Below are 57,671 nucleotides of genomic sequence, written 5' to 3'. Positions count from 1 at the left end.
AGTCGCGCTTCGGCAACTGGAACGCCACTCTCCTCGCTGTCGGCGCGTTCGTCATCGCGATCGGGATCGTCATGCTGATCCTGCCCCCGCTCGGGCACCTCGCGGACAACAAGGCCAATTTCGGAAATCAGGCCACCGAGACCCCGCTGCCTCTGACCGACCCCAAGGGCAACATCGTCTTCCCCGGCTTCCCGGCCGATGTGCTGTTCGCCTTCCGCTTCTACTCCGTGGGCGCGCAAGCCATCCTCTGGGCAGCCATCGGCCTGGTCTTCGCCCCCTTGGCCGAGCGCCTGCTCCGGCCCGTGCGTCCGGACGCCACCGCGCCCTCGCAGGAGCCGGACCCCGTCCCGGCATGACCAGCACTACGGCGAGCGCGGTGATCGAGGAGATCGCCGCGCTCGGCCCGTTCTTCGCCGTCCAGGCCCACCCGCCCGGCACGGAGCCGTACGGGCCCTGGCGGCCGATGTCCCGCCTGCTGCTCGAATCCCGGGTGACAGGCACACGGGACTGGCTGGCCGCGGCCGGCGGGCAGCCGCCCGACGCCGTCGAGACCCGGGTCGCGGCATCCGTCGCCCACCTCGGGCTGGCCGCCCGGCTGGTCTCCCCGGCGCTGGCCGCCGCCGTGCTGCACGGCATGGTCATCGCCCCCGGCCTCGCGGATCTGCGATTCCAGACCGCGATCGGCGGACCGGCCCCCTTGTCGCTGCCCGACGACGTCTTCGTCGGCGGCCCCGCAGCTGCGCCGACCCGACTCGCCAACGAGCTGAGCGGCCGTCTGCTGGACGGCCCGCTGCGCGAACTCGCCGACGCCATGAAGGCGTTCTCGGTCTCCCGGCACATCCTGCGGGGCAATACCGCCTCGGCCGTCAACGGAGCGGCGACCATGATGACGGCAGCCCGCCCGGATCTCGCTGTACGGACCCGCACCATCACCGCGCTCCTCCTGGCGCGGCCCCCACTGCGCGACGCCAGTGTCACGACGCCCGACGGAGCGTTCCGGCGTCGCAGTTGCTGCCTGATCTACCGCGCCGCGCCCGGGGGCAAGGGGGCCCTGTGCGGGGACTGCGCACTGTCCCGCTGACCACGGCCACTCACTCGGCCGCTCGCACCCCAAGAGGCATCACCGTGAGTCGACCCCCCAAGCCACGCAGAATCGTCCTGGACGGCGTACACGCCGTCGCGCTCACACCGGAGGGGTACGACCGTCTCGCCCTGGCCCGCCGCCAACTCGGCGGTCAGAGCTCACGCATGAGTCGCCTGAGCCGTGACTTATCCCTGGCCATCCGCCTCCTGGAAGAGACCAAAGGCGTTCTCTGCGACGCCGCCGACGGCGACTGCCCTGCCGGGCCATCGGAGCAGGAGCCCGGTCACCTCTGCTGCCGGATTCAGGCACTGCTCGACTCGCCCCGATTCGTCGCGAGCACTGACTCGTCCATCCCGGACGCCCGAAGCTTCGACGACGCACCCGCGGCGCCACCGGTGACCGGTGACCGGTAACTGGTGGCGCGCTCTGCACGGTTCACGCGCGGGCGGCAGCGGGCGGGGCGAGGGGCAAAGATGGCGATCCGTCAACGTGCCATATTTCAAAGGTGGTTGGACCGGCAGCGGTTGAGGCACACCGGCCGGTGGCGGCACAAGCTCCCGGAGCGCGCCATGCCGGGGCTGGTCTCAGCCGTAACCACGGCAAACTGTTGTTCCCCTTCTTGGTACGCAGGTACAGATATGCGCGACCAGTCGGTACAAGGAGGGGAAAGTCATGAAGAAGACCATGAAGAAGACCATGGGGAAGACTGCCGGTGTCGTCCTGGGGCTGACGTTGGCGGGCGTCCTGGGGGGCACGGGTGTGGCCGAGGCCCAGGCTCAGCCGTCGGTCCCGGCTCCGGCCGCTGCCCCGGCCGTCAGCAAAGCGGGCGCGCACGGTTCGACCGTCGAGGCGCCTGCCTCGGTGGTCGCGGAGCTCAAGGCGGCGACGAGCAGAGCCCGCGCTTCGCTGTCGCCGAACGCCCGGGTGATCTGTTACGCCGCCCACGTCCAGGACATCGGCTGGCAGTCGGCGGTCTGTGACGGCAGCGTGGCGGGGACGACCGGCCAGAGCCGCCGGATGGAGGCGCTGGCGATCTCGACCAGTGGCGTCGGCGGTGTCTGCGCCAACGCCCACCTGGCCGACATCGGCTGGCAGGGCTGGGCGTGCGGCCGGGACGGCGATGTCGTGACGGTCGGCACCACCGGCCAGTCGCGGCGGATGGAGGCGCTGGGCGTCCAGGTCGGCTCGGGCAGCGTGGGGGCACAGGCGCATGTGGAGGGCTACGGCTGGCTGAGCTCGGCCAGCGGAAACCCGGTCTACGTGGGAACCACAGGTCAGTCACGGCGTATGGAAGCCGTACGCATCTGGGTCTGACGCACGGCGGCCTGATGGCTGATGGCTGACTGGGGTGGTGCCGGTCCGCGGCCGGCACCACCCTTGTCGGAACCGTCGAACCTGCCAGTGTAGGCCCATGCCTGACCGACCCCTGTTTCGAGAGCCTCGAAGGGCTACGGGACACCGGCACGTCAGCCATCGCCCCCTGCTAACAGGTGCCTATCGGCATGCTGGTGGTGGCTCGTTCCGCATCGTTCGTGTCGAGGTGTCGGGTGAACTGGTAGCACTGTGCGGCTGTTGCGGATACGTCCCGTTGGGCGCGGACGAGGATGGAGATGGTGGCCGTCTGTCCGTGGCGCGCGGTGTCTTTCACGATGTATGTGTCGTATTGGTGGGTAGGGTCTAGCGCTTGAGTCACTTCTGTGCGGGTGAGTTGGGCGGCGGGCATGTTCTTGACGCGGTTCTTTGCCAGGGTCGCTCGATGGTCGATCGTCTGGCCTGGGCTGCAGACGTGCTCGTCCTGTTCCGTCATGGTCGTCGTCCAGCTCGCGCCGGTGCCGCGGGTGGAGGTGAATCTGAAGCAGCGGTTTACTGTGACGGGGTCGCCGCCGGGCAGGAGCACTTCCTCGTTGTAGGCGGCGGACCGAGACGCGGTGGCGGTGAATGTGCGGCGGGACGCGTCGTAGGTGATCAACGGCGCGTGCGTGTGCTGCCAGATGACACCTGTCAGGGTGTCGGTGTCCGCGGTGCCGCTGGTGTTGAGAGCGTGGGTGGTGTCGGTCGTCGCGTGTCGGGCTTGGTCGAGGATCGAAGCGAGGGCGGCTTGCTTACGCTGATCATTGACGTGGCTGGTATGCCAGACCGAGTACCAGAAGTAGGCGAGCAGACCGGCTGGGATGAGCAGCAGGATGAGGCAGCTGGTGGCCGCCCGCCGGGTGAACCGCCGTGCGGCGAAGGGGCTGTTGGTCGTGTGTGTCATCAGCCGCCCGGGTAGCCGATGTCGGCCGGCGTCTGGTCCATCCCTTGATCTTCGCAGGGAATCCCGGACTTTAGGCCGGGCGGGAATGCGATCCTTCGCCCGGGGGGCGAAGCGCCGGAGTTCTCTGCGCCTCCGGGGTGACGGTCAGGTCGGCCGTTTCTGGTTCTCGATGTACTTCCGGACGATGCTCAGTGGTGCCCCGCCGCAGGAGCCCACGAAGTATGAGGGAGCCCAGAAGACGGATCCCATGCCGATCCGGTTGATCCGGCCGGTGTACTCGGCCCGCAGGTAGCGGGAGCTGACGCCCTTCAGGCTGTTGACCAGTTTGGACAGTGCGACCTTCGGCGGGTAGTGCACGAGGAGGTGCACGTGGTCGCCCTCGCCGTTGAACTCTCTCAGCTCGGTCTCGAACTTCTCGCACACGTCCCGCATGACCGCCTCGCAGCGGTTCAGCATGTCGTCGTTGAAGACCTCGCGTCGGTACTTGGTGACGAACACCAAGTGGGCGTGAAGGTTGTAGATGACGTGGTTTCCCCGGCGGATATCAGGGTCTGATTGCCAGCGTGGTGACATCCACCAAGTGTATTGTCATCAGGCGAACTCAGTTGAAGGGGGGTGGGCCTGGTGATCCGTGCGTACACGTTTCTCATGCGGCCCACCGTGGGCCAGCGGGTCGCGCTCGCCGAGATGCTGCGGGATCACTGCTCGCTCTATAACGGGGCCTTGCAAGAGCGCCGCGACGCCTACCGGCACGCCTCCAAGACGTCGGTCACGTACGGGCAGCAGTCCGCCCAGCTCAAGGAGATCAGGGCCTTCGACCCGGAACGTCAGGGCCGGTGGTCCTTCTCCAGCCAGCAGGCCACCCTGCGCCGTCTCGACAAGGCGTTCGCCGCGTTCTTCCGCCGGGTCAAGTCCGGCGACACGCCGGGCTACCCGCGCTTTCGCGGGGTGAACTGGTTCGACACGGTGGCCTTTCCCAAGGACGGGGACGGCTGCGGGTGGGACTCCACCCCACACGACCCGGTCACCCGTGTCCGCTTCCAGGGCATCGGGTACGTCAGAGTCAACCAGCACCGGCCGGTGGTCGGCAACGTCAAGACCATCTCCGTCAAGCGCGAGGGCAAGCACTGGTATGTCGTCCTCACCGCCGAACAGGCACAGCCCGAACCATTGCCCACGACCGGCAGCGTGGTCGGCATCGACCTGGGCATAGTCAACTTCCTCGCCGACTCCGATGGCGCGTTCGTTCCCGGCCCGCGTCTCGGCCGGAAGGCTGCCGCGAAGCTCGAAGCCGCACAGCAGGCCCTGGCCCAGTTCCCTCGTGTGCGTCGGGACAAGCGGACCGGCAACCACCGGCGGGCTGTTGAACGCGTCGCCGACCTGCACCGCAGGGTGCGCCGTCAGCGCCTGGACCACGCGCACAAGACTGCTCTTGATCTCGTGCGGGAACACGATTTCATCGCGCACGAAGATCTCAAGATCCGCAACATGGTCAAGGCTCCCGGGCCGAAGCCCGACGCCGAGACGCCGGGCGGTTTCATGCCTAACGGGGCCTCCGCGAAGGCCGGGCTCAACCGGTCGGTCAACGATGCCGGATGGGGGGTGTTCCTGACGATCCTGCACGCCAAGGCTGAAAGCGCCGGACGGGAAGTGATCGCCGTGGACCCCCGCAACACTTCCCGGACATGCCCCGAATGCGGGCACGTCGCCAAGGAGAACCGGCCCACCCAGGAGAAGTTCCACTGCGTCTCGTGCGGCCACACCGCGCACGCGGACACAGTGGGCGCACTCAACGTTCTACGGGCCGGGCTGGTCCGTTGCGAAGCCCAACCGGCATAGCGAGAAGCCCCCTCGTTTACGAGGGGGAGGAGTCACGACCTGAGGGTACGTCGAGGTGCCCGAGCTCTTCGGGTGGAACGACCCAAGACTGACGCAAACGCCGGCGACGGGGATACAGGGAATCGGGTTGGCCGGGTCTCCCTGTCCGCGCTCGCGGCTGCTGGTGCCGATGTGGTGCTGGAGAACCTCGAAGACGGCCGGCGTCTGCGCGGCGGGTCGGCGGCGGACGTCCAGGATTCGGCAGTCCAGGCGCTGTTCCAGACCGGTGTGCTCGTCGATCGGCAGCGGCGTGGCGGCCAGGTTCAGCACCTCCACCTGCCCGGGACGATCTCCAGACCGCCGAGCTTCACCTGGGCGGCGTCGACGAGGCGGCGGGTGATGCGTACGGCGGATTCCGGGGTGAGGGCTTCGAGCTGGGCTTCCAGCGGGCCCGCCGTCGCGCTGGTGGGTCACCTGCACTCTCGCCTCGCGTGATCCCTGGGCTACTCGTCTCCATCTCACGTGCGTGACAAATGCCGGAACGGAACCGGAATGAAAGGGGAAGGGAAAACGAGATTCCGGAAGCCGGGAGGATTCGTCCGTACGGCGCCACTCTCGCGGAGTGATCCAGCGCCGCCTCCGACGGCTCGGAAGCGATTGCAATATGACGGCGCGTCAGATATGACGGAACGTCAAGGAAGGTGAGGAGCCGATGGGGAAACCGGGACCGCCGGGGACGGCGCGGCGGCATGCGGCGGGGCGCAAGGCGCCCTGGCAGCCGCTCCTCGCGATCGGTAAGGTCGGCCCCGCCGCGACCCCGCGCCACCGCACGTCCCGGCAGCGGTACGAGTTCCTGCATCAGCGCACCTCCCCGCATCAGCGTACGTCCGGCATCAGCGCACGTCCCCCTATCGGCAGCGCACGTCCCCGCATCAGTGCACGTCCCCGTATCGGCAGCACAAGTCCCCGTATCAGCGCACGTCCCGGCAGTGGTACGAGCTCCAACCGCGGTCCGGCGCCGTCGGACGATCCGCCCCCCGGCCGTCCGGCGGGCCCGCCGCCCCCGATCCCCCGGGGCTCACCGCTGCCGCCACCCCCCTCGCAGCTTCATCGGTCTGATTCGGAGTGTTCATGACGCCCGTAGCGCCGAACCCTGAACTTGTCATCGGATTGAGCCCGTTGGGCCTGCCCGACCCGCGTCCGGTCGCCGCGATCCGCCGGGCCGGCGGACTCGGAGTACTGGATCTCGGGGCGGGCGACCGCCGTGCAAGAGAGGCGCTCGTGCGCGTACGGCGCTGGACGGCGGGCACGTTCGCCGTCCGCGTCGGGCCGTCCTGCGCACTGACACCCGAGGAGGTCGCCGAGGAGTGCGGCGGCACCCTCCCGTCCGTGGTGCTGCTCGCCGCCGACGCCGACTGGAAAATCCGCCAACTAGCCGATGAATGCCGGGTATTGGTGGAGGCGGGAGACCGGGAGGAGGCGCGCCGGGCCGCGGCGGACGGCGCGTACGGGCTCGTGGCGCGCGGCAGCGAGTGCGGTGGTCGCAGCGGCGATCTGAGCACGTTCGTTCTCCTCCAGGCGCTGCTCGCCGACCCGGCGTACGACCTGCCCGTGTGGGCCTGCGGGGGCATCGGCCCGCGTACGGCGGCGGCGGCCGTGGTCGGCGGCGCGGCCGGGGTCGTCCTCGACACCCAGCTCGCCCTGCTCGTGGAGTCCGGGATCGCGGACGAGGCGGCGGCCGCGCTGCGCACGATGGACGGGTCCGAGACGAGCGTCGTCGACGGCGTCCGGGCGCTGCGCAACGCCCGCACGGGTCTCGAACTCCCCGTCGGCCAGGACGGGTTCCTCGCCGCCCGGTTCGCCGAGCGGTGGGGCACCGTGGCCGCTGCCGTGCGCGGGGTGCGCGAGGCCATTCTGGCCGCCGTGGGCGACCGGGCCGGCCTGCGGACCCTGGCGGCGGGCTCCGCGATGGCGGACGCCCTCGGTACCCGCCTGCCCCTCGTGCAGGGCCCGATGACCCGGGTCAGCGACCGGGCGGGCTTCGCGGCGGCCGTGGCGCGCGAAGGGGCGCTGCCGATGCTGGCGCTCGCCCTGTCCGACGGCGAGCAGAGCCGCGCCCTCCTCGAACGGACCCGCGGCGAACTGGGCGAACGGCCCTGGGGCGTGGGCATCCTCGGCTTCACGGACAGCCGGATCAGGGCCGAACAACTGGCGGCCGTACGAGCGGTCCGCCCCACGCACGCGATCATCGCCGGGGGGCGCCCCTCCCAGGCGGCCGACCTGGAAGCGGCCGGCATCAAGACGTTCCTGCACGTGCCGTCGGCCACGCTGCTCACACAGTTCATTGACATGGGCATGCGCAAATTTGTCTTCGAAGGCGCCGAATGCGGCGGACATGTCGGACCGCGCAACAGCTTTCCGCTCTGGGAGGCGCAGTTGGCGGTGGTCGAGGAGTACGTGGCTCGCGCGCCCGGCACCGCGGGCGACTTCCAGGTGCTGCTCGCGGGCGGCATCCACGACGAACGCTCCTCGGCCATGGTCGCCGTGCTCACCGCCCCGCTCGCCGCACGCGGGGTCGCGGTCGGCGTCCTGATGGGCACCGCCTACCTCTTCACGGCCGAGGCGGTCGAGTGCGGCGCGATCCAGCCGGTCTTCCAGCGCCAGGTGATCGCCGCCGGGGCCACCGCGCTCCTGGAGAGCGCCCCGGGCCACGCCACTCGCTGCGTCGCCAGCCCGTACACCGCCGACTACGCCGCCGCCCGCGCGCGGCTGCACGCCGACGGCACCCCCGACCGCCGGGCCTGGGAGGAGCTGGAGCGGCTGAACATCGGGCGGCTGCGGATCGCCAGCAAGGGGGTGGAGCGGGAGGGCGGCGAGCTGCGGCCCGTCTCCGAGCAACGCCAGCTCGACGCCGGGATGTTCATGGCCGGGGAGGTGGCCGTGCTGCGCTCGGCGGCCACGACCGTCGGCGCGCTGCACGACGCCGTGAGCCGGGGCGCCGCCGCCTTCACCGAGCGGCGAGCGGCCGAGCTGGCCGAGGCACTGGGCGCCGCCGAGGACGTCGTCGAGGAGCCTGCCGCGCAGCCGCTCGACATCGCTGTCGTGGGCATGGCCTGCATGTTTCCCCAGGCCCCCGATCTGGCGACGTACTGGGCGAACGTCGTCGGCGGCGTCGACGCGGTCACCGAAGTCCCCGCCGACCGCTGGGACCCGGAGGTCTACCACGACGCCACGGGCGAGCGCGCCGGTACGACCGCGTCGCGGTGGGGAGGCTTTCTGCCGCCGATCCCCTTCGACCCGTTCGCGTACGGCATCCCGCCCGCCTCGCTCGGCAGCATCGAACCCGTACAACTGCTCGCCCTCGAAGCGGCCCGGCGGGCGCTGGAGGACGCCGGGTACGGTGACCGGCCCTTCGACCGCTCCCGTACGTCCGTGGTCTTCGGGGCGGAGTCCGGCAGCGACCTGTCCGGCGCGACCACGCTGCGCACGGTCCTGCCCGCCTATCTGGGGGAGATACCGCCCGCCGTCGAGGAGCAGCTGCCCGAGCTCACCGAGGACTCCTTCCCCGGCATGCTCGCCAATGTCATCGCGGGCCGGATCGCCAACCGCCTCGACCTCGGCGGCGCCAACTACACCGTCGACGCGGCCTGCGCCTCCTCGCTCGCCGCGCTGGACGTGGCCTGCAAGGAACTCGCCTCCGGCACCAGCGAAATGGTGCTCTGCGGCGGCGCCGATCTGCACAACGGGATCAACGACTACCTGCTCTTCTCCTCCGTCCGCGCCCTCTCCCCGAGCGGGCGCTGCCGTACGTTCGACGCCTGTGCCGACGGCACCGTGCTCGGCGAGGGGGTGGCCTGCGTGGCGCTGAAGCGCCTGGCCGACGCCGAGCGGGACGGCGACCGCGTGTACGCCGTGGTCAAGGGCATCGGCAGCGCGAGCGACGGCCGCTCCCTCGGGCTCACCGCGCCCCGGCCCGAGGGCCAGCGGGCCGCGCTGGAGCGGGCCTACCGGGCGGCCGGGGTCTCGCCCGCCCGGGTCGGCCTGGTCGAGGCGCACGGCACCGGGACCGTGGTCGGCGACCGCACCGAACTGGCCACGCTGACGGCCGTGTTCACCGAGTCGGGCGCGGCGCCGGGCGGCTGCGCCCTCGGCTCCGTCAAGTCCCAGCTGGGCCACACCAAGTGCGCGGCGGGCCTGGCGGGCCTGATCAAGGCGGCGATGGCCCTGCACACCGGGATCACTCCGCCCACGCTCCACCTCCAGGAGCCGAACGCCGCCTGGGACCCCGCTACCAGTCCCTTCGCCTTCCACGCCGAGGCCCGGCCGTGGGCGGCCCCGGTGGCCGAACGGATCGCCGGGGTCAGCGCGTTCGGCTTCGGCGGCACCAACTTCCACGCGGTGCTCACCGCCCACGACGCGGGCGCGCCCCCGGCCCAGGGGTACGAGGCGTGGCCGGCCGAGCTGTTCCTGTTCCGGGGCGCGGATACCGCGGCGGCCGGACGGGAGGCGCAGTGGCTGCTGGGCGAGCTGGACGGCCCGGGCGCGGGCCTGCGGCTCCGGGACGCGGCGCTGGTGGCGGCCCGGCGCGCCGCGACCCGGCCGGGCCCGGTGCGGATCGCGGTCGTCGCGGAGAGCGTGGGTGAACTGCGGGGGCTGCTGCGGAATGCGGCGGACGGGGAGCGGGGAAGGGGGGTGTATGCGGCGGACGGGCCCGGGACGGACGGGTGCGAGTCGAGCAGGCTCTCCGGCGGGCTCGCGGCGGATGGGCCGGGGACGGACGGGTCCGAGTTGGGGAGGCTCTCCGGCGGGCCCGGGACGGACGGGCTCGATACGGACGGGCCCGATGCCGGCGGCCTCGGAATCGACCCCACGGTCGCCTTTCTCTTCCCCGGTCAGGGCAGCCAGCGCCCCGGCATGCTCGCCGAGCTCCTCGTCGCGTTCCCGGAGGCCGCGCAACTGGTGCGGCAGGGCGGGGCGTACGCATCCGCGCTCTATCCGCCCAAGGCCTTCGACCCGGGTGCAGCCGACCGTCGGCAGGAGGCGCTGAAAGACACCCGCATGGCGCAACCAGCCCTCGGAATCGTCGGCCTGACGACCTATCACATATTGGAGTGGGCAGGCGTACGCCCCGACATGGCGGGCGGGCACTCCTACGGGGAGCTGGTGGCCCTGGCGGCCGCCGGAGCCCTGACCCCGGACGCGCTGCTCGACCTGAGCGCCCACCGGGCCGAGTCGATCCTGGCTTCGCTCGGCGACGACCCCGGCGCGATGGCGGCGGTCACGGCCACCCCCGCCGACGTGGAGCGCGTCCTCGCCGGGGCCGGTCTTGGCGGCTGGGTCGTGGCCGCCAACCGCAACGGCCCCCGGCAGACCATCGTCTCCGGTCCCACCGCCCTGGTGGACGAGGCGATGGAGCACCTCCGGGGCGCGGGACACGGCGTGCGGCGCATCCCGGTCGCCTGCGCCTTCCACAGCCCGCTGGTCGCCGGCGCGGGCGAACGGTTCGCCCCGGTCCTGGCCCGGCACCCGGTCAGGGCACCGGAGTTCCCGGTCTGGGCGAACCGGACGGCCGCCGTCTATCCGGCCCGGCCCGATGGCGTACGAGCCGAACTGGTCGCGCAGATCGGGTCCCCGGTGCGCTTCGCCGAACAGGTCGAGGCGATGTACGCGGCCGGGGCGCGGATCTTCGTCGAGGCGGGCCCGGGCACGGTGCTGACCGGCTTCGTCGGCCAGATCCTGGGCGAGCGTCCACATCTGGCGGTCGCCTGCGAGCCGCGCCCCGGCGCCGGGCTGCGCGGCCTGCTGGAGTCTCTGGCGCGGCTCGCGGTCGCGGGTGTGCCGGTACGCGCCGGACGGCTCCTCCAGGGCCGGGGCGCGGTGACGGCACGGCCGGAGCCAAGCGGCTGGACCGTGGACGGCCAACTCGTCCGCACCCGCTCCGGCGACCTGCTGCCCGGAGCCCTCAAACCGGCCCGACGGGTCAGTCTGGAGACGAGCACGGTGACGCGCGACAGCGACTCCCGGCACGACGAGCGCGAACTCATCGCGGACTTCCTGCGCACGACACGCGAGCTGGTCGCGGCCCAACGGGACGTTCTGCTCACGCACTTGGGGGCCACGAGCGGTGCCGCCTCCCCGCCGCCGGTGCCTCCTCTCCCTCCTCGTACGGAAGCCGCTCCGCGGGCGGCCGTGGCCGAGGCGGCTCCGGCCGCCGGGGCCCCACGTCCGGTCGTGGTCGACATCGAGCAGGCCGTGCTCACCGTCATCAGCGAACGGACCGGCTATCCGGCCGACATGATCGAACCCGATCTGGACCTCGAAGCGGACCTGAGCATCGACTCCATCAAGCGCACCGAGATCGTCGGCGAACTGGCCCGTCACCTCGCGGGGACCCGCACCTTCGACGACGCGGAGATGGAGGAGCTGTCCCGGGCCCGGACGGTCGCCGCGATCACGGCGTGGATCACGGGGCACGAGAGTCCGGCCGAGCCGGAAGCGGCCGCTGCCGTGCCCGCGTCGGCCACCCCGGTTCCGCCCGAGCCCGAGCCTGTTCAGGGCGTGGCCCCGCGCCGCTGCCTCCTTGAGGAGACGCCCCTCGGCCTGCCCGCAATCCCGCCGGACCCCGACCTCCACGGCAGGCGCTTCGCCCTGCTCGGAGGCGGCGCGACCGCCGGGGAGTTGGCGGCCCGGCTGGTCGACAGGGGCGCGGAGGTCGTCGCGTACGACACCGACCGGCGGCTCGACCCGGCCGACGGCCCCCTCGACGGGGTATTCCACCTGGCGGCCGTGCTCCCTGGGGCCCCGTCCGACGGCGGCGGGGCGCTGCTCCCCGGGGCCTTCGAGGTCTTCCGGGCCGCCCTGCGCCTCGCACCCCGTTGGCTGATCTGCGGCAGGACCGCGCCCGGTGCCGGAGAGGACGCGGGGGCGGGGCTGCACGGGCTGTTCCGGACCATCGGGCGGGAGTACGGCGACATCGCCGCCCGCGTCGTCGACCTCGACCCGGCGGCCACTGCCGCTCGGCGGGCCGACTTCTTGCTGGCCGAGCTGTACGCCGAGGACCGCGCCCCCGTCGTCGTGCGCACCGATGCCGGGCGGTACGGGTACGCGCTCGTGGAGCGCGGCCTCGGCGGCCTGGCGCGGACCGGTGCGGGGCCCGCCGGGGACGGGGCCGCCGAAGCGGCGGCGCTCGGGCTCGACCGGGACTCCGTCGTCGTGCTCGCCGGAGGCGCACGCGGGATCACCGCGGACGTCGCCGTGGCGCTCGCGGCGGCCTCCCACTGCCGGATCGAGCTCCTCGGCAGGACCCCGCTGCCCGCCGGGCCCGAGGACCCGGAGCTCGCGGGCGCCGCCGACGCGACCGCGCTGCGGGCGCTGCTCGCCGCCCGCGGCGAGCCGGCCCCCGCCGCGATCGAGCGCGAGGTCAGGAACGTCCTCGCGGGCCGTGAAGTCGCCCACACCCTCGACCGGTTGGGGCGGCTCGGCAGCCCGGCCGCGTACCGCGTCGCCGACATGTGCGACGGCGCGGCCGTGGCCCAGGCCGTCAAGGAGATCCAGGCGGAGCACGGCCGCATCGATGTGGTGGTGTACGCGGCGGGCGTGATCGAGGACCGGCTCATCGAGGAGAAGGACCCCGAGTCGTTCCGGCGGGTGTACGCGACGAAGGTGGACGGCGCCCGCGCACTGCTCGACGCCGCGTCCCAGCTGCCCCACGGCCCCCGGACGGCCGTGCTGTTCGGCAGCGTCTCCGCCGTACTCGGCAACCGGGGTCAGAGCGACTACGCCGCCGCCAACGACGCGCTCGCGGGCCTCGGCGAGCGGTGGGCGCGGCGCACCGGGCGGCGGGCGCTGACCGTGCACTGGGGGCCGTGGGCGCCGTCCGGAGTCCACGGCGGCATGGTCACCCCGCACCTCGCCCGCGAGTACGCCCGGCGCGGTGTGGCCCTCATCGACCGCGAGGAGGGCGCGCTGGCCCTGCTGCGGGAGCTGGCCTGGGGCGACGAGTCGGTCACGTCCGTCGTCTACACGGCATCGGTCTTGTGACATGGCCGACGAGACGCCAGACACAGTTGATTTGACGGAGCGTCACATCCCCGTCGCCATCGTCGGCATGGCCGTCCTGCTGCCCGGCGCCAAGGATCTCGACGCCTACTGGCGCAACCTTGTCGACGGTGTGGACGCCGTACGGGAGGTGCCCGAGGGGCGCTGGGACCCGGTCTACTACCGGCCCGGCGACCCGGGCGGCGCCGCCGACCGGATCTACTGCCGGCGCGGCGGCTTCGTCGACGGCCTCGCCGAGGTCGACGCCGCCCGCTTCGGCATCATGCCCAGCTCGGTCGCGGGCACCGAGCCCGACCAGCTCATCGCGCTCTCGGTCGCGGCCCGGGCGATCGCGGACGCGGGCGGCGAGGAGCGGCTGCCCGAGCGCGGCCGGGTCGGGGTGGTCCTGGGCCGGGGCGGATACCTCAACCCGGGCCTCGTCCGTCTCGACCAACGGGTGCGCACCGCCCACCAGTTGACGCGCACCCTGGGCGAGCTCATGCCCCACCTCGCCCCGGACCAGCTCGACCGGGTTCGGGCCGCCTTCACCGAGACGTTGGGACCCGAGCACCCGGAGTCGGCCATCGGGCTCGTCCCCAATCTGGCGGCGTCCCGCATCGCCAACCGGCTCGACCTGCGGGGGCCGGCGTACACGGTGGACGCGGCCTGCGCGTCCTCGCTGATCGCGGTCGACCAGGCGGTGGGCGAACTGGCCGCGGGCCGCTGCGACATGATGCTCGCGGGCGGGGTGCACCACTGCCACGACATCACCCTGTGGAGTGTCTTCGCCCAGCTTCGCGCCCTCTCGCCGAGTCAGCGCAGCCGCCCCTTCCACGCGGCGGCCGACGGCATCCTCATCGGAGAGGGTACGGGTGTCGTCGTCCTCAAGCGTCTCGCGGACGCCGAACGCGACGGCGACCGTGTGTACGCCGTGATCCGTGGCACCGGCGTCGCGGGCGACGGCCGAGCCGCCGGGCTGATGAACCCCGACCCGGGCGGCCAGACCCGCGCGGTCCGCCAAGCCTGGCGAGCGGCGGGCCTCGACCCGCGCGCCCCCGGTTCCCTCGGCCTCCTGGAGGCGCACGGCACCGGCACTCCGGCGGGCGACGCGGCTGAACTGGCCACGCTGGCCGAGGTGTTCGGGCCGGGCGCGGACGGCGCGGTCCCGGCAGTCATCGGCTCGGTGAAGTCGATGATCGGCCACTGCATGCCCGCCGCAGGCGTCGCCGGACTGGTGAAGGCGGCCCTCGCCGTCCACCATGCGACCCTGCTGCCGACCCTGCACTGCGACGAGCCGCACCCAGCCCTCGCCCGCACCCGGTTCCGCCCGGCGGCCCTCGCCCGCCCGTGGGAGGAGCCGCTGCGCCGGGCCGCCGTCAACGCGTTCGGGTTCGGCGGGATCAACGCCCATGTGGTCCTGGAGCAGGCCCCGGGCGCCGTGGCGGCTCCGCGCCGGGCGGCCGTGCGCGAACCGGAGCGGGTGCTGCGCCTGAGCGCCGACACGGCCGAGGGCCTGGCGCGGCTCCTGGACGCGGACGACACGACGGTACGGGAGCGGGGCGACGCCTCGTACGCGCAGGGTGCTTCCGCCTCGTACGGGCCACGTGCCTCCGTCCCGTACGCGCAGGGCACTCCCAAGAACCCCGCCGCCCGGCTCGGCATCGTCGATCCGACCGCCAAGCGGCTGGCGCTCGCACGCCGGGCGGTGGCCCGGGGCCGCCCGTGGCGCGGTCGCAGCGACGTGTGGTTCGCCCCGCGCCCGCTGCTCGGGAAGGCGGGCGGGGGCAAGGTGGCGTTCGTCTTCCCCGGTCTGGAGGCCGAGTTCGCCCCCCGGGTGGATGAGGTGGCCGAGCACTACGGGCTGCGGCTGCCGGGCCGTGCGTACACCGAGGCGACCGACGTCGCCCGGCACGGGCTCGGTGTGCTCCGCGTCGGCCGGATCCTCGACGAGGCCCTGCGCGTGCTCGGCGTCCGGCCCGAGGGGGTCGCCGGACACAGCGTCGGAGAATGGGCGGCGATGATCGCGGGCGGCATGTTCGCCGCCGGCCAGGCGGACGACTTCTTCGCCTCCTTCGACCCCGACTCGCTCCGGGTGCCGGGTCTGACGTTCGCGGCGATCGGCGCCCCGGCGGCCCGGGTGGGCGAGGCGCTCACCGACTGGCCGGATCTCGTCCTCTCGCACGACAACTCGCCCGGTCAGTCGATGGTGTGCGGCCCGGAACAGCCGGTCGAGGAGTTCGTGGCGAAGTTCCGGGCCGAGCGCGTGATCTGCCAGGTGCTCCCGTTCCGCTCCGGCTTCCACACGCCGATGCTCGCCCCGTATCTGGGCCCCATGAAGCGGGGCGTGGACGCGGCGGAGATCCTTCCGCAGCGGGTCCCGGTCTGGTCCGGCACCACGGCGGCCCCGTTCCCGGCCGACCCCGACGAGGTCCGCGCCCTGTTCGTCCGCCATCTCCTGGAGCCGGTACGGTTCCGGCCGCTCGTCGACGCCATGTACGCGGCGGGCTTCCGCGCCTTCGTCCAGGTGGGCACGGGCCGTCTGACCTCGCTGATCGACGACACCCTCAAGGACCGCGACCACCTCACGCTCTCCGCCAACTCGCCCCAGCGCGGCGGACTCGCCCAACTGCTGCGGGTGGAGACGGGGCTGTGGGCGGAGGGGTACGCGTGGGCGCCTGCCCGGCCGGACGGGCCGCGCTCCTCCTCCGCCGCCCCGATCCCCCTCGACCTCACGGCCGCGCTGGTCCCTCTCGACCCCCACCGCCTGGACGAGTTACGTGCCGAGCTGCGCCCCCGTACGGAATCGGAGGCTGAACTCCCCGCCGCCACACGCCTGTTGAGCGACTCCCTCACCCGGCGCCACCCCGTCGCCGCAGAGCTCGACGCGCTGATGCGGGAGACGGTGGACAGTGTCACGGCCGTACTGGAGGGGGCGGGGGCTCCGGAGGCGGGGGGGGGGCCCCCGGCCCCCGCCCCCCCCCCCCCCCCCCCCCCCCCCCACCCTCCGAGCACCGCACCCGACTCCGCGTCTCCACCACCGCCATGCCCTACCTCCTCGACCACTGCTTCTTCCCGCAGCGGCCCGGCTGGCCCGATCCCGCCGACCGGCATCCGGTCGTCCCCGCCACCACCGTCCTGCACCACCTGATGGCCGCCGCCGAGCGTGCCGCGCCCGGGCAGCGGGCGGTCGCCGTGCACGACGTACGGCTGGAGAAGTGGGTCAACGCCATCCCGGCCGTGGATGTGACCATCACCGCCCGGCCGCAGGGCCCCGGCCGGTGGGCGGTCGCGTTCGGGCCGTACGCCGGCGCGACCGTCCACCTCGCCCCCGGCTACCCGGCCCCGCCGCCCGCACCACCCCTGGACGCGGCCGACGAGCGTCCGCCCTCCATCAAGGCGGCCCAGCTGTACGAGGACCGGTGGATGTTCCACGGGCCCGCCTTCCGGGGCGTCACCGCGCTGCGCGGGGTCGGGCCCGGCCACGTCCGGGGCACGATCACCACGCCGTCCGCGCCGGGCGCGCTCCTCGACAACGTGGGCCAACTCCTCGGCTACTGGCTGATGTCGACCCACCCCACCCGGACCGTGATCTTCCCGGTCGCCCTGGAGCGGGCCCGCTTCCACGGGCCGCCCCCGCCCACCGGCACCCGCGTCGACTGCCATGCCGTCATCACCTCGCTCACCGAGGACACCCTCCTCGCGGACGTCCGGCTCACCCTGCCGGACGGGACGGTGTGGGCGGAGCTCTCCGGCTGGCGCGACCGCCGGTTCTCCGGGCTCGACGCGCGCAGGTCCGGCGGCTACCCGGAACACCGCGCCCTCGCCGAGGCACAGCCCGGCGGCTGGTGCCTGCTGCGGGACGTATGGCCGGACCTGGCCTCCCGCGACCTGCTGATGCGCACGCAACTGGGCCGGGCCGAGCGGGAGGCGTACGGGGCGAGGCCGCCGCGCGGCCGGCGGCAGTGGCTGCTCGGCCGGATCGCCGCCAAGGACGCGGTCCGGCGGTGGCTGTGGGAGCGCGGCGAGGGCGCGGTGTTCCCGGCCGAGATCGAGATCGTGAACGAGGAGTCGGGGCGGCCGCGTGCGGTGGGGGTGCACGGGCGGACGCTCCCGGCGCTGGACCTGTCCCTCGCCCACCGGGGCGACCTCGCGGTCGCACTCGTACGCCCGCCGGGGCACAGCCCGCACTCGAACGGCGTCGGCATCGACATCGAAGAGATCGCGGACCGCACCCCCGAGACCCACCGCGTCGCCCTCGGCCCCCGCGAACTCGCCCTTCTCGGCAGCCTCGTCGCCGCCGGGTCCGGCGAGTCCGAGGCCCTGTGGTTCACCCGGTTCTGGGCGGCCAAGGAGGCCGCCGCCAAGGCGGAGGGCACCGGGTTCGGCGGGCGGCCGCACGCCTTCGAAGTGACCGGGGCGGCCCCCGACTCCCTCACCGTCACCGTCGACGGCCGCCGCCACCACGTCCATTGCACCCTCGTCGACCCCACCCATGTCGTGGCCTGGACCACGTCTGCGACGACCCCCGAGGAGAGCACTCAGTGACCACCAGCGAACGGCCCCCCGGCCCCGCCCCCCTTGCACCGCCGGACGAGGAGAGGGTCCTGGCCGAGATCGCCGGGCTGATCGTGGAGGTGCTCGGGGACTATGCCCCCGACCCCGCCGACATCCGCCCCGAGACCCTGTTCGGCGACGACCTGGAGCTGGAAAGCATCGACCTCGTCATGTTGTCCGGACACCTCCAGGAGCGGTACGGCGAACAGGTCAACTTCGCCGAGTTCGTGGCCTCTCTGGAGATCGACGAGGTCATCGCGCTGTCCGTCGGACGGCTCGTCGACCATGTGCTGCACAGCCTCGGCGCGGCCCCGGAAGCGGGAGCAGCTGCATGGTCATGATCCGCGCGAACGGTCTCGGCCTGCACGTCCAGCGGTTGCGCCCGCCCCACCAACGGCCGTACGCGAGCGTGGTGTTCGTCCACGGCGCCTTCATCGACAGCCTCGCCAGCTACTACTTCACCCTCGGCCCCCGGTTCGCGGCGGCCGGGTTCGACGCCGTCATGTACGACCTGCGGGGACACGGCCGCAGCGAGCGCCCGCCCAGCGGTTACGCCCTGGAGCACTTCACTGCCGATCTCGACGCCCTGCTCGACGAACTGGGCATCGCCCACCCCGTCCACCTCGTCGGCAACTCCTTCGGCGGCACGGTCGCCCTCGACTTCGTCGTCCACCGGCCCGAGCGCGTCGCCACCGTCACCGTGGTCGAGTCGGGGCCCGCCAGCCGGGCCTGGTCCCACACCATGACGTCCGCCCTGCGACACGCCGGGGACATGGGGGACGACGAGGCGCTGGTGTGGTTCACCGAGCAGTACGGGACGCTCTCCTCGACCCGGACCGGCGACGCCCGCCACGACGCGCACATCCGCCGGCTCGGCCGGGCCGCCGCCCGGCTCGTACGCTCCACCACCATCGCCGAGGACATGCCCACCGGACGGGTGCTCACCGACGAACAGCTCGGCGGGGTCCGCTGCCCGGTGCTCCTGGTCAACGGGCAGGAGGGCCTGGTGGCCGCCGAGTCCGCCCGGCTGCGGTCGCTGCTGCCGCACTGCCGGGTCGCGGTGGTGCCCGGGCAGAAGCACTCGGTCCTGGTCGAGGCCTCCGACGCCGTCGGGCGGCTCGCCCTGGACTGGGTCCGCGAGCACGCCGGGGCCGCGCCCGAGCCCAGTGGACCGGGGCCGGTCCGGTGAGCCGCTTCCTGTTCGTCGTGCCGCCGCTGACCGGACACATCAACCCGGCGGCCGCCGTCGCCGCCGAGTTGACCGCGCGCGGCCACGAGGTGGCGTGGGCGGGGCGGCCCGGGATCGTCGAGCGGCTGGTGGGGGAGCGGCCCCGGGTGTACGTGTGCGCCGGGCCCGACCACCTCGCGGGGCGGCCGCCCCAACTGCGCGGGGTCGCGGCCCTGAAGTTCCTGTGGGCCGACTTCCTCGGCCCGCTCGCCGAGGCGATGGCGCCCGGGGTGGCGGCGGCGATCACCGCCTTCCGGCCGGACGTGGTGGTGGCCGACCAGCAGACCGTGGCGGGCGCCCTGGTGGCGGAGCGGCTCGGCGTGCCGTTCGCGACCTCGTCGACCACGTCGGCCGAGCTGACCGAGAGCATGGCCGCAATGCCGGGCGTGCGCAGCTGGCTCACCGGGCTGCTCCGGGAGCTGCGAGAGCGCATCGGCGATCCGGCCGCCACGTACGACCCGCGCTTCTCACCGGCGCTCACCCTCGCCTTCACCACCCCCGAGCTGACCGGCCCGTACACCGCACCGGAGACCGACCTCTGCTTCGTCGGACCGGCGCTGGCCGCCCGGCGCTCCGCCTGTGGGGACTTCCCCTGGCAGTGGCTGGACCTGCCGCCGGGGACGGCATCCGTCCTGGTCACGCTGGGTACGGCGAACACCGACGCGGGCGGCCGCTTCCTCGCCGAGAGCGTTGCGGCGATCCGCGCCCGCGCCGGACAGCTGCGGGCGGTGGTCTGCGACCCCGGCGGGCTGCTCGGGGCGGTGCCACCCGGGCCCGATGTGCTGGTCAGGGCGGACCTGCCGCAAGTCGCCGTCCTGGAGCGGATGTCGGCGGTCGTCTGCCACGCGGGGCACAACACCGTCACCGAGGCGCTGTGGCACGGGGTGCCCCTGGTGGTCGCCCCGATCCGGGACGACCAGCCGGTCGTGGCGGCCCAAGTGGTCGGCGCCGGGGCCGGGTTGAGGGTGAAGTTCGCGCGGGCGGGGCGCGAGCAGATCGGCGCGGCGCTGGACGCGGTGGTGACCGAGCCGGGCTACCGGGACGCGGCCCGCCACGTCCGGGACGCCTTCCGCGCCGCCGGCGGCGAGTCGGCCGCCGCCACGCACCTGGAACAACTCGCCGCCGCCGCGCCCGTCGCGGGACACCCCCGATAAAGCCCCCGCACCCCCCACAGAGCCCCCACAGAGAGGGACGCACATGCCCGACAGTGAACGGATCGCCCAGCTCCGCCCCTCGTACCAGGACGAGCTGGCCCGTGGCACGGGCCGCTTCTTCCGGCCGGCGCGCACCGACTGCCCGTGGTGCCTGGGCACGGAGCTGCGCCGCAAGTTCCGCACCACGGACCTCATCCAGGGCAAGCCGGGCGAGTTCGTCCTCGACCAGTGCCGGGGCTGCGGCCACATCTTCCAGAACCCGAGGCTGAGCCAGGAGGGTCTGGACTTCTACTACCGGGACTTCTACGACGGGCTCGGCGCCGAGACGACTGCCAAGATGTTCGAGGGCAACGGCAGCAAGAAACGGTTCCGCCGCAGCGCCCGGGCCCTGCGGCGGGTCGCCCTGCCCGGCCGGTGGCTGGACGTCGGCACCTCGCTGGGCCACTTCTGCGCCACCGCCAAGGAGGTGCTGCCCGACACCGAGTTCGACGGGCTCGACATGGGCGAGGGCGTCGAGCACGCCGCCAAGGAGGGCCGCATCCAGGAGGCCTACCGGGGGCTGTTCGTGGACCTCGCCGACGAGATGGCCGGCTGTTACGACGCGGTCAGCATGTTCCACTACTTGGAGCACACCCTCGACCCGCACCGCGAACTCGCCGCCGCGCACACGGCGTTGGCGCCCGGCGGCCATCTCCTGATAGAGGTCCCTGACCCCGAGTCGCTGTCGGGACGGCTGCTCGGCCGGCTCTGGCTGCCCTGGTTCCAGCCCCAGCACCTGAACATGGTCCCGATGGGCAATCTGTGCCGGCGGCTGCGCGAGCTCGGCTTCACCATCGAGGTGGCCGAGCGCCGCGACGCCCACATCCCGGCCGACCTGGTGTGCGCCACCTGGTTCCTGTTCGACCGGCTGCTGCCGCGCGACGACGCACCCTGGCGGCCCCGCCGCCCGGACCGCGCCGCCCGGGCCGTTCGTTTCGCGCTGGTGTGGGCGGCCGTGCCGGTGCTGATCGCGGTGTACGGGCTCGACCAGCTGCTCAACCCGCTGGTACGGCGGACCCGGTTCTCCAACGCGTACCGGGTGATCGCCCGCCGCGACGGGTGAGCGTCGCGTTCATCACCGGCCGCCGCACCAAGTACGTCGTGATCGCCCTGTGGCTGGTGATCCTCGCCGTCACCGGCTTGTTCGCGGGCAAGCTGTCCGGAGCGGAGAAGAACGACGTCAAGTCGTCGCTGCCCAGCAGCGCCGAATCCACCCAGGTCTTCGACACCCAGGCGAAGTTCGGCTCCCCGTACACCGTGCCGGCCGTCGTCATCTACCAGCGCCCCTCCGGGCTGACCCGCAGGACCGGCAGGCGGTCGCGGCCGATGCCAAGGCGTTCGGCGCCCGGCACGACCTCGACTGTCCTGTCGCGGGGCCGATCACCTCCAAGGACGGCACCACCGTTCAGACGATCGTGCCGCTCGACCTCGGACCCGACTACTTCAACAAGTCCAAGGACGCCGTTACTTCGGTCCGCGCCGTCGCCGACCACGGCGACAGCGGACTGGCCGTGCACATCACCGGGCCCGCGGGCTACGAGTCCGACCTGAGCAAGGCCGTCGGCGGCATCGACACCACGCTGCTGCTGTCCACTCTGATCGTCGTCGTGGCGATCCTGCTGGCCACCTACCGCAGCCCGGTCCTGTGGCTGATGCCGATCGCCTGCGCCGGGGTGTCCCTGGAAGTCGTCCAGGCGCTCATCTACGCCCTGGCCAAGCACGGCGGCCTCACGGTCAGCGCGGACGGCGCGGGCATCCTCACCATCCTCGTCTTCGGCGCCACCACCGACTACTCGCTGCTGCTCATCGCCCGCTACCGCGAGGAGTTGCGGCGCCACGAGGACCGCCACGAGGCCATGGCGGTGGCCCTGCGCCGCTCCGGACCGACGATCGTCGCCGGCGCCTCCACTGTCGCGGCGAGCATGCTCTGCCTGATGCTCGCCGACATGAACGCCACCCGCGGCCTCGGCCCGGTCTTCGCGGTCGGCGCCCTGGCGATGCTCAGCCTCTTCCCGGCACTCATGATCGTCGTCGGCCGGTGGGTGTTCTGGCCCGCCAAGCCGAAGGCGGGCAGCGCCGAACCCAACGCCACCGGCCGCTGGGCGGCGGTGGGCCACCGGATCGCCCGGCTGCCCCGCACCACCTGGATCGTCACGGCCGTCGTGCTCGCCGCGGTCGGCATCGGCATGGGTCAGCTGAACTCGAACGGGCTGTCCGACAAGCAGTCCTTCACCACCTCGCAGGACTCCGTGCGCGGCGAGCAGATCCTCGCCCGGCAGTTCGACGCGGGCGCCGGCAGCCCGCTGGTCGTCACCGGCAACGCCGCCCAGGCCGACGCCCTTCACCAACGGCTGCTCGCCCTGCTCGGTATCGAGCCCAGCACCGTCACCCGGCCCATGGTCAAGGACGGTGACGCGTATCTGCAGGCCACCCTCTCCGACCCGGCCGACAGCAAGGCGGCGTTTCGCACGGTGGAGCACGCCCGCGACGCCCTGGTCGTCGTCCGCTCGGTGATGGTCATCGCCCTCAACCTGGACGTCGGCCGCCACATCTGGTGGCCCAGCCCCCCCGGCCCACAAGCGCGACGAGCACGGCCCGGAGGACGAGGCGCCCGTCCCGGCCCGGAACAGCGGCCCGGAACCTGCCGCCGGCAGATTCGACATGGCCCGACACCCATGCCATCGGGTACGGGCCGGGCAGACATGAGACCCAGGCCGGGCCGCGCTTCAGGATCGCGCGGTCCGGCTCTTGTGTGTCGGTGTACGCGGGCTTGGCGCGATCGGCGTCGTCGTCGCCGAGCCCGCGGACGCCGTCGGTCGGCGACATCCACGAGCGTCTCCACGGAGCGTTTCCACGGAGTGTCTCCCCAGATCGTCTCTACGGGCATCTATGGGACGTGGATGGCCCGTTGACCAGGCGGTGTCACAGTGGCTGCCGTTCCTGGCGCACCCCGGTGACCCGTCCCCGTAAGGACTCCATGCTCTCCATGTTCAAGGAAGCCATGAAGCCGACGCCTCAGCAGTACACCTCGGGCAGGCCCAGCGCGTCGAGCGCCGCCTCCGGTTCGGGCGCGGTCTGGACGATGGCCCGGTCCGCGGCGGAGAAGAAGCCCTCCTCGCTCATCCGGTCCAGCATGGCCAGCAACGGGTCGAAGAACCCGTCCACGTTCACAAGGACCACCGGCTTCCGATGGACGCCGAGCTGATTGCGGGCGGCGGTCTCCATCAGCTGGTCGAGGGTGTCGTAGCCGCCCGGCAGCACCAGGAAGGCGTCCGACAACCGGTAGATCAGCGACGTGCGTTCGCGCAGTGAGCGCACCACGAATATCTCGCCGCAGGCATCGGGCAGATGATCCTGCGCATACAGCTCATGGGGAATCACCCCGGTCACCCGGGCGCCCTCCTTGAGCGCCGCCCTGGCGATCACGCCGTTGGCACCCCTTTTCCCGACCCCGTAGATCAGTCCGGCGCCGCGCCGGGCGAGCGCGGCACCCAGCTCCAGCGCCGTCCGTTCGTACTTCCACCCCGTGCCGGGGCGCGAACCGCAGAAGACGCCGATGCGTTTGCTCGCGGAAATGGTGGCAGACAAATCCGGCTCCAGGGAATCCGTACTTCGAGGAAGGGTCACTGTGCGCGAAACGAGAGAACGACCGGGTCCCGTGCAGCGGTCATCCGGGGTGGCATCCGTACGGATCCTTCTGTGCGACGGCAGTGAACTGTCCAGGGCCGGACTCGAATCGGTGCTCGGCGCTCTCGCCGGCGTCGACGTCGCAGGGGTGGCGAGCGACGGGCCGCAGGGCCTCGCCCTCGCGGAAGCGGTACGCCCCGATGTGATCCTGGCCGACATGGATCTGCCCGGAATGAGCGGCACGGAACTGGCCCGCCGGGTCTGCGGGCCCCCTGCGACCACGACAACAGGGGCGCCCGGCACCGGCGAATTCCGTTTTCCGCGAGTGATTCTGATGACCCATGACATCGATGCCTCGGTGGTACGCGCGGCCCGCACCGGGGTGGCGGGAATACTGGTGAAGGACCGGGAGGCGCCGGAATTCCTCCGGGCCATCCGCATCGTCATGGCGGGCGACGGATATCTGGACGCGCGGGTCGCGGGATATCTCCTCGGCCATCTGTCGGGCCGCTTCTCCGCCGGCGCCGGTGGCGCGGCCGATGCACTGACCGTACGGGAGCGGGAGGTGCTCGGCCTGGTCGCGGACGGACTGTCGAACCTGGAGATAGCCGCCCAGCTGTTCATCGGCGAGCCCACCGTGAAGTACCACGTCTCCCAGCTGCTGCGGAAACTCGATCTGCGGGACCGGCTCCAGGCCGCGGCCTTCGCCTACCGCCACGGGCTCGCGGGCCGCCGCGCTCAGTGAGCGGTGGCGGACGGGCCGGGCAGTGAGGCCGAGACCCGCCACACCAGGCCCACCGAGGCGGCCATGATGAGCGCGAGCAGTATGAACAGGGCCCTGGGCGAGGCGAGTTGGGCGATCGCGCCGCCCGCGAGCGCCCCCAGCGGACGGGCCGCCAGCGACAGCATCCGGCTGCCCGCGGTCACCCGCCCCAGCATGCTCTCGTGCACCAACGACTGCCGGAAGGACACCGTGAAGATGCCGCCCACCGCGGTCACGAACCCGGAGACCGCGAGCGCCGCACCGACCGCGAACGGGTTGGCGAGCACCGCGGGAGCGCCGAAGCAGAGGGTCAGCCCGCCGGTCATGAGCAGCAGGACCGTCCGGCCGCGCAGCCGCCCGATGACCCGGTCGGCACAGACCGACCCCAGCACCGCGCCGGCCGCGGCGGCGGTGATGAGGAGGCTGTAGCCGAACTCCGACAGGCCGAGCGCGGAGGACGAGCCGACCGCGAACACCACGAACACCGAGAAGAAGGCCATGTTCGCGAACTGCGAGCAGCTCTGGAACAGGGCGATCTGGAACAGCGCCTTGTCGCGCCACAGCTCCTTGACTCCGGCCTTCACGTCGGCCATGACGGAGCTCCGGGTCGTCGTGTGGTGCTGTGCGGTGAACCGTCCGCTGAGCGGCAGCAGCACCACCACGGCCGCGAGATACAGCCCGGCCGGGGTGTAGAGCGCGACCGCCGTCGCCACCCCCAGCAGCGCGGCGCCCAGCGGAGCGCCGACGAAGTCGTTGAGCACGGTCTGGGTGCCGTAGATGAGACTGTTGGCGCGGCTCAGCCGCTCCTTCTCCACCACCATCGGGACCAGCGCCTGCTCGGCGGTGTCGGTGACGGTCTCCGCGATTCCGATGAGGAACGCCGCCGCGTACAGCATGGGCAGATGGAGGCCGCCCAGGCTCGCGGTCACCGCGAGGGCCAGCATGCAGGTGCCGCGGATCAGATTCGCGTGCATGGTGAGCCTCTTGCGGTTGAACCGGTCCACCAGGACGCCGGCCAGCAGACCGATCGCGAATCCGGCCAGCGTCTGCGCGACGCGGATTCCCGATATGAGCGTCGGTGAGCGGGTCAGATCGAGGGCGACCAGCGGCAGCACCATCAGATACAGGCCGTCGGCCAGGGCCGAGAACGTGGTGGCGGTCCACAGTCTCGCGAATCCGGTCCGGCGCAGGGTGGCCGGACCATCGGACTCAATGGGTGACTCGGTGACCATATGTTTCCTCGGGCATCCTGGCTGGTTGGCTGAAGCTTCGGACGGGCGACTGCCACGTGCCGGCATTCCGCAGCGGAAATCGGGTCGCCCACGGCTGCCACCTGCCAGAAAGTACCGCCGCCCGGCAGCCAACTCCCCATCCCGGGGACGGGGTTCATTCCCCGCCTCGGGGCGGGGGACGGGCTCCGCCGGGCCCGCCTACTGTCACCCCAGTTGGTCTTCGTGGACCGGTGCGCTTTGTGGTGCGGTACGACATCGAGGCGGGAGCCCATGCGAGTCATCGGAATCAGCGGCATGTACAACAGCATCGATTTCAAGCGGCGTCGGCTGCCCGGGCTCGACCCCCGGCACTACCGAATCGTCCAGGGCCTGGATTCGGCGGCCGCACTCGTCACCGATGACGGCGTGGTGGCGGCCGCCGCCGAGGAGCGGTTCACTGGAGAGAAGACCACCGGCGCCTTTCCCGTCCGCGCCATCGAATTCTGTCTGCGGCAGGCCGGCCTCGACATGGCCGACGTGGACCACGTCGCCCACGGCTTCGACTACCGCCACTCCGAGGTCGACGAGGTCGGCGACTACACCCGCGACCGTTTCCACGAGGTGCACTCGCCCGAGGTGGCACGCGCCCAACTCGCCTCCCGTTGGCCGGACGTGGACTGGTCGACCCGCTTCGTTCCGGTGTCCCACCACATGGCCCACGCGGCCAGCACCTACCACCTGAGCGGCTTCGACGAGGCGCTGATCCTGGTGGCCGACGGCATGGGCGAGACCGAGAGCCTCACCGTGGCCGTCGGCCGCGGCCGCGACATGGAGCCCGTGCACAAGGTGTCGGCGCTGCACTCGCTGGGCGCCCTCTACGGCGCCGCCACCCTCCACCTCGGCTTCGAGTACGCGATGGACGAGTACAAGGTGATGGGCCTGGCGCCCTACGGCGACCGCGAACGCCACGCCGAACAGCTCGGCGAGCTGGTGCGGCTCGGCGCCAAGGGGACGTACACGATCCCCCTGCTCGGCGAGAACCGCGGGTGGCGCGAACAGGAGACCCAGGCCGGCGCCCTGCGCGAGCTGACCCGCGTCTTCGGTCCGCCCCGCGCGCCCGGCGAGCCGCTCGAACAGCGCCACATGGACATGGCGGCCGCCGTCCAGACGGCCCTGGAGCTGACCCTGACCCACGTCCTGCGGCACTTCGCCGAGGAGACCGGGCTGCGCCGGCTGTGCCTGGCCGGGGGCGTGGCCCTCAACTGCACGGCGAACGGCCTGATTTCGCGCAGTAGCCTCTTCGACGACGTCTTCGTGCAGCCCGCCGCCGGCGACGACGGATCCGCACTCGGCGCCGCCCTCCACGTCCACCAGCAGCGGGCCCGGGCGGATGTGCGCGGCCGGATGACGATGCCGTACTGGGGGCCCGAGTACGGCGCCGACGAGATCGCGACGCTGCTGGTCGGGACGGACGGGTGCAGCGCGCGCCGCTACGAGGAGGCGCCGCAGCTCGTCGGCGACGTCGCCCGGCTGCTCGCCGACGGCGACGTGGTCGCCTGGTTCCAGGGCCGCATGGAGTTCGGCCCGCGCGCCCTCGGCAACCGCAGCATCCTCGCCGACCCACGCGACCCCGGCATGCGCGACCGCCTCAACACGCTGGTCAAACAGCGCGAGGACTTCCGCCCGTTCGCCCCCGTGGCGCGCGAGGAGGACGTCCACCGCTTCTTCGACGTCGCCGACGGCAGCCCCGCCCGCTACGCCCACATGCTGTTCGTGGTGCGGACCAAGGAGGAGTACCGCACCGCCCTGCCCGCGGTGACCCACGTCGACGGCACCGCCCGCATCCAGATCGTGCGCCGTGCCGACAACGAGCGGCTGTGGGAACTCATCGGCGCCTTCGGAGAGTTGACCGGCATTCCCGTGCTGCTCAACACCTCCTTCAACCTGCGCGGCCAGCCGGTCATCTGCGACCCGGCGGAAGCGCTGCGCACCTATCTGCGCTCCCGGCTCGACCACCTCGTGCTCGGCGACAACCTCGTGGCGCGGGTGACGACCCCGGCCCGTCAGGCCGAAGGGCGCTGACCGTTGAACGCGCACTCCGCCGGGCCCCGGCCCAGAACCCCGGCCGTCGGCCTGCCCCCGGACCGGCCGGCGCCCCTCGTGCCGCAGTACTTCCGGGACCGCTGCGCCACCCCGTGGCCCAGCCCGTCGCTCGACCGGCTCACCATCGTGGTCCTGGCGGTGCTGCGCCGCACCACAGGACGTACCGAGGCGGCCGTCGGTGTCCTGCGCGAGGGCGCGGCGGGGCTGGAGCTGATCGAGGTGTCCGGCGAGCTCGCGGCCGGCGGCCCGCCCGCCGCGACGCCCCCGCCGCTGGTCGTCACCGACCTTCCGGCGGCCGACGCGCCGCTGCGGACCGGCCATGGCGTGGTGCTGCGGCTCGCACCGGACACGCTGACCGCCGACTACGACGGCGACCGCCACTCGGCCGACGGCATCAAGGGCTTCCTGGCGGACCTGGCCGCCGTGCGGGACATCCTCGAACGCGACCCGGGCACCCCCGACGCCGAACTGCCCGTGGCCCCTCGCACCGAGGCCGTCCGGACGGCGCCCGCGCGCCCCGCCCCCGAACGGCAGCCGCCCATCGGCCCGGTGGAGGGCGCGGTGGCCCGGCTCTGGGCGGAGCTCCTCGATCTCGCCGACCACCGCTCCATCGGCCGCGACGAGAGCTTCTTCGCGCTCGGCGGCGGCTCGCTGGCCGCGGTCCGCGCCGCCAACCGGCTGCGCGAACGGTTCGGCATCGGCCACGCAAGGGAGCTGCTGTCCAGCGCCGTCACGGTGCGCACGGTGGCCGAGGTGGTCGAGCAGGCCCTCGCCGACCGCGACGACCCGCCGGCAGCGGCGCCGCCCGCGCCCCGGCCCGAGGGGGCCGCGCCCGCGGTGTCGTACGCACAGGAACGCATCTGGCTGTTCGAGCAGTGGTCGCCCGGCACCGCCGCCTACCACATGCCCTGGGCCCTGCGGATCCACGGACCGCTGGATGAGACCCTGCTGCGGCAGGCCCTCGAAGCGGTGCTGGGCCGGCACGAGGTGCTGCGCACCGTGTTCCGCGACGACGGCGGCGCGCCCCGGGCGGCCGTCCACGCGGAGCCCCGGCTGCCGTGGGTGCGGCACGACCTGTCGGCCACCGAGGAGGGCGGGCGCGCGGGCGCGGCCGATCGGCTGATGGCCCGGAGCACCCGGGAGCCCTTCGACCTCGAAGCCGGCCCGCTGGTCCGCGCCGACCTGCTGCACCTCTCCGCCCACCGGCACGTCCTGCTGCTCAATGTGCACCACCTGGTGCACGACGGCTGGTCGTTCGGGGTGCTGCTCGCCGAACTCGCCGAAGGCTACGACGCGGCCGCGGTGGGCCGTGCGCCGCGACTGCCGGCGCTGCCGGTGCAGTACGGCGACGTCGCCACCCGGGAGCGCGCCGCGCTGAGCGACGACGTCCTCGACGAGGCCCTGCGCTTCTGGCGCGGGGAGCTGGCCGGCGCCCCGGCCCTGCTCGACCTCCCGGCGGACCGGCCCCGGCCCGCCGCGCCGAGCCACGCCGGGGGCACCGTGCCGTTCGCCCTGCCCGACGAACTGACCGGCAGAGTAAGGGAGTTCGCCAGGGCGCGCGGCACCACTGCGTACCCGGTGCTGCTCACGGCGTTCCAGGCGCTGCTGCATCACCGCTCGGGCCTGCCCGACCTGGTCGTCGGCACCAATGTGGCACTGCGGGACCGGCTGGCCGCCGAGCAGCTGATCGGGCCGCTGTTCACCATGCTGCCGCTGCGCAGCGACGCGGCGGGCGACCCGGACTTCGAGGAGCTGCTCGACCGCACCCGGGCCCGGATCCTCGCCGCGTTCGGCCGCAAGGAGGTCCCCTTCGACGTCCTGGTCGGGCGGCTCCAACCGGAGCGCCGGCCCGGCCGCTCGCCCGTCTACCAGGTCGCCTTCGAGCTCGCCGAGGAGGCGCGGGTGGCCGCCCCCGGCGGCTTGGCCTGGTCGCACGAGCTGGTCGGCACCGGCGCCGCCAAGCTCGATCTGATCCTGACCGTCACCGAGCGCGGGGCGGCGGCCGACGGCCTGTTCAGCTACGCCACCGATCTGTTCGACCGGGCCAGGATCGAGCGGCTCGCGGCGGACTACCTCGCGCTCCTGTCGGCCCTCCTCGACCAGCCGGACGCGCCGGTCGGCAAGGTGACCGACCGGACCCTGGGCGCGGCGCCCGGGGGCCGGACCCAGGACGAACCACCGCTGGAACAACCGGAGTCGGCCGCCGCCGACGGCCCGGTGGCGAGCGTGCTCGCCGGGCTGTGGGCCGAAGTCCTCGACCTGCCTCGGGAGTCCGTCGGGCCGCACAGCGACTTCTTCGCGCTGGGCGGCCGCTCCCTGGACGCGCTGCGGCTCAACTCCCGGCTCCGCGAGACCCTGCGGGTCAAGGTCGCGGCCGCCGACCTGTTCCGCGCACCGACCGTCCGGGCGCTGACCGCGGTCGTCACGGCCCACGCCGCCGACCCGGAGCTGTTGCGGCGGGTGGCCGGGGCGGTGCTGCGGATGTGGGCGATGACCCCGCAGGAGCGCCGCGAACTACTGGCCCGGGCGGGCTGCGCCGCTGACGGCGGCCGGGAACGGGCGCATGACCACAACAGCCATGACACGAGCGGGGAGTGACCGCGATGAGCGAGACCGAGCTGGCCTACAAGGTGGTTCTGAACAGCGAGGAGCAGTACTCGGTATGGCCGGCGGAGCGGGCGAACCCCGCCGGATGGTTCGACGAGGGCACCCGCGGCACCCTGCCCGAATGCCTTGAGCACATTGACGAGACCTGGACGGACATGCGCCCGCGCAGCGTCCGCGAGCGCCTGGCGGCGGCCACCCCCGCCGACTGACCGGCACTCGCACCGCCACCCTGTACCACCACCCGAGTCAGGCACTTTCCCCTCCCGGCACGCTGAAGGGCACGGTTCAACCATGGTCAGTGGGACGCGGCAGTCCGAAGACCCGAGAGACCCGAGTGACATGGCCATCCTCGACCTCCTCCTGGCGGCGGAGGGCGTCGACGTCCCGGCGCAGGAGCCCTCGGCGCCGGCCGCGTCCGACGACGCCCGGCCGGCCGCCGCGACCGGCCCGCTGTCCTTCGCCCAGCGCCAGATGTGGTTCTTCGAGCAGTGGCAGCCCGGCACCGCGACCTACAACGTGGGCACGGCCTACCAGGTGGCGGGGCCGCTCGACGCGGGCGTCCTGGAGCGGGCCGTCGCCGAGGTGGTGGCCCGGCACTCCGTGCTGCGCACCGGGTACGTCACGGTCGACGGCGAGACGGTCCAGGTGGTGCGCGGCGTGGCCGAAACCCCCTTCCAGCGGCGCGACCTGACCGCGCTGGACGCCGAGCGGCGCGCCGCCGCCGCCGCGACCCTCGCCGAGGAGGAGGTGCGCCGTCCGCTGGCGCTGGCCCAGGGGCAGCCGCTGCGGCTGCTGCTCGTCCGGCTCGGCGCGGACGAACACCTCCTGGTGCTGACCGTCCACCACATCGCCTGCGACGGGCTCTCGCTCGACCTGCTCCTGGGCGACCTAACCGCCGCCTACGAGGCGATCGAGGCGGGTGAGCCCTGGCGGCCGGAGCCGGCCCCGCAGTACCGGGACTTCGCCGCGTTCGAGCGCGAGCAGTGGGCCGCGGGCCGCATGGACGGTCAAGTGGCGTACTGGAAGCGGCAGTTGACCGGAGCGCCGCAGGTCCTCGAACTGCCCGCGGACCGCCCCCGGCCGCCGCAGCAGACCTTCGTCGGACGCACCCTGACCGTGCCGCTGCCCCCGCACACCGCGGACGCGGTGCGGACCGGTGCCGCCGCACACGGCACGACCGAGTTCACCGTCCTGCTGAGCGCCTTCTTCGCCCTGCTCGCCCGCGCCACCGGCCAGCAGGACCTGATCGTGGGCACCTCGGTGGCCACCCGTGACCACGACGGGCTCGGCGGCACGGTCGGGCTGCTCGTCAACACCCTTCCGTTGCGCGCCGACCTGACCGGCAACCCCTCCTTCGCCGAGCTGGTCCGCAGGGTCGCGGCCACCGCCGCCGACGGATACGCCCACCCCGACGTCCCGCTGGAGCGGCTCGTCGACGTCCTCGGCCTCGACCGGGTGCTCAGCCACAGCCCCGTCTTCCAGACCGTGTTCGGCCTCCAGCGCGAACCCGCGGGCGGCCACCGCCTCGGACGGGCCGAACTGACCGCGAGCGCCCCCGAGCGCGGCACCGCCAAGTTCGACCTGACCTGGAACGTCATCGTCGGCCGGGACACCACCCGCATGGAGATCGAGTACAACACCGACCTCTTCGACGAGACCACCGTCGCCGCCACCGCCGACCGCTATCTGCGCCTCCTGGACGCGGTCCTTACCGAACCCGCCGTCCGGCTCGGCGAAGTGGACCTCCTCGACGCCGCCGAGCGCGCCGCCCTCACCGGGCCCCCGGCCGCCGCGCGGCCCGCCCGCCCCGTGCACGAGCTCGTCGCCGAATGGGCCCGCCGCGCCCCCGACGCCGTCGCGCTCACCGACGGCGGCCAGTCGCTCCCGTACCGCGAACTCGACGTCCGCGCCAACCAGTTGGCCCACCACCTGCGCTGCGCCGGAGTCGTCCCCGGCGACCTCGTCGGCGTGTGCGAGGAGCGCGGCGCCGACCTGGTCGTCGGCCTCCTCGCGGTCCTGAAGGCGGGCGCCGGATACCTCCCGCTCGACCCGCACTACCCGACCGAACGGCTGCGGCACCTCCTCGAAGACTCCGGTACCCGCGTCGTGCTCACCCGCTCCGGACCCGAGGCGCGGCTCCCGCAGGGCCCCTGGAAGGTGATCGACCCGGCCGCCGAGGCAGCGGCCGTCGCCGCCGCGCCGACCACCGCCCCCGAAGTCGCGGTGTCCGGCGACGACGTGGCCTACGTCATCTACACCTCGGGCTCGACCGGCCGGCCCAAGGGCGTCCAGGTCACCCACCGCAACGTGGCTCGGCTACTCACCGCCAGCGCCCCCTGGTTCGGCTTCGGCCCGGCCGACGTGTGGACGCTGTTCCACTCGTACGCCTTCGACTTCTCGGTGTGGGAGACCTGGGGCGCGCTCGCCCACGGCGGCCGGCTCGTCGTCGTCCCGTACGCCACCAGCCGCTCCCCGCAGGAATTCCACGCGCTGCTGCGCGCGGAGCGGGTCACCGTACTCAACCAGACGCCGTCCGCCTTCCGCGCCCTGGAAGCCGTCGACGCCGAGGCGCCCGGCGCGCTGAGCCTGCGCCTTGTCGTGTTCGGCGGGGAGGCCCTGGACCTGGCGAGCGTGGGCCGCTGGTTCGCCCGGCACGGCAGCGACGAGCCCCGCCTCGTCAACATGTACGGCATCACCGAGACCACCGTCCACGTCACCTACCGGCCGCTCGGCCCCGCCGACGTGGCGGCCGGCGGGAGCCCCATCGGCATCCCCGTCCCCGACCTGCGGGTGTACGTCCTGGACCGCTGGGGCAGCCCCGTGCCCACCGGGGTGCCCGGCGAGCTGTACGTCGGCGGGGGCGGCGTCGCCCTCGGCTACCTGGGGCGGCCCGCGCTGACCGCGGCCCGCTTCCTGCCCGACCCGTTCGGCGCAGAGCCCGGCGCCCGCCTCTACCGCACCGGGGACGTGGGGCGCCGCGACGCCCGGGGCGAGCTCGAATACCTGGGCCGCAACGACGACCAGGTCAAGGTGCGCGGGTTCCGCATCGAGACCGGCGAGGTCGAGGCCGTGCTCGTCGGCCATCCCCTGGTCCGCGCGGCCGCGGTGACCGTCCGAACCGACGGCGGCCAGGCGCCCCGCCTCGTCGGCTACGTCGAGGCGGCCGGGTCCCTCTCCACCGGGGTGCTGCGCGAATACCTCGCCGGGTGGCTGCCCGAGCACATGGTGCCCGCCGCGTTCGTGGTCCTCGACGAACTGCCGACGACCGCGCACGGCAAGGTCGACCGGGCGGCGCTGCCCGCCCCGGACTCCGCGCGCCCTGAACTCAACCAGGAGTACGCGGCCCCCCGGGACGCCGCCGAGCAGGCGCTCGCCGACGTGTGGGCCGAGGTCCTGGGCCTGGACCGGGTCGGTATCCACGACAGCTTCTTCGACCTCGGCGGCGACTCGATCCGCAGCCTCCAGGTCATCGGCCTCGCCAAGCAGCGCGGCTGGGAGATCTCCCTCCAGGAACTGTTCCGCACCCCCGTCATCGCCGAACTCGGCGCGCGGGCACGGCCGGTGGAGCCGACCGGTGCCGACCGGGGCATCGCCCCGTTCTCGATGCTGAGCGCCGACGACCGGGCCGCACTGCCCGAGAGCCTGGAGGACGCCTTCCCGATGTCGGTGCTCCAGACCGGAATGATCTACCACATGGAGCTCGACCGGGAGAACCTGCCATACCACAACCTCAACAGCTTCCATCTGCGCGCCCCCTTCGACGCGGAGCTGTTCCGCCGCGCCATGCAGGACGCCGTCGACCGGCACCCCATCCTGCGCACCTCCTTCGACCTCGGCACCTACCAGGAACCGCTCCAGCTGGTCCACCCGTCGGCCGAACTCCCCATGGTCGTCGAGGACGTGCGGGGCCGGTCCGAGCAGGAGCAGGAACAGGTGCTGCTCGATCTGTTCCACGCCGAGCGGCAGCGCCCCTTCGACCTCGCCGAGCCGCCGTTCCTGCGGTTGTTCCTGCACCGCCGCACCGACGACACCTTCCAGTGGTCGCTCACCGAACACCATGCGATCTTCGACGGCTGGAGCCTGTTCACCTTCCACGCCGAGGTCTTCCAGCGCTACCTCCAGCTCCTCGCCGACCCCGGCAGCCGGCCCGTCCCCTCGCCGCGCTCCTCCTTCCGCGACTTCATCGCCCTGGAGCGGGAGACCGCTGCCGCCCCCGAGGAGCGGCAGTACTGGCTCGACAAGTACGCCGACTACACCCCGGTCACCCTGCCCCGCTGGCCCGACGACGACAACGGCCCGGCGGCCGCCCTCAGCGAGGACACCTCGATCACCGGGCGCACCGAGGACGGCGTACAGCACTGGCGGTTCACCTCCAACCGCGAAGCCACCCACCGCTCGCTGGAGGCCCTGCTCTCCGAGGACGTCGTGGAGGGCCTGCTCGACCTCGCGGCCCGCACCGGAGTGCCGTTCAAGACGGTCCTGCTCACCGCCCACCTCAAGGTCATCGGGGCGGCCACCGGCCGGCCCGACGTCGTCACCGGCATCACCGCCAACGGCCGCCCCGAGGACGTCGACAGCACCGAGGTCTGCGGCATGTTCCTCAACATGCCGCCGATCCGGGTGGACCTGAGCGGCGGCACCTGGGGCGACCTCGTCCAGCGCGTCCACCACGCGGAGGAGGAGCTCCTGCCGCACCGCCGCTACCCGCTGGCCAACATCCAGTGGGCACTCGGCCAGTCGGAGCTGTTCGACAACACCTTCGTCTACAACCACTTCCACGTCATGGCCGACGTCCTCGGCTCCGGCGTCTCGGTGCTCGGCAACCGCGTCGAGTCCACCGGCGACTACCGCGCCGAGCCCACCAACTACTCGCTGTCCACCGGCTTCCTGCGCGACCCCCGCTCGATGCGTGTGCTGCTCCGACTCGACTACTACACCGCCAAGCTCGCCGACGCCCAGGCCGAGGCGATCCGCGGCTACTACCTCGCGGTGCTCGCCGCGATGGTCCACGACGGGGCCCGGCACGAGGACTTCTCCCCGCTGGGCGCGGTGGAGCGCCGCCGGATGCTCCGTGAGTGGAACGGCCCCGCCCGCGACTACCCGCTCGACCGCTGCGTCCACGAGCTCTTCGAGCAGCAGGTGCGCCGCAACCCGGGGGCCGTCGCCGTGGTCGACGGACAGGGCGAGCTCAGCTACGAGCAGCTCAACCGCCGCGCCAACCAGCTCGCCAGGTTCCTGCGCGACCAGGGCGCCGGGCCCGAAACGGTGATCGGGGTCTGTCTGCACCGCGACACCGAACTCGTCGTCGCCCTCCTCGGCATCCTCAAGTCCGGCGCCGCCTACCTGCCGATGGACCCCCAATACCCCGCGGACCGACTTGAGTTCGTGCTCCAGGACGCGGGCGCCACCGCGGTGCTCACCGACACCGCGCTCGCCGGACGGGTCCCGCAGGGCCCCTGGGAGGTGCACCGCCTCGACCGGATCGCCGGGCGGACCGCCGCACTGCCGGGCGACGACCTGGGCCGCACCAGCACCCCCGACAACCTCATGTACGTCATCTACACCTCCGGCTCCACCGGCCGGCCCAAGGGCGTCCAGGTCGCCCACTACGGCGTCGTCAACTACCTCGGCTGGTGCGAGGAGGGCTACGCCTCGCGCGGCTCCGGCGGCGCACCCGTGTTCTCCTCGATCGCCTTCGACATGATCGTGCCCAACCTCTACACCCCGCTGATGATGGGCGAGCGGCTGTGCATGCTGCACGACGGCCTGGACTCCATCGAGCTGGCGGCCCGCCTCACCGAGCTCGCCCCGTTCAACTTCGTCAAGATGACCCCCGGCCACCTCGACCTGCTCGGCCAGCTGCTTGGCCCCGAGCAGGCCCGCACGCTGGCCGCCACCCTCGCGGTCGGCGCCGACGCCTTCCCCAGCCGCAACCTGAACAGCTGGCGCCAACTCGACCCGGATTCAGTTGTGTTGAACGAGTACGGGCCCACCGAGGCGTCCGTCGGCAACAGCGTCCACTTCATCGACGCCCCCCTCACCAGCGAGCTCGTCCCCATCGGCCGCCCCATCCCCAACACCACGATGTACGTTCTGGACGCGGCCCTCAACCCGGTGCCGGTCGGCGTGACCGGCGAGCTCTACATCGGCGGCGCCTGCGTGGTACGCGGTTACGCCGGGCGGCCGGGGCTGACCGCCGACCGCTTCCTGCCCGACCCGTACGCCGCGCAACCCGGCGCCCGCATGTACCGGACCGGCGACCTCGGCCGCTGGCTGCCCAGCGGGGCCCTGGACTTCCTGGGCCGGGTCGACGACCAGGTCAAGATCAACGGCTACCGGGTGGAACCCGGCGAGGTCGAGGTCGTCCTCGCCGACCACCCGGCCGTCACCCAGGCCGTCGCCGCCGTCCTCGGCACCGAGCGGGGCAGCCGCCGGCTGGTCGGCTACTACGTGGCCGGCGGCCCCGTCACCGAGGCCGAGCTGCACGACCACCTCGCCGCGCGGCTCCCCGAATACCTGCTGCCCAGCACCCTCATGCGGATCGACGCCGTACCGCTCAACGCCAACGGCAAGGTCGATCGCAAGGCGCTGCCGCACCCGCGCGCCGAGGCAGCAAGGGACGGCGCGGGCCACCAGCCCCCGCGGACCCCGCTGGAGGAGCTCCTGACGATGGCCTGGGAGGACCTCCTGGACGTCAAACGGGTCGGCCGCGACGACTCCTTCGTCGCCCTCGGCGGCAACTCCCTGCTCGCCACCCAACTCACCTTCCGCCTCCAGCAGTTGCTCGGCATCGAGATCGAGCTGGCCGCCGTGCTGCGGGCCCGCGATCTGGCCGACCTGGCCCGTGTCCTGGGCCGTGGCGTCACCCGCCAGCTCGGCCAGGACGTCGCCGACGTCCTGCTCGCCCCCATCGAGGACCGGTCGTGAGCCAGGACCCCTTCGCCCGGCTCACCGGCCTCACCCCGGCCCAGCGCGCCCTGCTGAACAGCCGGGTCACCGCCCGCGCCACCGGCCCCGAGCTGCGGCCCGCGCCCCGGGACGGCGACCGGCCCGCCTTCCCGATGTCCTCGGCCCAGCGGCGGCTCTGGTTCGCCCACCAGAACGCACCCGCCGGCGCCCACTCCCATGTGCCGCTGCTGTGCGAGCTGACCGGCGCCCTCGACGGGGCCGCCCTGACCGCCGCCGTCCAGGACCTGGTGGCCCGCCACGAGATACTGCGCACCCGCTTCCACGCCGACGGCCGGGCCGTCGGCGACGCGGTGTTCCAGCAGCGGGTCGAAGCGCCCGGCACCGCACCCGTCCTGGTCCCCGTCGAGGTGACCGACGAGGCGCACGCCCGCCGGGTGGCGGCGGACCTCGCCGACCGGCCGTTCGACCTCACCCAGGACCCGCCGCTGCGCGCCGCGCTGCTCGTCCTCGCCCCGGACCGGCACCAACTGGTCCTGGTCCTCCACCACATCGCCTTCGACGCCTGGTCCGAGCGGGTGCTGTGGGACGAGCTCAGCGCCTCCTACGCGACCCACGGAACAGCGCTGGGGCGCCCCGAAGTCCAGTACGGCGACTACGCGTTGTGGCAGCGCGACCGGGCCGACGCCCCGGCCGTGCGCCGCCACCTGGACTACTGGCGCGGCCGCCTCGACGGTCTTGTGGAGACCGACCTGCCCGCCGACCGGCCCCGCCCGCCCAGCCACGACGGGGCCGCCGACCGGCTCCGCGTCAGCTACGGCCGGGAGCTGTCCGAGCGGCTGCACGCCCACTGCCGCACCACCGGCACCACCCTGTTCACCACCGTGCTCACCGCGTTCATGGCCGTCCTGCACTGCTGGACCGGCGCCGCCGACCTGGCGGTCGGCTCGCTGGTCGCGGGCCGCACCCACCCGCTCACCGAGGGCCTCATCGGCCCCTTCGTGAACACCGTCGCCCTGCGCGGCGCCCTGCCCCCCGGTGCCACCCTGCGCGATCTGCTCGCCCAGCACCACGACTCGGTGCTCGACGCCCTCACCCACCAGGACGCCCCCTTCGAACGGGTCGTGGACGCCCTGCGCCCGCTGCGCGACCCGAGCCGGCACCCGCTGTTCCAGGTGCTGTTCCAGGTCGACGGCGCGACCACCGAGAGCATGCACCGGCTGCGGCTGGCCGGCGTCGAGGTGACGCCCATCGCCCCCGAGGGCTCCACCGTCGGCGTCGACCTCGTGGTCGGCGTCACCGACGAGGCCGACGGGCTCGCCGTCGTCGTCGAATACCGCACCGACCTGTACGACCACGACACGGTGGCCCGCCTCACCGATCACCTGCGGACCATGCTGACGGCCTGCGTGGACCGCCCCGACACCCCCGTGACGGACGTCGACCTGACCGGCCCCGCAGACCGCGCCCTGCTCACGGCCTGGGCGCAGCCGCCCGCCGCCACCACCCCGCACACCGCCGAACTCCCCTCTCTGTACGGGGTGTTGCTGGACGGCCCGCTGCCCGGCCGCCCCGTGCGCGTCCTCGACCGGGCCGGCCGGGACATGCCGGTGGGCTCGATCGGTGAGCTCCACCTGGACGGCGCACCCACCGGACGGCTGGCCCGGTTCGCCGCCGAGGACGGCCTCGAACTGCGCGGCTGGGCCGAGCAGTTGACCGTCCTGCACGGCATACGCGTCGACCCCGGCGCGATCGCGGGCGCACTGGCCCGCCGTCCGGGGGTCGCCGCAGCGGCCGTCCGCGTCGACCGGCGGCCCGGCGCAAAGCCCCGGATCATCGGCTACGTCGCCGCGCACGGGCCCACCGCCGAGGGCATCCGGGCCGCCCTGGGTGCCGAGCTCCCCGGCTATCTGCTGCCCGACACCGTCGTCACCCTGGACGCCATTCCGCTCACTCCGCAGGGCCGCCCCGACCTCGCCGCGCTCCCGGTGCCCGCCCCCGAGCCGGCCGGCGAGGCCGAGGCGCCCCGCGAGCGCATCCTCGCCCGGCTGATCGCCGGCCTCCTCGGACTGCCCCAAGTCGCCCCCGACGACAGCTTCTTCGACCTCGGCGGCGACAGCATCCTCGCCCTCCAACTGGTGATCCAGGCCCGCCGGGAAGGCCTCAAGATCAGCCCGCGCGACATCTTCCGCCACCGTACGCCCGCCGCCCTCGCCCGTGCCGCCAAGGAACAGGCCCCCATCACCGCGCACGAACCGGCGTCCGCCGCGACCGGCACCGTCCCGCTCACCCCGATCATGCACTGGCTGCGCGAACTGGACGGCCCCACCGGCCACTACCACCAGTCCGTCCTGCTCCAGGTCCCCGCCGGGCTCCGCGCCGAGCCGCTCGGGGAGGCCCTGGCCGCGCTGCTCGACTGCCACGACATGCTCCGCGCCCGGCTGCACCGGACCGCCGCCGGGCAGTGGAGTCTGGAGGTGCCGCCCGCCGACCCCGCCGCCGCCCGCCGCCTGCTGCACCGGGCCGACGCCCGGGGCCTGACCGGACCCGGGCTGCGCGCGCTGATCGACCGCGAGAGCGCCGCCGCGGGCGCCCGCCTCACCCCCGACGACGGCGTGATGGTCCAGGCCGTCTGGTTCGACGCCGGACCCACCGCCCCCGGCCGGCTCCTGCTGGCGGTGCACCACCTGGTCGTGGACGCGGTGTCGTGGCGCATCCTCGTCCCCGACACCGAGGCCGCCTGCCGCGCCGCCCAAGCGGGCCGCGCCCCCGTCCTGGAACGGCCCGCCACCTCCTTCCGCAGCTGGGCCCGGCACCTCGAACGCCGGGCCGGAGACCCCGCCACCACCTCCGAACTCGCCACCTGGACCCGCCTGTTGGAAGGCCCCGTACACCCACTGGCGGCTGGCGCCCTGGAGCCCGCCCGCGATGTGGTGCGCACCGCCCGTTCGCTGAGCCTGGAACTGCCCGCCGCCGACACCGCCCCGCTGCTCACCGACGTCCCCGCGGCCTTCCACGCCCAGGTCAACGAGGTCCTGCTGGCCGCCCTGACCCTCGCGGTCACCGACTGGCAGCACCGCAGGGGCCGCACCGCGCCCGGCGCCCTGCTGGTGGACGTCGAGAGCCACGGCCGCCACGACAGTGGCGACGGCCTCGACCTGTCCCGCACCGTGGGCTGGTTCACCAGCGTGTACCCGCTGCGCCTGGACGCGGGACCGGTCGACCTCGCCGACGTGTGGCGCGGCGGCGCCGACGCGGGCCGCGCGGTCAAACGCGTCAAGGAACAGATCCGCGCGGTCCCCGACGGCGGGCTCGGCCACGGCATCCTGCGCCACCTCGACGCGGACACCGCCCCCGCCCTCGCCCGGCCCGCCCGGCCCGAGATCGCCTTCAACTACCTGGGCCGCTTCACCGCCGCCCCCGCCGCCCCCGCCGGGAGCGACGGCTGGGGCCCGGCCCCCGAACAGGGCCTGCCCGGCGGCGACAGCGACCCCCGCATGCCGCTCGGCCACCCGCTCGAACTGAACGCCGCCGTCCGCGACCTGCCCGCCGGGCCGACTCTGACCGCCACCTGGTCCTGGCCCCCGGCGCTGCTGGCCGAGCCGGACGTACGCGACCTGGCCGACGCCTGGTTCCGCGCCCTCGGGGCCCTGGCCGACCACGTCCGGCGCCCCGGTGCCGGTGGATTCACCCCCTCCGACCTGCCCCTCGTCGGCCTCGACCAGAAGCAGATCGAACAGCTGGAAGCCGCGTGGAGGACCACACGATGACATCAGCCGACTTCACGGACATCCTGCCGCTCGCCCCACTGCAGGAAGGCCTGTTCTTCCATGCCCTGTACGACACCGACGCCGAGGACGTCTACCAGGTCCAGCAGATCTGGGATCTGGACGGCCCGCTCGACGCACCCGCGCTGAAGGCCGCCGCCGAGGCCCTCCTGGCCCGCCACGCCAACCTGCGGGCCGCCTTCTGGCACGAGGGCCTCGACCGGCCCGTCCAGGTCATCGCCCGCGAAACCCCGCTGCCCTGGCGGGAGTTCGACGTCAGCGAGAGCGCCGACGCGCAGGCCGAGGCGGACCGCATCGTCCACGCGGACCAGCGCGAGCGCTTCCGGCTCGACCACCCCCCGCTGCTGCGGTTCACCCTGATCCGCCTCGCACCCGAACAACACCGGCTCGTCCTGTCCAACCACCACATCCTGCTCGACGGCTGGTCCATGCCGGTGCTCCTGCGCGAGCTCTTCACCCTCCACCGCAACGGCGGCCGCGCGGACGCCCTGCCGCGCCCCACCCCGTACCGCGACTATCTGGCACTGCTCGCCGGCCAGGACAAGGAGGCCGCCCGGACCGCCTGGCGCGCGGCCCTGGCCGGCCTCGACGGGCCCACCCTGGTCGCCCCCGCCGACCCCGCGCGCCGCCAGGCCTACCCCGAACTCGCCGAGACCGAGCTGACCGAGGAGACCACCGCCGCCCTGACCGCGTTCGCCCGGGCACACGGCCTCACCATGAACACCGTCGTCCAGGGGGTGTGGGCGCTGCTCCTGAGCCGCTGGACCGGCCGCGACGACGTCGTCTTCGGCGCCACGGTGGCCGGTCGGCCGCCCGAACTGCCGGGCGTGGAAACCATGGTGGGCCTCTTCATCAACACCGTCCCGGTACGCTGCCGGCTCGACCCCGCCGAATCCCTCGCCGCTCTGCTGACCCGGCTCCAGCGCGAGCAGGCCGAGCTGATGGGCCACCAGCACCTCGGGCTCTCGGAGATCCAGCGGCTCGCCGGAACAGCTGAACTCTTCGACACCGTCACGGTGTTCGAGAACTACCCCGACAGCGAAGGGGCGCCCGCCGAGGACGGGCCGCGGATCACCCCGGTCGCCTCCCGGGACGCCGCGCACTACCCGCTCACCCTCAGCGCCGCCCTCGGCAGCCGGCTCCGGCTCCAACTGAGCTGTCTGCCTGACCTGTTCGACCAGGAGGCCGCCGAGCGGCTGCTGTCCCACGCCCGGCAGGCGCTGTGCGAGGTGGCCGCCGACCCGGACCGCCCCGTCGGCCGCACCGAGATCCTCACCGCCGCCGAACGCCACACCGTCCTGACCGGCTGGAACGACACCGCCCGCCGGTTCCCGGCCGCCGCCCTGCCCGAACTCTTCGCGCGGCAGGCCGCCCGCACCCCCGACGCCGTCGCCCTGGTCTGCGCCGACGAACGCCTCAGCTACGCCGAGCTCAACGCACGCGCCAACGCGCTGGCCCACCACCTCATCGCGCTCGGCGCCGGCCCGGAACGGACGGTGGCGCTCGCCCTGCCCCGCACCCCCGACGCCGTGGCCGCCCTGTTCGCCGTCCTCAAGACCGGCGCCGCCTACCTGCCCGTCGACCCCGAACAGCCCGCCGAGCGGATCGCGTTCCTACTGGCCGACGCCCGGCCCGCGCTGGCCCTCACCACCGCGGCCGCCCAACTGCCCGCGGACCCAGGCGTCCACGTCGTCGCCCTGGACGACCCCGGCACCGTACAGGCCCTGGCGCAGGCCCCCACCAGGGACATCACCGACGCCGACCGCCGCGCGCCGATCGGGCCGCACACCCCCGCCTACGTCCTGTACACCTCAGGCTCCACCGGCGCCCCCAAGGGCGTGGTGATCGAACACGGGGCGCTGGCCAACCTGTTCCACGACCACGTGCAGGACATCTACCGCCCCGAGGCCGAGCGGGTGGGCGACTTCAAGGCGGGCCTCAGCGCCGCGCTGTCCTTCGACACCTCCTGGGTGACGCTGCTGTGCATGGTCGCGGGCCACGAGACACATCTCCTGACCGACGACGTACGGCGCGACCCCGAGGCCATGGTCGAGTACGTCCACACCCGGCGCCTCGACTTCCTCGACGTCACCCCGACCTATGCCGAGCAACTCCTCGCCGCCGGACTGCTCGACGAGGGCCGGCACCGCCCCGCCGTCGTCGCACTCGGCGGCGAGGCCGCCGGCGAGGAGCTGTGGCGCACCCTGCGCGAGACCTCCTCGGTGCGCGCCTACAACCTCTACGGTCCGACCGAGTGCACCGTGGACACCCTCGGCTGCCGCCTCGCCGACAGCGCACAGCCCGTGATCGGCCGGCCGCTGCGCAACACCCGCGCCTACGTCCTGGACGACCGGCTGCGCCCCGTCCCGATCGGCTTCCCCGGCGAGCTGTACCTGGCCGGGGCGCCGCTGGCCCGCGGCTATCTGCACCGCCCCGCGCTGACCGCCGAACGTTTCGTGGCCTGCCCGTTCGGGGCGCCGGGGGAGCGCATGTACCGCACCGGCGACCGCGTGCGCCGCCGGGCCGACGGGCAGGTCGAATACCTCGGCCGCACCGACGACCAGGTCAAGATCCGCGGCTTCCGCATCGAACCCGGCGAGATCGCCGCCGCCCTGACGGCCCATCCGGACGTCACCCAGGCCGCGGTGACCGTACGGGAGGACTCGCCCGGACTCAAGCGCCTGGTGGCCCACTTCGTGCCGGCGCCCGGCGCCCCGGTCGGCCCGTCCGAGCTGCGCAAGCACCTGGCCGCCACCCTGCCCGACTACATGGTGCCCGCCGCCTTCGTGCCGCTCGACGCGCTCCCGCTGACCCCGCACGGCAAGCTCGACCAGCGGGCCCTGCCCGCCCCCGACCTCTACGACACCCTCGTCGGGCAGCCGCCGCGCTCCCCGCGCCAGGAGATCCTCGCCGCCCTCTTCGCCGAGGTGCTCGGCACCTGCCCGGTCGCCGTCCACGACGACTTCTTCGCGCTGGGCGGCCACTCGCTGCTCGCCACCCGCCTGGTCAGCCGGATCCGCTCGACGCTGGGCGTGGAACTCGCGGTGCGCGCCCTGTTCGAAGCGCCCACCGTGGCTCGCCTCGCCATCCGCATCGAGGGCGCCGAGGCCGCGCGCCCGGCGCTGGCCGCGGCGCCCCGGCCCGAGCGGATCCCGCTCTCGGCCGGCCAGCGCCGACTCTGGTTCCTGGACCGCTTGCAGGGCCCGGGGCCGACGTACCACACCTGCGAGGCGATGGCCCTGACCGGCACGCCCGACCGGGAGGCCCTGAGGTCCGCCCTCGCCGACCTGACCGGCCGGCACGAGAGCCTGCGCACCGTCTACCCCGACGCCGACGGCAACCCCTGGCAGCACATCCTCGCCCCGGCCGAGGCCCGCCCCGAGCTGCACACCAGCGAGGTGACGGAGGATCAGCTGCCGGGCGCGCTCGACGAGGCGATGGCACAAGGCTTCCGCCTCGATGCCGAAATCCCGGTACGCGCCCACCTGTTCACCCTCGCGCCCACCCGGCACGTGCTGCTCCTGGTGCTGCACCACATCGCCGACGACGGGCTCTCCGCCGGGCCCCTCCACCGTGACCTGTGGTCCGCCTACGCCGCCCGCAGCGAGGGCCGCGCCCCGCAGTGGGCGCCGCTGCCCGTCCAGTACGCCGACTACGCCCTGTGGCAGCACACCGTGCTCGGCGACGAGGAGGACCCCGACAGTCTGCTCGCCCGGCAACTCGGCTACTGGACCGGCCAGTTGGCCGATCTGCCCGCCGAACTGCCCCTCGGCGCCGACCGGGTCCGCCCCGCCTACGCCGAAGGGCAGGGCGCGATCGCCCCCTTCCGGCTGGCCCCCGACGCCCACACAGCCCTGGTGCGGCTGGCCAGGGAGAGCGGAGTCACGCTGTTCATGGTGCTCCAGTCGGCGGTGGCGGCGCTGCTCACCCGGCTCGGCGCGGGCACGGACATCCCGCTCGGCACGGTCGTGGGCGGGCGCGGCGACGACGCCCTCGACGACCTCGTCGGGTTCTTCGTCAACACCCTCGTGCTGCGTACCGACACCTCCGGCGACCCCACCTTCCGCGAACTCCTCAGCCGGGTCCGGGAGACGGACCTCGCCGCCTACACCCACCAGGACCTGCCGTTCGAGAGGCTGGTGGAGGCCCTCAACCCCGACCGGGTGCCCGGCCGCCATCCGCTCTTCCAGACCATGCTGACCCTGCGCACCCCGCCCGCCGCCCGGCACGAACTGCCCGGGCTGCACGTCGAACCCCAGCCGGTCGGCTCCCCGGCCGCCAAGTTCGACCTGTCCCTCGACTTCGCCGAACGCCTCTCGTCCGAAGGCCGCCCGGACGGCATCGACGGCGAACTCGTCTACGCCCAGGACATGTTCGACCCAGCCACCGCCGAACGGCTCACCGAAGGACTGCAGCGGCTGCTCGCCGCCGTGGCCGCACGACCGGAGCAGCGCCTCAGCGCGATCGAGCTCCTCGACCCCGCCGAGCGCCACCAGGTCCTCGTCGAATGGAACGGCTACGACTGCCCGGCCCCGGCCACCGACCTGGTCACCGCCTTCGCGGCCCAGGTCGCCGCCACCCCGGACGCCCCCGCGCTGACCGACGGCGAACACCGGCTCAGTTACTCCCAACTCGACTCCTGCGCCGACAGGTTGGCCCAGCGGCTGCGGTCGGCCGGGGTGACCCCCGAGGCGCGCGTCGCCCTGCTCATGGCACGCTCGGCCGACCTGGTCGTGGCGGTCCTCGCCGTCCTCAAGGCGGGCGGCGCCTACGTCCCGCTCCAGCCCGACCACCCCGCCGCCCGGCTGCGGCTCGTCACCGAGGACACCGGCGCCCGGCTCCTGCTGACCGACGCGACCGGTGGGGCCCACCCCTTCGCCGCCGAGACCGGGGCGGCCGTCCTCGACGTGACGGGCTGCGCGGCCGACCAGGTGCCCGGCGACCCCGTGCCGCTCCCCGCCCCGCACCCCGACCGGCTCGCCTACGTCATGTACACCTCCGGGTCCAGCGGCGGCCCCAAGGGCGTCGCCGTCACCCACCGCGACATCACCGGCCTCGCCGTCGACGGGGCCTGGACCGAAGGCGACCACCGAGCGGTCCTGCTGCACTCCTCGCACGCCTTCGACGCCGCCACGTACGAGCTGTGGGTTCCGCTGCTGACCGGCGGCCGCGTCGTCGTGGCACCCCCCGGCACCCCGACCCCCGCCGTGCTGCGCCGGCTGATCGCACAGCAGGGGCTGACCGCGCTCTGGCTGACCGCCGGGCTCTTCGCGGTCCTCGCCGACGAGGACCCGGGCTGCTTCGCCGGGCTGCGCGACGTGTGGACCGGCGGCGAGGCGGTCTCCCCGCGGGCCGTCTGCCAAGTCCTCGCACACTGCCCCGACCTGGCGGTCACCAACGGCTACGGGCCGACCGAGACCACCACCTTCGCCACCCGGCACCGGCTGCGCGCACCGTACGCACCCGGCGCCCGCGTCCCCATCGGCCGCCCCATGGACACCATGCGGGCGTACGTCCTCGACGCGGCGCTGCACCCCGTGCCGACCGGCGCCCGCGGTGAGCTGTACCTCGCGGGCGCCGGGCTCGCCCGCGGCTACTGGAACCGCCCGGCGGCGACCGCCGAACGCTTCGTAGCCTGCCCGTTCGGCGCACCGGGGGAGCGGATGTACCGCACCGGCGACCTGGCCCGGTGGACCCGGGACGGGCGGCTTGAGTTCGCCGGACGGGTCGACGACCAGGTGAAGATCCGGGGCTTCCGGATCGAGCCCGGCGAGATCGAGGGCGTGCTCGGCCACCACCCCGACATCGGCCAGGTCAAGGTGATGGTTCGTCAAGAAGTGGCGGGCGGGCTCACCTTGGTGGCCTACGTGGTCCCGGCCGGCGGCCGCGCCCCCGACCCGGACGCGGTGCGCGAGCTGGCCCGTGCCGAGCTGCCGCCGCACCTCGTGCCGGACCTCTGCGTCGTCCTCGACAGGTTCCCGCTCACCGCCAACGGAAAGGTCGACCACCGGGCGCTGCCCGTGCCCCGGGCGGCCGCCACGGCCGGACGGGCGGCACAGAGCCCGGCGGAAGAGCTCCTGGCCGAGCTGTTCGCCGGCATCCTCGGCCGCGGCACGGTCGGTGCCGACGACGACTTCTTCGCGCTGGGCGGCCACTCGCTGCTCGCCACCCGCCTGGTCAGCCGGATCCGCACCGTCCTCGGCGTGGAGCTGCCGGTGCGCGCCCTGTTCGAGGCGCCCACCGTCGCCACGCTCGCCCGGCGCCTGCCGGGCGCGGAGGCGGCCAGGCCCGTCGTGCTGCCCGCGCCCCGCCCCGAGCGTCTGCCGCTGTCGTACGCCCAGCAACGCCTGTGGTTCCTCGACCAGTTCGAGGGCCCGGGCCCCACCTACAACGTGCCCGTGGCGATCACCCTGTCCGGGGCCGTCGACACCGCCGCGCTCGCGGCCGCCCTGCAGGACCTGACCGACCGTCATGAAACGCTGCGCACCGTACACTTGGGCCACCACGGGACGCCGTACCAGCACATCCTGCACGGCGCGGACGCCCGGGTGACGCTGCACCGGGTCACCCTCGCCGAGTCCGAACTCGAACACGCCCTGGAGACCGCCGCCGAGCACGTCTTCGACCTCGCGGCCGACCTGCCGCTGCTCGCCGCCCTGTACACGGTCACGCCCACCGAGCACGTCCTGCTCCTGGTCATGCACCACATCGCCACCGACGGATCCTCGCTGGCCCCCCTGGTGCGGGACCTGTCCACCGCCTACGCCGCCCGCACGGACGGCCGCGCCCCCCAGTGGCCGCCGCTGCCCGTGCAGTACGCCGACTATGTGCTGTGGCAGCGCGAGACGCTCGGCACCGAGGACGATCCCGACAGCCTCATCTCACGGCAGCTGGCGTACTGGTCCGAGACCCTCGCCGGCCTCCCGGACCAGCTGGCGCTGCCCTTCGACCGGCCCCGCCCCCACGTGGCCGCCTACCATGGCGCCACGCTGCGCTTCGGCCTGGACGCCCGGCTGCACGGCGCGCTCGCGGGCCTGGCCAGGGAGAACGGCGTCACGCTGTTCATGGTGCTCCAGTCGGCGGTGGCGGCGCTGCTCACCCGGCTCGGCGCGGGCACGGACATCCCGCTCGGCACGGTCGTGGGCGGGCGCGGCGACGACGCCCTCGACGCCCTCGTCGGCCTGTTCGTCAACACCCTCGTGCTGCGGACCGACACCTCCGGCGACCCCACCTTCCGCGAACTCCTCACCCGGGTCCGGGAGACGGACCTCGCCGCCTACACCCACCAGGACCTCCCCTTCGAGCGACTTGTCGAACTCCTCAACCCCGTCCGGTCGATGGCGTACCACCCGCTGTTCCAGGTCAAGGTCGCCCTGCACAACACGGAGCGGGCGGCCCTGGACATCGCCGGCCTGCACGGCGGCGAGCTGCCCATCGGGAGCAGCATCGCCAAGTTCGACCTGTCGCTCGACTTCTCCGAGCGGCGCCGCCCGGACGGCGGCCCCGACGGTATCGACGGCGACATCGAGTTCAGCACCGACCTGTTCGACCAGAGCTCGATCGAGCTGCTCCTGGCACGGCTGACCCGCCTGCTCACCGCAGTGGTGCGCGACCCGGACGCGCCGATCGGAGCGGCCGACCTGCTCGGGGCGGGCGAGCGGCGCCGCGTACTGACCGAGTGGAACCCGCCGGGGCGGCACCTCCCCGCCGCCGGAATCAGCGAGCAGTTCGAGGCGCAGGCCCGGCGCACCCCGGACGCCCCCGCCGTGCAGTGCGGGCCGCACCGCCTCACCTACGGCGAACTCGCCGCCAGAGTCGGCGAGTTGGCGCGTCACCTGGCCGCCTCCGGAGTCGGCCCCGGCACCCGGGCCGCCCTGATCCTGCCCAGGACGCCGGACGCGGTCGTCGCCATGCTGGCCGTGCTGCGGACCGGAGCGGCGTACGTCCCGATCGACGCGGCCACCCCCGACGCCCGGATCGCCGTCGTCCTGGACGACATCCGCCCGGCGGCCGTGCTGACCACCACCGCCCTCGCCCCGCGCCTGACGGCCGGGCAGCCGGTCGTCGCCCTCGACCAGCCGCTGCCGCCCGCCCCCGCCGAGGTGTCCGAGGCGGCTCGCCCCGGGCCCGACGACCCGGCCTACATCATCTACACCTCCGGATCGACCGGCCGCCCCAAGGGCGTCGTCGTCACCCACGGCGGCCTGCTCAACCTCCTGGGTACCCTGGGCCGTGAGCTGGGCCTCGGCCCCGGCGAGCGCTGCATGACCGTCGCCTCGTTCGGCTTCGACATGTCCGTCCTGGACATCTTCGCCACCCTGGCCGGTGGCGCCACCCTGGTGCTCGCCGACCACGACGAGGTGCGCGACCCGGCCGTCCTGACCGACCTGATCCGCACCAGCGGCACCACCGTACTGGCCGCGACGCCGACCCTGTGGAACCAGCTCATGGCCCAACGCGCCGATCGCGTAAGGGACTTGAACGGGCTGCGGGCGGTCGTCGGCGGCGAGGCGGTCACCGAGCACCTGGCGCGGGCGATGCACCGGGGCTGCACCGAGGCCGTCAACGTGTACGGGCCGACCGAGGCCAGCATCTGGTCCACGACCGCCCCCCTGGTGGCCGAGGCAGTCCCCGGCACCCCGCCGATCGGCCGCCCGCTGCCCAACACCGCGGCGTACGTCCTCGACGCCCGGCTGAACCCGGTCCCGCCCGGCGTGCCGGGGGAGTTGTACCTCGCCGGGGCCCAACTCGCCCTCGGCTACTGGCGGCGCCCCGGTCTGACGGCGGAACGCTACGTCGCCTGCCCGTACGGGCCGCCCGGCGGGCGGATGTACCGCACCGGCGACCTCGCCCGGTGGCGCGCCGACGGACAGCTGGAGTTCCTCGGCCGCGCCGACGGCCAGCTCAAGCTGCGTGGCCACCGCATCGAACCCGGCGAGATCGAATCGGTGCTCGCCGCCCACCCGCGCGTCGCCGCCGCCGCGGTCGTACTCAGGGAGGACGGGCCCGGCGACGCACGCCTGACCGCGTACGTGGTGCCCGCGGCCGGGGACCCGGTGACGGCTCAGGCGCTGAACGAGCACGCGGCCGCACTGCTGCCCGACTACATGCTGCCGGCCGCGTTCGTCCTCCTCGACGCCCTGCCGACCACCGCGAGCGGCAAGCTCGACCACAAGGCGCTGCCCGCCCCGGCGCACCCCGGCCCGGCCGCCGCGGGCCGCGAGGCGGGCTCCCCGCTGGCGGCCGTCCTCGCCGCGCTCTTCGCCGACGTCCTGTCGCTGCCTTCGGTGGGTGCCGACGACGACTTCTTCGCGGCGGGCGGTCACTCCCTGCTCGCCGCCCGGCTCGTCAGCCGCATCGAAGCGGTGCTCGGGCGCGAGGTCCGGGTCCGCGACCTGTTCGAGGCGCCCACCCCGAACCGGCTCGCCGCCGCCCTCGCCCAAGAGCCCGGGCACGACGGGGAGTCGGACGCGCTGGACGTGCTGCTGCCGCTCGGCGCCGGCGGAACCCGGGCCCCGCTGTTCTGCGTCCACCCGGCGCGGGGCCTCGCCTGGAGCTACGCCGGGCTCGTACCCCACCTCGGCGCGGACCGCCCGCTGTACGGTATCCAGGCCCGCGGCCTGGCCGGCGACGAGGCGCTGCCCGCCACCCTCGACGACATGGCCGACGACTACCTGGCCCGGATCCTGGCCGTCCAGCCGGCCGGCCCCTACCACCTGCTCGGCTGGTCCTTCGGCGGGAACGTCGCGCACGCGCTGGCGGCCCGGCTGCGCCAACTCGGCCACGAGGTCGCCCTGCTGGCGCTCCTCGACGCCTACCCGCCGGACGCCTCGGCCGCCCGTGCGGCGGACGGCGCGGACACCGATGTGGTCACCGCCCTGCTCCACGACCTCGGACACGGTGCCGTCCTGCCGCAACACCCGGTACCCAGAGCCGAGTTGAAGAGCTTCCTCGACCGGCACGGCAGCGCGCTGGCCGGACTCGACGAGCGGCGGCTCGACGCCCTCCTGGAGATCTTCGACAACAACCTCCGGCTGCTGCGCACCGCCGCACCGCCCGTGTACGACGGCGACGTGCTCTTCTTCACCGCCGCCCAGGACCTCGCCGACGGCGAGGAGCCCGCCCGGGCCTGGCAGCCGTACCTCGGCGGCCGGTTCGAGGAACACCGCATCGACTGCGCACACCAGCACATGACCCGTCCCGACCCGCTGGCCGAGATCGCCGCGGTGATCGCCACCCGCACCCTCCCGGAAAGGGCACCCCGCCGATGACAAATCCCTTTGACGAAGCAGCCGATGCAGCCGAAGGCGCCGAGCGCTGCTTCGTGGTCCTGCGAAACGACGAGCACCAGTTCTCCCTGTGGCCCGCCCACCTCGACGTGCCGGCCGGCTGGGCCGTCGTGTACGCGGCCGCCGACCGGCAGTCGTGCCTGGATCACATCGAGCGGCGCTGGACGGACATGCGCCCGCGCGGCCTGGCCGAAGCCACCCCCTAGAGCCATGACCGAGCTCTCCGCGTCCCTCCGTACGCCCCCAGAAAGGCATCCATGAGCAGCTCCGCGACTCCCCGGTCGGGCATCGAGCCGGGTATCGACACCTTGGACATCCCCACCGCAGACATCGACGCGGACCGGCTGCTCGGCCGTATCGAGGCCTTCGCCAGGATCGGCCGGGACGCCGGCGGCGGCATCACCCGCGAAGGCTTCAGCGGCGCCGACCTCGACGCCCGCGCCCTCCTGATGCGCGAGGCGCGCGCGGCGAGCCTGGTCCCCTCGGTGGATGCGGCGGGCAACATCCTCATACGGCGCGCCCAGGCGGGCCCGGCGCCGGTGGACCGCAAGGTGCTCCTGATCGGCTCCCACCTGGACACCGTGGTCAACGCGGGCCGCCTCGACGGCGCCTACGGGGTCCTCGCCGCCCTCGAAGTCCTCCAAGTCCTCGCCGAGTCGGGCACCGACCTGCCCCACGAGCCGGTCGCCATCGCCTTCGCCAACGAGGAAGGGGCCCTGTTCCCCCAGCCGTTCTGGGGCTCCATGGCACTCGCCGGCCGCCTCGCGGAGCTGCCCGCCGACCCGTGCGACCACAGCGGCCAACCGCTGCGCGGCCCGCTGGCGCGGGCCGGCGGTGACCTGGACGCGCTGAAGACCGCCGTGTGGCCCACCGAATCGGTGGCGGCCTACCTCGAACTCCACATCGAGCAGGGCCCGGTCCTGGAGCGGGCGGGCACCCGGATCGGCGTGGTGGACGCCATCACGGGACGTACGGTCCTCACCGTCGACGTCACCGGCGCCTCCGGCCACGCCGGCACCACCCCCATGGACCACCGTCGGGACGCGATGGCCGCCGCCGCCCGCATGGTGTCCGCCGTCGAACGCGTCGCCAAGGACGACGCGCTGTGCCGGGTGGCCACCGTCGGCCGCCTCGAAGCCCACCCCAACTCCCCGAACACCATTGCCGGTTCGGCCCGGCTCACCGTCGACCTGCGCGACACCGACCCCGGCCGGCTGGAACACGTCGAAGCCGCCGTACGGGAGGCGCTGCGGACGATCGCCGGGCAGACCGGCACCCAGGTCGAGTTCGTCGCGGCGACCCGGTCGTCGCCGGTGGCCACCGCCCCGGCGCTGCGGGCCGCCATCGCCCGCAGTGCCGAGGAGCTCGGCCTCGCCCACCAGACGCTGCCCAGCGGCGCGGGGCACGACGCCCAGATGGTCGCCGACATCGCCCCCATCGGCATGATCTTCGTGCCGAGCATCGGCGGCGTCAGCCACGTCCCGGAGGAGGACACCTCGCCGGCCGATCTGCTGAGCGGCGCCCGGGTGCTGCTGCGCACCGCGCTCCGGGTGTGACGCGGCGGGGCGGGGCAGCGACCAGGGGCACATGACAGCGGCCTGAGCGGCGGCCGGCCGGTGTCTGAGCGGCGCGTATATCGGATGTAGATCGGGGCTGCGCACAGTGGGACTCCCGCACACCGTCCCAGCAGACAGGACCTTCTATGAAGAGATCCGTGCATTTCCTCAGCCGCCGCGCCGCCCTGCTCGTTCCGTCGGCGCTCGCCGCCGCTCTGACCGTGGTCGGTATGACCGCCTCTCTGGCCGCGCGGGCACCGGCCGCCGACCGCACGGAGTTCCGGGCAACCAACGGATCCCCCAACCCCTCGTCGGACCTGGCCGAATGGAACAGCAAGGCCTGACCCGCCGGGGCACGTCCGCCCGGGCCCGCTTCTCCCCTGTGAGCGGCCCGGGCGGCACCCTCCTCCGGCTAGGCGGTGCGGTCCACGGCGGCGAGCTCGGCGATGAGGGCCGCTGCTTCGGCCGCGTCGGGCAGCCGGATGCCGCTGAACACCGTCAGCGCCTCGCGGGCCTGCGCCAGCGCCTCGTCGCGGCGCCCGATGCCGAGCGAGACCCGGGCGAGCACCAGCAGCGCGTTGCCCCGGTCCCGGTCGGTGCCGGCCGTCCGGCGGAAGTGGGCAAGGGCCCGCTCCGCCTCGCGCAGCGCCGGCTCGAACCGCCCCAGCGCGCGCAGGGTGTCGGCCCGGCTGTAGCGGGCCTGCGCCGCCTGCCCGGGCATGTGCCCGGCTTCGCACAGCTCCAGGCACTCCTGGAAGCTGGCCAGCGCGTCCGGGTACCGCTCCAGGGCGTGCAGGGCCAGGCCGCGCACGCGCAGCGCGTGGGCCGCTCCGTGCTGGTCCGCGACCTCCCGCAGGGACGCCAGCGCCTCGTCGCAGGCATGCACCGCCTCGTCAGCGCGGCCGCTGCACAGCCGGGTCATCGCCGCGTTGAGCAGGGTCGCCAACTCGCCCGAGCGGTGGCCCAGTTCGCGGGCCAGCGACAGCGCCTGGTCGAAGCAGTGGGCGGCGTCGTCGTAGCGCCGCTCGAACTGGGCGATCACCCCGAGGTCGTTGAAGGTCTGGCGCAGGATGACGGTGTCGCCGGCCCGGCGGCAGGCCTCGGCGGCCAGTTGGTTGTGCCTGCGCGCCTCCGCCAGCTGGGTCACCTGGAGGGCCGCGTTGCCGCACACGAACCCGGCCCGCCCGGCGGCCCGGTCGCAGCCCCGCGCCCCGGCCGCCTCGGCCACCGCCCGCGCGGCGGCGGCGAGCCGCAGATAGGGGATGTCCCGGCCGAACGGGCTGAAGGCGACCAGGAGATCCGCCGCCGTGTCGAGCAGTGCGGGCGGCACGGCGGCCGGGTCGCGGACCGCGAACTGGAGGGCGTGCACCGCCCCGTCGAATTCGTCGGTGACCCAGGCCCGGGCGGCGGCCAGATCGGTGAAGCGGGGCGCCCGCGGGTCGCCGGGGGAGAGGGTGTTGTGCACGGGGTCGCCCGGCACCATCTGCTGGAATGCCGAACCAGCCGCCCCCAGAAGGTAGTTGAGCAGCCGGTGTGCCACCGGGAGACCGGGCGCCCCGCGCGCGTCCCGGCCGTCGCCCTCGTCCCGGATGCGGGCCGCCACCGCCTCGGGCAGCTGCTGGGCGAAGGCCTGCACGAGCGCGTGGTAGCGGTAGCGGCCGGGCCGCGGCGACTCCAGGAGCGCGGCGTCCACCAGCGATTCGAGCAGCGTCTCCGCCTCGTCCTCCGGCAGCTGCAGCGCGGCCGCCGCGGCGCCCAGGCCGATGCCCGGCCGGGCTACCGGCGCGAGCCGCCGGAAGACCGCCGCCTCCTCGGCCGGCAGCTGCCGGTAGCCCACCTCGAACGCGGCGGCCACCGCCAGATCGCCCGCCCGCAGCTCGGTGAGGTACCGGCGCTCGTCGGCGAGCCGCCCCGCGAGGAAGGCCACCGTCCACCCGGGCCGGGTCGCGAGCCGCGCGGCCACGATGCGTACGGCCAGCGGAAGCCGTGCGCAGGACGTCACCAACTCGACGGCGGCGGAGTGCTCCTGGGAGGCACGCAGGGCGCCGATGACCCGGCCGAGCAGCGCGAGCGCCTCCTCGGTGCTGAACGCGTGGAGGCCCACGTCGACGGAGGTGGGCAGCCCCGCGAGCCGGGCCCGGCTGGTGATCACCACCGCGCAGTCGGCGGTTCCGGGCAGCAGGGGTCTTATCTGCGCGACGTCCCGGGCGTCGTCCAGGAGCAGCAGGACGCGCCGCCCGTCCAGTACGGTCCGCAGCAGCCGGGACCGGTCCTCGAGGCCGTCGGGCAGCTTGGCGTCGGGCACGCCGAGGGCGGACAGGAAGCAGCCGAGGACGCCGCCGGGGTCGGCCGGATCCGGCCCGGTGCCGCGCAGGTCGGCGTACAACTGGCCATCCGGAAAGCGGCCCTTGACCCGATGTGCCACCCGCAGCGCAAGGGTGCTCTTGCCGATGCCGCCCATGCCGCTGATCGCCGCCACTGTCAGCGTGGCCCGGTCGCCCGCGGTGAGCGCCTCGCACAGCTCGTCCACCGTGCCGATGCGGCCGGTGAAGTCGGCGGTATCGGGGGGCAGTTGGGCGGGCCGGGAGGGCGGCGGCGGGATCGGGTGCGTGGGGGAGAGGGCGGCGGGTGCTGGCTCGGGCGCCATCAGGCCGGGGTCGTTGGCGAGGATCCGCTCGTGCAGCGCCCGCAGTTCGGGGCCCGGGTCCACCCCGAGCTCGGCGGCGAGGACCTGCCGGGCCCATGAGAAGGCGGCGAGTGCGTCGGCCTGCCGGCCCGAGGCGTACAGCGCCCGCATGAGGAAGCCGTACGGCCGCTCGCGCAGCGGGTATTCGCGGGTGAACGCGGTGAGGCCCGGTATCGCCTGCGCGTGCCGGGACAGCAGCAGATCGTGGGCGAATCGTTCCTCCAGGAGGTTCAGCCGCAGCTCCGCGAGGCGGTGCCGCTCGTGCTCGGCGAACGGCCCGGGCACCCCGGCCAGCGGCACGCCCTGCCACAGCGCGACGGCCTCGTCCAGGATCCCGGAGCACTCCTCGTGCCGGCCCTGCCGGTGGGCCCGGGCCGCGGCGTCCGCCCGCTCCTCGGCGCGATTGGCGTCCACGGCGGACGGCGGCACGGTCAGCCGGTAGCCGTCGCCGGCCGACACGAGGAGCCGCGGCACGGGGCCCGTCTCAAGGCGCTGCCGCAGCCGCCACACGTACGTGCGCAGACTCGCCACCGCCGAGTCCGGCGGGTCCTCGCCCCACACCGCGCGCACCAGCTCCCCCAGGGACGCCGCGTGACCGGAGCGCAGCAACAGCGCGGCCAGGGTGGCCTGTTGCTGCGGTGGCCCGGCGGGACCCGCACTCCCCCCGATCCGAATGCGCACGGCACCGAGCACGACGAACTGAACGGCCTCCACCATGGCCATGTCCCCTCTCCCCGTCGGCATCCCCCCCAGGGCCGACCTCGGGATTCTCTCCCGCCAACCGGACCAATGACCACATGTGCCTCGGCCGACACGGCGTACCGGTCGAACGGAAGGACGGCCACGAACGATCCCGCGTTCCCCACGCCGGAGACCGCTGACGCGTACGAGCCGGTAACAAGGGGTGCGGCGCCCGCCCCCTCGGCAGCCCGGCCCCTCGAAGGAAGGCCATGACACCGCCCTGCCGGAAACCCGGTGCGGACTGTCGTGCGGTGGTGTGTGATCGGGGTATGGCGATTGAGTTGGGCAAGCCGGGAGTCGACGGGCTGAGCGAGGCTGTGGGCGTGCTGCGGGAGTGGCAGTACGAAGGGGCGCCGATGCAACTGCATCCGGGGGACCTGGGCTGGTTCTGGCGGTGGGGTGCGGAAGCGACGGCCGCGGCGGTCAGGACGTGGAGCCGGGACGGACGGATTCTCGCCGTCGGGCTGCTGGACGGTCCCGGGCTGTTGCGGCTGACGATCGCGCCGGACGCTCAGCGGGAGGAGGAGCTTGCACGCCGGTTGGTCGAGGACGTGACCGAGCCGGAGCGCGGCGTGCTGCCCGGGGGGAAGGCGAACATCGAGGCGCCGATGGGTGCGCTGGTCCAAGACCTGCTGTTCGAGGACGGCTGGAGCACCGACGAGCCGTGGACGCCGCTGCGCCGCGACCTCACGGAGCCGGTGAATGACCCCGGCGTGCGGATCGAGGTGGCCGGGCCGGAGCAGGCGCGCGTGTTTGCCGCCGTACTTCGGGCAGCGTTCGACGGGTCGAGGTTCACGGACGAGCGCTGGCACGCGATGGCGGCCGGCCTGCCGTACGCCGACGCACGGTGTCTGGTCGCGTACGACGACCGGGGCAACGCGGTGGCGGCGGTGACGGTGTGGTCGGCCGGTCCGGGCAGGCCCGGGTTGCTCGAACCGATGGGCGTGCACCGGGAGCATCGCCGTCACGGCTACGGCGAGGCGATCACCGTCGCCGCGGCGGCCGCACTGCGGGAGCTGGGCTCGTCGAGTGCGATCGTCTGCACCCCGAGCGCCAATGTCGCCGCCGTCGCCACCTACAAGTCAGCCGGCTTCCAGCAACGCCCCGAGGTCCGGGACCGATACCGGGACGCCTAGTAGGACTCCGTTAGGTCTTCCTATTAGTCCTGATCGCGAGCATGTTGGGAGTGTGGACGTACATGAAGTGAACCGTGTCCGGGCGATGTT

The 57,671-nt window shown here is 73.6% G+C and carries 28 protein-coding genes and 1 pseudogene (1 of these 29 running past the window's edge); 23 read left to right on the top strand and 6 right to left on the bottom strand.

The window, feature by feature from the left end; translation table 11 throughout:
* The 3 genes from ACIBK6_RS16285 to ACIBK6_RS16275 all read left to right on the top strand — a co-directional run.
* Nucleotides 1-356: the 3' end of a CbtA family protein gene (locus ACIBK6_RS16285; protein ID WP_399051898.1), read on the top strand. The gene continues 388 nt to the left of window position 1, outside the view; only the last 356 of its 744 coding nucleotides appear in the window; the start codon falls outside the window, past its left edge; it ends in the stop codon at nucleotides 354-356.
* Nucleotides 353-1,081: a (2Fe-2S)-binding protein gene (locus tag ACIBK6_RS16280; RefSeq protein WP_399052185.1), complete on the top strand. Its 729-nt coding sequence runs from the start codon at nucleotides 353-355 to the stop codon at nucleotides 1,079-1,081. Before ACIBK6_RS16285 ends, ACIBK6_RS16280 begins: the two co-directional genes overlap by 4 nt.
* 675 nt (nucleotides 1,082-1,756) lie before the next feature.
* On the top strand, nucleotides 1,757-2,398 hold the full coding sequence (locus ACIBK6_RS16275) for a polysaccharide deacetylase (protein WP_399051897.1): 642 nt from the start codon (nucleotides 1,757-1,759) through the stop codon (nucleotides 2,396-2,398).
* 169 nt (nucleotides 2,399-2,567) lie between these two features.
* Here ACIBK6_RS16275 and ACIBK6_RS16270 read toward each other — a convergent pair whose 3' ends face one another.
* Nucleotides 2,568-3,338 (bottom strand): hypothetical protein, encoded by a 771-nt coding sequence (locus ACIBK6_RS16270; protein ID WP_399051896.1) that lies wholly within the window; start codon nucleotides 3,336-3,338, stop codon nucleotides 2,568-2,570.
* A 144-nt stretch (nucleotides 3,339-3,482) separates the two neighbouring features.
* Nucleotides 3,483-3,911: an IS200/IS605 family transposase gene (tnpA, locus tag ACIBK6_RS16265; protein ID WP_399051895.1), complete on the bottom strand. Its 429-nt coding sequence runs from the start codon at nucleotides 3,909-3,911 to the stop codon at nucleotides 3,483-3,485.
* Nucleotides 3,912-3,962: 51 nt separating this feature from the next.
* On the opposite strand from tnpA, the gene ACIBK6_RS16260 reads away from it, so the two are divergent.
* Nucleotides 3,963-5,177 (top strand): RNA-guided endonuclease InsQ/TnpB family protein, encoded by a 1,215-nt coding sequence (locus ACIBK6_RS16260; protein ID WP_399051894.1) that lies wholly within the window; start codon nucleotides 3,963-3,965, stop codon nucleotides 5,175-5,177.
* Between the two features lie 204 nt (nucleotides 5,178-5,381).
* On the opposite strand, the pseudogene ACIBK6_RS16255 reads toward ACIBK6_RS16260, so the two are convergent.
* Nucleotides 5,382-5,636, bottom strand: a pseudogene (locus ACIBK6_RS16255) (aspartate--tRNA(Asn) ligase); the annotation flags it as partial.
* Between the two features lie 651 nt (nucleotides 5,637-6,287).
* Here ACIBK6_RS16255 and ACIBK6_RS16250 point away from each other — a divergent pair.
* Genes ACIBK6_RS16250 through ACIBK6_RS16215 form a run of 8 tightly spaced genes read left to right on the top strand, consistent with a single transcriptional unit; the run spans nucleotide 6,288 to nucleotide 23,080 of the window.
* On the top strand, nucleotides 6,288-13,196 hold the full coding sequence (locus ACIBK6_RS16250) for an SDR family NAD(P)-dependent oxidoreductase (protein ID WP_399051893.1): 6,909 nt from the start codon (nucleotides 6,288-6,290) through the stop codon (nucleotides 13,194-13,196).
* Between the two features lie 31 nt (nucleotides 13,197-13,227).
* Nucleotides 13,228-16,341, top strand: coding sequence for a beta-ketoacyl synthase N-terminal-like domain-containing protein (locus tag ACIBK6_RS16245; RefSeq protein WP_399051892.1), 3,114 nt, complete (start codon nucleotides 13,228-13,230; stop codon nucleotides 16,339-16,341).
* The gene (locus tag ACIBK6_RS16240; protein WP_399051891.1) at nucleotides 16,236-17,738 is read left to right on the top strand and encodes a 4'-phosphopantetheinyl transferase superfamily protein; all 1,503 of its coding nucleotides are present in this window, start codon (nucleotides 16,236-16,238) and stop codon (nucleotides 17,736-17,738) included. The genes ACIBK6_RS16245 and ACIBK6_RS16240 overlap by 106 nt, the downstream gene beginning before the upstream one ends.
* Nucleotides 17,735-18,088, top strand: a complete 354-nt coding sequence (locus ACIBK6_RS16235) for a phosphopantetheine-binding protein (protein WP_399051890.1) — start codon at nucleotides 17,735-17,737, stop codon at nucleotides 18,086-18,088. The genes ACIBK6_RS16240 and ACIBK6_RS16235 overlap by 4 nt, the downstream gene beginning before the upstream one ends.
* The gene (locus ACIBK6_RS16230; RefSeq protein WP_399051889.1) at nucleotides 18,079-18,936 is read left to right on the top strand and encodes an alpha/beta fold hydrolase; all 858 of its coding nucleotides are present in this window, start codon (nucleotides 18,079-18,081) and stop codon (nucleotides 18,934-18,936) included. Before ACIBK6_RS16235 ends, ACIBK6_RS16230 begins: the two co-directional genes overlap by 10 nt.
* Nucleotides 18,933-20,129, top strand: a complete 1,197-nt coding sequence (locus ACIBK6_RS16225) for a glycosyltransferase (protein ID WP_399051888.1) — start codon at nucleotides 18,933-18,935, stop codon at nucleotides 20,127-20,129. Before ACIBK6_RS16230 ends, ACIBK6_RS16225 begins: the two co-directional genes overlap by 4 nt.
* Before the next feature lie 43 nt (nucleotides 20,130-20,172).
* Nucleotides 20,173-21,231 (top strand): class I SAM-dependent methyltransferase, encoded by a 1,059-nt coding sequence (locus ACIBK6_RS16220; RefSeq protein ID WP_399051887.1) that lies wholly within the window; start codon nucleotides 20,173-20,175, stop codon nucleotides 21,229-21,231.
* Nucleotides 21,232-21,280: 49 nt separating this feature from the next.
* Nucleotides 21,281-23,080, top strand: a complete 1,800-nt coding sequence (locus ACIBK6_RS16215; RefSeq protein ID WP_399051886.1) for an MMPL family transporter — start codon at nucleotides 21,281-21,283, stop codon at nucleotides 23,078-23,080.
* A 103-nt stretch (nucleotides 23,081-23,183) separates the two neighbouring features.
* Here ACIBK6_RS16215 and ACIBK6_RS16210 read toward each other — a convergent pair whose 3' ends face one another.
* Nucleotides 23,184-23,756, bottom strand: coding sequence for a TIGR00730 family Rossman fold protein (locus ACIBK6_RS16210; RefSeq protein ID WP_399051885.1), 573 nt, complete (start codon nucleotides 23,754-23,756; stop codon nucleotides 23,184-23,186).
* A gap of 70 nt (nucleotides 23,757-23,826) precedes the next feature.
* Here ACIBK6_RS16210 and ACIBK6_RS16205 point away from each other — a divergent pair, with 70 nt between their 5' ends.
* Nucleotides 23,827-24,540, top strand: a complete 714-nt coding sequence (locus ACIBK6_RS16205; protein ID WP_399051884.1) for a LuxR C-terminal-related transcriptional regulator — start codon at nucleotides 23,827-23,829, stop codon at nucleotides 24,538-24,540.
* On the opposite strand, the gene ACIBK6_RS16200 is transcribed toward ACIBK6_RS16205, so the two are convergent.
* Entirely contained in the window at nucleotides 24,534-25,790 is a 1,257-nt protein-coding gene (locus ACIBK6_RS16200) for an MFS transporter (RefSeq protein ID WP_399051883.1), read from the bottom strand. The two genes, ACIBK6_RS16205 and ACIBK6_RS16200, sit on opposite strands and share 7 nt — an antisense overlap.
* A gap of 270 nt (nucleotides 25,791-26,060) precedes the next feature.
* On the opposite strand from ACIBK6_RS16200, the gene ACIBK6_RS16195 reads away from it, so the two are divergent.
* From ACIBK6_RS16195 to ACIBK6_RS16155, 9 genes are all read left to right on the top strand, one after another.
* Nucleotides 26,061-27,851, top strand: coding sequence for a carbamoyltransferase (locus ACIBK6_RS16195; protein ID WP_399051882.1), 1,791 nt, complete (start codon nucleotides 26,061-26,063; stop codon nucleotides 27,849-27,851).
* Nucleotides 27,852-27,854: 3 nt separating this feature from the next.
* Nucleotides 27,855-30,470 (top strand): condensation domain-containing protein, encoded by a 2,616-nt coding sequence (locus tag ACIBK6_RS16190; RefSeq protein ID WP_399051881.1) that lies wholly within the window; start codon nucleotides 27,855-27,857, stop codon nucleotides 30,468-30,470.
* A 5-nt stretch (nucleotides 30,471-30,475) separates the two neighbouring features.
* The gene (locus ACIBK6_RS16185) at nucleotides 30,476-30,688 is read left to right on the top strand and encodes an MbtH family protein (protein ID WP_399051880.1); all 213 of its coding nucleotides are present in this window, start codon (nucleotides 30,476-30,478) and stop codon (nucleotides 30,686-30,688) included.
* A gap of 130 nt (nucleotides 30,689-30,818) precedes the next feature.
* Complete coding sequence (locus ACIBK6_RS16180) at nucleotides 30,819-37,406, top strand: amino acid adenylation domain-containing protein (RefSeq protein WP_399051879.1); 6,588 nt, start codon at nucleotides 30,819-30,821, stop codon at nucleotides 37,404-37,406.
* Entirely contained in the window at nucleotides 37,403-41,155 is a 3,753-nt protein-coding gene (locus ACIBK6_RS16175) for a condensation domain-containing protein (protein WP_399051878.1), read from the top strand. Before ACIBK6_RS16180 ends, ACIBK6_RS16175 begins: the two co-directional genes overlap by 4 nt.
* Nucleotides 41,152-51,444: an amino acid adenylation domain-containing protein gene (locus ACIBK6_RS16170; protein ID WP_399051877.1), complete on the top strand. Its 10,293-nt coding sequence runs from the start codon at nucleotides 41,152-41,154 to the stop codon at nucleotides 51,442-51,444. The genes ACIBK6_RS16175 and ACIBK6_RS16170 overlap by 4 nt, the downstream gene beginning before the upstream one ends.
* Nucleotides 51,441-51,668, top strand: coding sequence for an MbtH family protein (locus tag ACIBK6_RS16165; protein ID WP_399051876.1), 228 nt, complete (start codon nucleotides 51,441-51,443; stop codon nucleotides 51,666-51,668). The genes ACIBK6_RS16170 and ACIBK6_RS16165 overlap by 4 nt, the downstream gene beginning before the upstream one ends.
* A 51-nt stretch (nucleotides 51,669-51,719) precedes the next feature.
* A complete protein-coding gene (locus ACIBK6_RS16160; protein WP_399051875.1) occupies nucleotides 51,720-53,018 on the top strand; it encodes a Zn-dependent hydrolase in 1,299 nt (432 codons plus the stop codon).
* A gap of 146 nt (nucleotides 53,019-53,164) precedes the next feature.
* Nucleotides 53,165-53,362 carry a hypothetical protein gene (locus ACIBK6_RS16155; RefSeq protein ID WP_399051874.1) on the top strand — a complete coding sequence of 66 codons (198 nt, stop codon included), beginning with the start codon at nucleotides 53,165-53,167 and terminating at the stop codon, nucleotides 53,360-53,362.
* Between the two features lie 68 nt (nucleotides 53,363-53,430).
* Here ACIBK6_RS16155 and ACIBK6_RS16150 read toward each other — a convergent pair whose 3' ends face one another.
* Entirely contained in the window at nucleotides 53,431-56,427 is a 2,997-nt protein-coding gene (locus ACIBK6_RS16150; protein WP_399051873.1) for an AfsR/SARP family transcriptional regulator, read from the bottom strand.
* A 287-nt stretch (nucleotides 56,428-56,714) separates the two neighbouring features.
* On the opposite strand from ACIBK6_RS16150, the gene ACIBK6_RS16145 reads away from it, so the two are divergent.
* Nucleotides 56,715-57,581, top strand: coding sequence for a GNAT family N-acetyltransferase (locus ACIBK6_RS16145; protein WP_399051872.1), 867 nt, complete (start codon nucleotides 56,715-56,717; stop codon nucleotides 57,579-57,581).
* Nucleotides 57,582-57,671: the final 90 nt, after the last annotated feature.

It is taken from the genome of Streptomyces sp. NPDC050485, assembly GCF_044458185.1.
Lineage (GTDB): Bacteria > Actinomycetota > Actinomycetes > Streptomycetales > Streptomycetaceae > Streptomyces.
Note: the sequence above shows the minus strand (reverse complement) of the source record. Positions and strands in the feature narration are given on the sequence as shown.

Coding starts and splice junctions, on each gene's coding strand:
- ACIBK6_RS16280 (WP_399052185.1), top strand. CDS start 353: ATGACCAGCACTACGGCGAGCGCGGTGATCGAGGAGATCGCCGCGCTC.
- ACIBK6_RS16275 (WP_399051897.1), top strand. CDS start 1,757: ATGAAGAAGACCATGAAGAAGACCATGGGGAAGACTGCCGGTGTCGTC.
- ACIBK6_RS16270 (WP_399051896.1), bottom strand. CDS start 3,338: ATGACACACACGACCAACAGCCCCTTCGCCGCACGGCGGTTCACCCGG.
- tnpA (WP_399051895.1), bottom strand. CDS start 3,911: ATGTCACCACGCTGGCAATCAGACCCTGATATCCGCCGGGGAAACCAC.
- ACIBK6_RS16250 (WP_399051893.1), top strand. CDS start 6,288: ATGACGCCCGTAGCGCCGAACCCTGAACTTGTCATCGGATTGAGCCCG.
- ACIBK6_RS16240 (WP_399051891.1), top strand. CDS start 16,236: ATGCCCTACCTCCTCGACCACTGCTTCTTCCCGCAGCGGCCCGGCTGG.
- ACIBK6_RS16230 (WP_399051889.1), top strand. CDS start 18,079: ATGGTCATGATCCGCGCGAACGGTCTCGGCCTGCACGTCCAGCGGTTG.
- ACIBK6_RS16220 (WP_399051887.1), top strand. CDS start 20,173: ATGCCCGACAGTGAACGGATCGCCCAGCTCCGCCCCTCGTACCAGGAC.
- ACIBK6_RS16200 (WP_399051883.1), bottom strand. CDS start 25,790: ATGGTCACCGAGTCACCCATTGAGTCCGATGGTCCGGCCACCCTGCGC.
- ACIBK6_RS16195 (WP_399051882.1), top strand. CDS start 26,061: ATGCGAGTCATCGGAATCAGCGGCATGTACAACAGCATCGATTTCAAG.
- ACIBK6_RS16185 (WP_399051880.1), top strand. CDS start 30,476: ATGAGCGAGACCGAGCTGGCCTACAAGGTGGTTCTGAACAGCGAGGAG.
- ACIBK6_RS16180 (WP_399051879.1), top strand. CDS start 30,819: ATGGCCATCCTCGACCTCCTCCTGGCGGCGGAGGGCGTCGACGTCCCG.
- ACIBK6_RS16170 (WP_399051877.1), top strand. CDS start 41,152: ATGACATCAGCCGACTTCACGGACATCCTGCCGCTCGCCCCACTGCAG.
- ACIBK6_RS16165 (WP_399051876.1), top strand. CDS start 51,441: ATGACAAATCCCTTTGACGAAGCAGCCGATGCAGCCGAAGGCGCCGAG.
- ACIBK6_RS16160 (WP_399051875.1), top strand. CDS start 51,720: ATGAGCAGCTCCGCGACTCCCCGGTCGGGCATCGAGCCGGGTATCGAC.
- ACIBK6_RS16155 (WP_399051874.1), top strand. CDS start 53,165: ATGAAGAGATCCGTGCATTTCCTCAGCCGCCGCGCCGCCCTGCTCGTT.
- ACIBK6_RS16150 (WP_399051873.1), bottom strand. CDS start 56,427: ATGGCCATGGTGGAGGCCGTTCAGTTCGTCGTGCTCGGTGCCGTGCGC.
- ACIBK6_RS16145 (WP_399051872.1), top strand. CDS start 56,715: ATGGCGATTGAGTTGGGCAAGCCGGGAGTCGACGGGCTGAGCGAGGCT.